Annotated in this window: 55 protein-coding genes (1 of these 55 only partly in view); 27 read left to right on the top strand and 28 right to left on the bottom strand. The window is 63.7% G+C overall.

Annotated features, from left to right (window positions below):
* From VEC01_RS13005 to VEC01_RS12965, 9 genes are all read left to right on the top strand, one after another.
* On the top strand, positions 1 to 35 hold the 3' portion of the coding sequence (locus VEC01_RS13005; RefSeq protein ID WP_324901312.1) for an L-serine ammonia-lyase. 1,345 nt of this gene lie to the left of the window's left edge; only the last 35 of its 1,380 coding nucleotides appear in the window; the start codon falls outside the window, past its left edge; the stop codon is at positions 33 to 35.
* Positions 36 to 72: 37 nt separating this feature from the next.
* Positions 73 to 1,194: a glycine cleavage system aminomethyltransferase GcvT gene (gcvT, locus tag VEC01_RS13000; protein ID WP_324901311.1), complete on the top strand. Its 1,122-nt coding sequence runs from the start codon at positions 73 to 75 to the stop codon at positions 1,192 to 1,194.
* Between the two features lie 9 nt (positions 1,195 to 1,203).
* Complete coding sequence (lipA, locus tag VEC01_RS12995) at positions 1,204 to 2,217, top strand: lipoyl synthase (protein ID WP_324901310.1); 1,014 nt, start codon at positions 1,204 to 1,206, stop codon at positions 2,215 to 2,217.
* A gap of 251 nt (positions 2,218 to 2,468) precedes the next feature.
* Entirely contained in the window at positions 2,469 to 2,753 is a 285-nt protein-coding gene (locus tag VEC01_RS12990) for a hypothetical protein (RefSeq protein WP_324901309.1), read from the top strand.
* Between the two features lie 154 nt (positions 2,754 to 2,907).
* Positions 2,908 to 3,327: a DUF1178 family protein gene (locus tag VEC01_RS12985; RefSeq protein WP_324901308.1), complete on the top strand. Its 420-nt coding sequence runs from the start codon at positions 2,908 to 2,910 to the stop codon at positions 3,325 to 3,327.
* 143 nt (positions 3,328 to 3,470) lie between these two features.
* Complete coding sequence (locus VEC01_RS12980; RefSeq protein WP_324901307.1) at positions 3,471 to 4,667, top strand: acyl-CoA dehydrogenase family protein; 1,197 nt, start codon at positions 3,471 to 3,473, stop codon at positions 4,665 to 4,667.
* A 7-nt stretch (positions 4,668 to 4,674) separates the two neighbouring features.
* A complete protein-coding gene (locus tag VEC01_RS12975; RefSeq protein ID WP_324901306.1) occupies positions 4,675 to 5,814 on the top strand; it encodes an acyl-CoA dehydrogenase in 1,140 nt (379 codons plus the stop codon).
* Positions 5,815 to 5,832: 18 nt separating this feature from the next.
* Entirely contained in the window at positions 5,833 to 6,288 is a 456-nt protein-coding gene (locus VEC01_RS12970) for a MaoC family dehydratase (protein ID WP_324901305.1), read from the top strand.
* 25 nt (positions 6,289 to 6,313) lie between these two features.
* A complete protein-coding gene (locus VEC01_RS12965) occupies positions 6,314 to 6,769 on the top strand; it encodes a MaoC family dehydratase (RefSeq protein ID WP_324901304.1) in 456 nt (151 codons plus the stop codon).
* A 62-nt stretch (positions 6,770 to 6,831) separates the two neighbouring features.
* Here VEC01_RS12965 and VEC01_RS12960 read toward each other — a convergent pair whose 3' ends face one another.
* From VEC01_RS12960 to VEC01_RS12940, 5 genes are all read right to left on the bottom strand, one after another.
* Positions 6,832 to 7,524 carry a glutathione binding-like protein gene (locus tag VEC01_RS12960; protein WP_324901303.1) on the bottom strand — a complete coding sequence of 231 codons (693 nt, stop codon included), beginning with the start codon at positions 7,522 to 7,524 and terminating at the stop codon, positions 6,832 to 6,834.
* Positions 7,525 to 7,589: 65 nt separating this feature from the next.
* On the bottom strand, positions 7,590 to 8,852 hold the full coding sequence (locus VEC01_RS12955; RefSeq protein ID WP_324901302.1) for an acyl-CoA dehydrogenase family protein: 1,263 nt from the start codon (positions 8,850 to 8,852) through the stop codon (positions 7,590 to 7,592).
* A gap of 24 nt (positions 8,853 to 8,876) precedes the next feature.
* Positions 8,877 to 9,935: a phosphotransferase gene (locus tag VEC01_RS12950; RefSeq protein ID WP_324901318.1), complete on the bottom strand. Its 1,059-nt coding sequence runs from the start codon at positions 9,933 to 9,935 to the stop codon at positions 8,877 to 8,879.
* Positions 9,936 to 10,031: 96 nt separating this feature from the next.
* A complete protein-coding gene (locus tag VEC01_RS12945) occupies positions 10,032 to 10,736 on the bottom strand; it encodes a histidine phosphatase family protein (RefSeq protein ID WP_324901301.1) in 705 nt (234 codons plus the stop codon).
* Entirely contained in the window at positions 10,733 to 11,512 is a 780-nt protein-coding gene (locus VEC01_RS12940) for an oxepin-CoA hydrolase, alternative type (RefSeq protein ID WP_324901300.1), read from the bottom strand. Before VEC01_RS12940 ends, VEC01_RS12945 begins: the two co-directional genes overlap by 4 nt.
* Positions 11,513 to 11,677: 165 nt before the next feature.
* Between VEC01_RS12940 and VEC01_RS12935 the strand changes: the two genes are divergently transcribed.
* Positions 11,678 to 12,325, top strand: a complete 648-nt coding sequence (locus tag VEC01_RS12935) for a glutathione S-transferase (protein WP_324901299.1) — start codon at positions 11,678 to 11,680, stop codon at positions 12,323 to 12,325.
* A 1-nt stretch (position 12,326) separates the two neighbouring features.
* Here the strand turns inward: VEC01_RS12935 and VEC01_RS12930 are convergent, their stop codons facing one another.
* From VEC01_RS12930 to VEC01_RS12920, 3 genes are all read right to left on the bottom strand, one after another.
* Positions 12,327 to 13,478 carry an HD-GYP domain-containing protein gene (locus VEC01_RS12930; protein WP_324901298.1) on the bottom strand — a complete coding sequence of 384 codons (1,152 nt, stop codon included), beginning with the start codon at positions 13,476 to 13,478 and terminating at the stop codon, positions 12,327 to 12,329.
* A 134-nt stretch (positions 13,479 to 13,612) separates the two neighbouring features.
* Positions 13,613 to 14,794 (bottom strand): pyridoxal phosphate-dependent aminotransferase, encoded by a 1,182-nt coding sequence (locus tag VEC01_RS12925; protein ID WP_324901297.1) that lies wholly within the window; start codon positions 14,792 to 14,794, stop codon positions 13,613 to 13,615.
* Positions 14,795 to 14,833: 39 nt separating this feature from the next.
* Positions 14,834 to 15,301, bottom strand: a complete 468-nt coding sequence (locus VEC01_RS12920) for a putative toxin-antitoxin system toxin component, PIN family (protein WP_324901296.1) — start codon at positions 15,299 to 15,301, stop codon at positions 14,834 to 14,836.
* Positions 15,302 to 15,337: 36 nt separating this feature from the next.
* Between VEC01_RS12920 and yaaA the strand changes: the two genes are divergently transcribed.
* A complete protein-coding gene (gene yaaA, locus VEC01_RS12915) occupies positions 15,338 to 16,114 on the top strand; it encodes a peroxide stress protein YaaA (protein WP_324901295.1) in 777 nt (258 codons plus the stop codon).
* 45 nt (positions 16,115 to 16,159) lie between these two features.
* Here the strand turns inward: yaaA and VEC01_RS12910 are convergent, their stop codons facing one another.
* Positions 16,160 to 16,957 (bottom strand): outer membrane protein assembly factor BamD, encoded by a 798-nt coding sequence (locus VEC01_RS12910; RefSeq protein WP_324901294.1) that lies wholly within the window; start codon positions 16,955 to 16,957, stop codon positions 16,160 to 16,162.
* Positions 16,958 to 17,040: 83 nt separating this feature from the next.
* Between VEC01_RS12910 and VEC01_RS12905 the strand changes: the two genes are divergently transcribed.
* Positions 17,041 to 18,042 carry an RluA family pseudouridine synthase gene (locus tag VEC01_RS12905; RefSeq protein ID WP_414691449.1) on the top strand — a complete coding sequence of 334 codons (1,002 nt, stop codon included), beginning with the start codon at positions 17,041 to 17,043 and terminating at the stop codon, positions 18,040 to 18,042.
* Positions 18,043 to 18,051: 9 nt separating this feature from the next.
* Positions 18,052 to 18,804, top strand: coding sequence for a peptidoglycan editing factor PgeF (pgeF, locus tag VEC01_RS12900; RefSeq protein WP_324901293.1), 753 nt, complete (start codon positions 18,052 to 18,054; stop codon positions 18,802 to 18,804).
* A 41-nt stretch (positions 18,805 to 18,845) separates the two neighbouring features.
* Here pgeF and VEC01_RS12895 read toward each other — a convergent pair whose 3' ends face one another.
* Entirely contained in the window at positions 18,846 to 19,082 is a 237-nt protein-coding gene (locus tag VEC01_RS12895) for a hypothetical protein (protein ID WP_324901292.1), read from the bottom strand.
* 57 nt (positions 19,083 to 19,139) lie between these two features.
* On the opposite strand from VEC01_RS12895, the gene phaC reads away from it, so the two are divergent.
* The 5 genes from phaC (at position 19,140) to VEC01_RS12870 (ending at position 24,671) form a co-directional block, all read left to right on the top strand.
* Positions 19,140 to 20,861: a class I poly(R)-hydroxyalkanoic acid synthase gene (phaC, locus tag VEC01_RS12890; RefSeq protein WP_324901291.1), complete on the top strand. Its 1,722-nt coding sequence runs from the start codon at positions 19,140 to 19,142 to the stop codon at positions 20,859 to 20,861.
* A gap of 192 nt (positions 20,862 to 21,053) precedes the next feature.
* Positions 21,054 to 21,611, top strand: coding sequence for a polyhydroxyalkanoate synthesis repressor PhaR (phaR, locus tag VEC01_RS12885; RefSeq protein WP_324901290.1), 558 nt, complete (start codon positions 21,054 to 21,056; stop codon positions 21,609 to 21,611).
* Between the two features lie 105 nt (positions 21,612 to 21,716).
* A complete protein-coding gene (rimO, locus tag VEC01_RS12880; protein WP_324901289.1) occupies positions 21,717 to 23,075 on the top strand; it encodes a 30S ribosomal protein S12 methylthiotransferase RimO in 1,359 nt (452 codons plus the stop codon).
* Entirely contained in the window at positions 23,076 to 23,471 is a 396-nt protein-coding gene (locus tag VEC01_RS12875; protein WP_324901288.1) for a hypothetical protein, read from the top strand.
* 15 nt (positions 23,472 to 23,486) lie between these two features.
* Positions 23,487 to 24,671, top strand: coding sequence for a cystathionine beta-lyase (locus VEC01_RS12870; RefSeq protein ID WP_324901287.1), 1,185 nt, complete (start codon positions 23,487 to 23,489; stop codon positions 24,669 to 24,671).
* A 219-nt stretch (positions 24,672 to 24,890) separates the two neighbouring features.
* On the opposite strand, the gene VEC01_RS12865 is transcribed toward VEC01_RS12870, so the two are convergent.
* Genes VEC01_RS12865 through mfd form a run of 3 tightly spaced genes read right to left on the bottom strand, consistent with a single transcriptional unit; the run spans position 24,891 to position 29,596 of the window.
* Positions 24,891 to 25,253, bottom strand: coding sequence for a hypothetical protein (locus VEC01_RS12865; protein WP_324901286.1), 363 nt, complete (start codon positions 25,251 to 25,253; stop codon positions 24,891 to 24,893).
* Positions 25,254 to 25,270: 17 nt separating this feature from the next.
* Complete coding sequence (gene serB, locus VEC01_RS12860; protein WP_324901285.1) at positions 25,271 to 26,113, bottom strand: phosphoserine phosphatase SerB; 843 nt, start codon at positions 26,111 to 26,113, stop codon at positions 25,271 to 25,273.
* Between the two features lie 36 nt (positions 26,114 to 26,149).
* On the bottom strand, positions 26,150 to 29,596 hold the full coding sequence (gene mfd / locus VEC01_RS12855; RefSeq protein WP_324901284.1) for a transcription-repair coupling factor: 3,447 nt from the start codon (positions 29,594 to 29,596) through the stop codon (positions 26,150 to 26,152).
* Positions 29,597 to 29,772: 176 nt separating this feature from the next.
* Between mfd and ispD the strand changes: the two genes are divergently transcribed.
* Together ispD and ispF are read left to right on the top strand one after the other, a co-directional pair.
* Positions 29,773 to 30,471, top strand: coding sequence for a 2-C-methyl-D-erythritol 4-phosphate cytidylyltransferase (gene ispD / locus VEC01_RS12850; protein WP_324901283.1), 699 nt, complete (start codon positions 29,773 to 29,775; stop codon positions 30,469 to 30,471).
* On the top strand, positions 30,468 to 30,956 hold the full coding sequence (gene ispF / locus VEC01_RS12845) for a 2-C-methyl-D-erythritol 2,4-cyclodiphosphate synthase (protein WP_324901282.1): 489 nt from the start codon (positions 30,468 to 30,470) through the stop codon (positions 30,954 to 30,956). The genes ispD and ispF overlap by 4 nt, the downstream gene beginning before the upstream one ends.
* Position 30,957: 1 nt before the next feature.
* On the opposite strand, the gene VEC01_RS12840 is transcribed toward ispF, so the two are convergent.
* From VEC01_RS12840 to ompR, 4 genes are all read right to left on the bottom strand, one after another.
* Positions 30,958 to 31,158: a hypothetical protein gene (locus tag VEC01_RS12840; RefSeq protein ID WP_324901281.1), complete on the bottom strand. Its 201-nt coding sequence runs from the start codon at positions 31,156 to 31,158 to the stop codon at positions 30,958 to 30,960.
* Positions 31,159 to 31,280: 122 nt separating this feature from the next.
* Entirely contained in the window at positions 31,281 to 32,438 is a 1,158-nt protein-coding gene (locus VEC01_RS12835) for an iron-containing alcohol dehydrogenase (protein ID WP_324901280.1), read from the bottom strand.
* A gap of 181 nt (positions 32,439 to 32,619) precedes the next feature.
* Positions 32,620 to 33,972 carry a sensor histidine kinase gene (locus VEC01_RS12830; RefSeq protein WP_324901316.1) on the bottom strand — a complete coding sequence of 451 codons (1,353 nt, stop codon included), beginning with the start codon at positions 33,970 to 33,972 and terminating at the stop codon, positions 32,620 to 32,622.
* A 16-nt stretch (positions 33,973 to 33,988) separates the two neighbouring features.
* On the bottom strand, positions 33,989 to 34,753 hold the full coding sequence (gene ompR / locus VEC01_RS12825; protein ID WP_324901279.1) for a two-component system response regulator OmpR: 765 nt from the start codon (positions 34,751 to 34,753) through the stop codon (positions 33,989 to 33,991).
* 204 nt (positions 34,754 to 34,957) lie between these two features.
* Between ompR and VEC01_RS12820 the strand changes: the two genes are divergently transcribed.
* Complete coding sequence (locus VEC01_RS12820; RefSeq protein ID WP_324901278.1) at positions 34,958 to 35,326, top strand: hypothetical protein; 369 nt, start codon at positions 34,958 to 34,960, stop codon at positions 35,324 to 35,326.
* 103 nt (positions 35,327 to 35,429) lie between these two features.
* Here VEC01_RS12820 and VEC01_RS12815 read toward each other — a convergent pair whose 3' ends face one another.
* The 10 genes from VEC01_RS12815 to dapC all read right to left on the bottom strand — a co-directional run bounded on the left by VEC01_RS12815 (position 35,430) and on the right by dapC (position 45,711).
* Positions 35,430 to 36,272 (bottom strand): Rossmann-like and DUF2520 domain-containing protein, encoded by an 843-nt coding sequence (locus VEC01_RS12815; protein ID WP_324901277.1) that lies wholly within the window; start codon positions 36,270 to 36,272, stop codon positions 35,430 to 35,432.
* A 14-nt stretch (positions 36,273 to 36,286) separates the two neighbouring features.
* A complete protein-coding gene (locus VEC01_RS12810; protein ID WP_324901276.1) occupies positions 36,287 to 36,853 on the bottom strand; it encodes a GNAT family protein in 567 nt (188 codons plus the stop codon).
* 21 nt (positions 36,854 to 36,874) lie between these two features.
* Positions 36,875 to 37,981, bottom strand: a complete 1,107-nt coding sequence (locus VEC01_RS12805) for a CaiB/BaiF CoA-transferase family protein (protein ID WP_324901275.1) — start codon at positions 37,979 to 37,981, stop codon at positions 36,875 to 36,877.
* A 24-nt stretch (positions 37,982 to 38,005) separates the two neighbouring features.
* Complete coding sequence (locus VEC01_RS12800; RefSeq protein ID WP_324901274.1) at positions 38,006 to 39,988, bottom strand: ATP-binding cassette domain-containing protein; 1,983 nt, start codon at positions 39,986 to 39,988, stop codon at positions 38,006 to 38,008.
* Positions 39,985 to 40,872, bottom strand: a complete 888-nt coding sequence (gene prmB / locus VEC01_RS12795; protein ID WP_324901273.1) for a 50S ribosomal protein L3 N(5)-glutamine methyltransferase — start codon at positions 40,870 to 40,872, stop codon at positions 39,985 to 39,987. The genes VEC01_RS12800 and prmB overlap by 4 nt, the downstream gene beginning before the upstream one ends.
* Positions 40,873 to 40,924: 52 nt before the next feature.
* On the bottom strand, positions 40,925 to 42,052 hold the full coding sequence (dapE, locus tag VEC01_RS12790; protein ID WP_324901272.1) for a succinyl-diaminopimelate desuccinylase: 1,128 nt from the start codon (positions 42,050 to 42,052) through the stop codon (positions 40,925 to 40,927).
* A 3-nt stretch (positions 42,053 to 42,055) separates the two neighbouring features.
* A complete protein-coding gene (locus VEC01_RS12785) occupies positions 42,056 to 42,409 on the bottom strand; it encodes an ArsC family reductase (RefSeq protein ID WP_324901271.1) in 354 nt (117 codons plus the stop codon).
* A gap of 1 nt (position 42,410) precedes the next feature.
* Positions 42,411 to 43,547 carry a PilT/PilU family type 4a pilus ATPase gene (locus tag VEC01_RS12780; RefSeq protein ID WP_324901270.1) on the bottom strand — a complete coding sequence of 379 codons (1,137 nt, stop codon included), beginning with the start codon at positions 43,545 to 43,547 and terminating at the stop codon, positions 42,411 to 42,413.
* A gap of 92 nt (positions 43,548 to 43,639) precedes the next feature.
* Positions 43,640 to 44,467 (bottom strand): 2,3,4,5-tetrahydropyridine-2,6-dicarboxylate N-succinyltransferase, encoded by an 828-nt coding sequence (gene dapD / locus VEC01_RS12775; RefSeq protein ID WP_324901269.1) that lies wholly within the window; start codon positions 44,465 to 44,467, stop codon positions 43,640 to 43,642.
* 26 nt (positions 44,468 to 44,493) lie between these two features.
* Positions 44,494 to 45,711 carry a succinyldiaminopimelate transaminase gene (gene dapC, locus VEC01_RS12770; protein WP_324901268.1) on the bottom strand — a complete coding sequence of 406 codons (1,218 nt, stop codon included), beginning with the start codon at positions 45,709 to 45,711 and terminating at the stop codon, positions 44,494 to 44,496.
* A gap of 188 nt (positions 45,712 to 45,899) precedes the next feature.
* Between dapC and smc the strand changes: the two genes are divergently transcribed.
* Positions 45,900 to 49,430, top strand: a complete 3,531-nt coding sequence (gene smc, locus VEC01_RS12765; protein ID WP_324901267.1) for a chromosome segregation protein SMC — start codon at positions 45,900 to 45,902, stop codon at positions 49,428 to 49,430.
* Positions 49,431 to 49,479: 49 nt separating this feature from the next.
* Here smc and VEC01_RS12760 read toward each other — a convergent pair whose 3' ends face one another.
* Complete coding sequence (locus tag VEC01_RS12760; protein WP_324901266.1) at positions 49,480 to 49,716, bottom strand: hypothetical protein; 237 nt, start codon at positions 49,714 to 49,716, stop codon at positions 49,480 to 49,482.
* Between the two features lie 579 nt (positions 49,717 to 50,295).
* Between VEC01_RS12760 and VEC01_RS12755 the strand changes: the two genes are divergently transcribed.
* From VEC01_RS12755 to VEC01_RS12735, 5 genes are all read left to right on the top strand, one after another.
* The gene (locus VEC01_RS12755) at positions 50,296 to 51,369 is read left to right on the top strand and encodes a cell division protein ZipA C-terminal FtsZ-binding domain-containing protein (RefSeq protein ID WP_324901265.1); all 1,074 of its coding nucleotides are present in this window, start codon (positions 50,296 to 50,298) and stop codon (positions 51,367 to 51,369) included.
* A 3-nt stretch (positions 51,370 to 51,372) separates the two neighbouring features.
* Complete coding sequence (ligA, locus tag VEC01_RS12750) at positions 51,373 to 53,838, top strand: NAD-dependent DNA ligase LigA (RefSeq protein WP_324901264.1); 2,466 nt, start codon at positions 51,373 to 51,375, stop codon at positions 53,836 to 53,838.
* Complete coding sequence (gene galU / locus VEC01_RS12745; RefSeq protein WP_324901263.1) at positions 53,835 to 54,710, top strand: UTP--glucose-1-phosphate uridylyltransferase GalU; 876 nt, start codon at positions 53,835 to 53,837, stop codon at positions 54,708 to 54,710. Before ligA ends, galU begins: the two co-directional genes overlap by 4 nt.
* Entirely contained in the window at positions 54,707 to 55,243 is a 537-nt protein-coding gene (gene def, locus VEC01_RS12740) for a peptide deformylase (RefSeq protein ID WP_324901262.1), read from the top strand. The genes galU and def overlap by 4 nt, the downstream gene beginning before the upstream one ends.
* 96 nt (positions 55,244 to 55,339) lie before the next feature.
* Positions 55,340 to 55,878: NAD(P)H-dependent oxidoreductase (locus VEC01_RS12735; RefSeq protein WP_324901261.1), on the top strand; the 539-nt coding region annotated here is incomplete at its 3' end.

The raw sequence follows: 55,878 nt of genomic DNA, 5'->3' as shown, positions 1-55,878 counted from the left end.
GCGGTGGGCTCGCGGTCAATGTGATCGAGTGCTGATTCGATTTTTTGCGATTCAAGAAAAAGGAACGAAATAATGGAAACGACGCAGGCCCTGGCCCGTACCCCGCTGTACAACTTGCATGTCGAACTCGGTGCCCGCATGGTCCCGTTCGCGGGCTACGAAATGCCGGTGCAATATCCGACCGGCGTGCTGAAGGAGCACGCGCAGACGCGCACCCAGGCCGGGCTCTTCGATGTTTCGCATATGGGCCAGGTCCGCTTGAGCGGCCCCGATGCCGCTGCTGCACTCGAGTCGCTGATGCCGGTCGATATCGTCGACCTGCCGGCCAACATGCAGCGCTATGCCGTGTTTACGAACGAGCAGGGCGGCATCCTCGACGACCTGATGGTGTCCAATGGCGGCGACCACCTGTTCGTCGTGGTCAACGCGGCCTGCAAGCAGCAGGACATCGCTCACCTCAGGAAGCATATCGGCAATCGCTGCACGGTCGAGGAACTTGCGGACCGCGCGCTGCTGGCGCTGCAGGGGCCGGCCGCCGGTGCCGTGATGGCGCGGCTCGCGCCCGAGACCGCCAAGATGGTTTTCATGAATACCGGCAAGGTAACGCTGGTCGGCGTGGAGTGTTTCATCAGCCGCTCCGGTTACACCGGCGAAGACGGCTTCGAGATTTCGGTGCCGAACGATAAGGCCGAGGAACTGGCGCGCCTGCTGCTTGCACAACCTGAAGTGGCGCCGATCGGACTGGGCGCGCGCGACTCGCTGCGCCTGGAAGCCGGCCTGTGCCTGTACGGCCACGACATGGACACCGGCACGACGCCGATCGAGGCCAGCCTGGGCTGGGCCTTGTCCAAGACCCGCCGCGAGGGCGGGGCGCGCGCCGGCGGCTATCCCGGCGCGGAAGTCATCATGCGCCAGCTGGCCGAAGGCGTCGGTCGCAAGCGCGTCGGCCTGCTGGTAAAGGACAGAATGCCGGTGCGCGAAGGCGCGGAGCTGGTGGATGCGCAAGGCAACGTCGCCGGCAAGGTCACCAGCGGCGGCTTCGGTCCGACCGTGGGCGGCCCGATCGCGATGGGCTATGTGGAAACGTCGCTGGCCGCAGTCGGCACCGCCTTGCAGGCTATCGTGCGCGGCAAGCCGGTCCCGGTGGAAGTGGCGAAGACGCCGTTCACGCCGCAACGCTATTACCGCGGCTGAGTGCGTGCGATGAGCGATACAAAGACAACAGCGGAAGCGGCGCCGGGACAGCGGCCCGTGAAGACCGGCGAGAAACTGCGCGGCGCCGACAAGATGGCCCGCATTCCGATCAAGATCGTGCCCACCGAGCGCGCACAGATTCTGCGCAAGCCGAAGTGGATCCGCTCTGAATTCACCGGCTCGCGCGAGGTGCAGCGGCTCAAGGCGGTGCTGCGGGAAAACAAGCTGCATACCGTTTGCGAGGAAGCGAATTGCCCCAACCTGGGTGAGTGCTTCAAGAGCGGTACGGCCACGTTCATGATCATGGGCGATATCTGCACTCGCCGCTGCCCGTTCTGCGACGTCGGTCACGGACGCCCCAATCCGCTCGACCCGGACGAGCCGAAGAACATGGCGCAGACCATCCAGGCGATGGGGCTGAAGTACGTGGTGATCACCTCGGTGGACCGCGATGACCTGCGCGACGGCGGCGCCGCACATTTTGCCGCCTGCATTACGGAGACGCGCCGCCTGAACCCGGGCATTGTCGTCGAAATCCTGACCCCCGATTTCCGTGGCAGGGTGGACACCGCGCTTGCGATCCTGGAGCAGGCCCCGCCCGATGTGTTCAACCACAATCTCGAAACAGTGCCGCGCCTCTACAAGCAGGCCCGGCCCGGCGCGGATTACGACGTCTCTCTCGATCTGCTGGAGCAGTTCAAGCAGCGCCATCCGGCCGTGCCGACCAAGTCCGGTCTGATGCTGGGCCTGGGCGAAACCATCGAAGAGGTGGAGGCCGTGATGCGCGACATGCGCGCCCACGGTATCAACATGCTCACGCTCGGCCAGTACCTGCAACCGAGCGCGCACCATCTGCCGGTAGCACGGTATGTGACGCCGGATGAGTTCGATGCCTTGCGCGTCACCGGTGAAAAGATGGGCTTCACGCATGTGGCTTCCGGGCCGATGGTGCGCTCGTCCTATCATGCCGATCTGCAGGCGAAGGGGGAATTTGCCGTCGTGAAGGACGCAGAGGGCGATTGATCGTGCGCGATCGTTTCGTTGCGTTTGCGCAAATTCGATGCCGCAGGTCACGCCTAAGATGAAGGCGGTCCCTTAAGCCTCCCAGGAAGTGTTTGCCCGCGAGTGCGCGGGCATTTTTTTGTCAAAATTTTAATGACTCCCGCTTCTGTTACATTTTCTTACGTGCAGCTTGAGATTTCTCAATCGTGCCGTACCGCAAATTCCGCATACTTGCGCTGTAGCAAATCCCATCCACGAGTAAACGCGAGGCCATGAAAAAGAAGCTTGATACTGACGACGTCATTGAGAACTTGATCACCGCCACCCTTACCGAAGATGCAAGCGCGCGCCAAAAGCATCTTTTCCGCGAAAGCCTGTATGGCCTCGTCCGGCTCGCGAAAGCAGAACAGATTGTTGAAATAAAAACAAACGTCCGCCGACTGACGGGCGCGCTCGAGGCGCACTCCGCGCGGCGCCGGGCAAAGGCCGTGCTTCTGGCGCAACGCCTGCCGGACCTGATCGACCAGGCGCAGCAGCAGTTCGAATTCAAGCAGTAAGTCCTCTCCGGCCCGGTGCAGTCAAGATGCGCCGGGCCCATCTCCAGCCCGCCGGGATGCCGAGCGGATAGAGTTGGAAGGCAGTAGAATGCCATATCGATTGCTCACGCCGCCGTGACAATCGTACTGATCCTCCACTCATTCGCAGCACGGCATGAAAGTCTATAACCTCACTTGCGAGCACGATCACCGCTTCGAAGGCTGGTTTTCTTCGGAAGAAGATTTCAAGTCTCAAAGCGAGGCCCGGCAGATCGCTTGTCCGGTCTGTGAAAGCCATGCCGTTCGCAAGCTGCCGTCCGCTCCCCGCCTCAATCTCTCCACCGCGCAAGAACCCAAGATTGATGCTGCCGTCGTGCAGAAACAGTTGCTGGAACTGGTCCGCAAGATCGTCGCCAACACCGAGGATGTCGGCGAGCGATTCGCTGAGGAGGCGCGGCGCATGCATTACAACGAAGCGCCGGAACGCTCCATCCGCGGCGTCGCCAGCGTGCAAGAATTCGAAGCGCTGGCCGAGGAAGGGATCGACGTCGTGCCGTTACCCCTGCCCGACGCGCTCAAGCAGCCCCTGCAGTAAATCTTCACCCCCCGCAGCTCTGCGTTGACAGCCCGTCAACGCCTTTCCATTCGCGCATTTTTATTCAATACACATTGCAAAAATCCGCTGTATAATCATTTTCGAACGGTCGTGCTTTTAAGCCGGGACAACAAGGAGACAGCATGGATTTGAACTACACAGCGGAGGACTTGGCCTTCCGCGACACGGTTCGCGCCTTCCTGGAAGCGAACCTCCCCAAAGACCTGCAGCAAAAGGTCCTCAACCACAAGCGTTTGTCGAAGGAAGACTACGTCCGCTGGCACAAGATCGTCGCCAAGCAGGGATGGGTCGGCACGGGCTGGCCGGTTGAGTACGGCGGTACCGGATGGACTCCGGTACAGCGCCACATCTGGGAAGAAGAGTGCGCTCACGCAGGCACGCCGGCCATCCTTCCGTTCGGTGTCAACATGGTTGCCCCGGTGATCATGGCCTTCGGCAACGAGGCGCAAAAGCGCCATTACCTCCCGCGCATCCTCAACTGCGACGACTGGTGGTGCCAGGGCTACTCCGAGCCGGGTTCCGGTTCCGATCTCGCATCGCTCAAGACGCGCGCGGAACGCGAGGGCGACTACTACATCGTCAACGGGCAAAAGACCTGGACCACGCTGGCGCAGCACGCCGACATGATCTTCTGCCTCGTGCGCACCGATCCCAGCGCGCGCAAGCAGGAGGGCATTTCCTTCCTGCTGATCGACATGCACACGCCAGGCATCACCGTGCGCCCGATCATCATGCTCGATGAAGAGCATGAAGTGAACGAAGTCTTCTTCGACAACGTGAAGGTTCCGGTGCAGAACCTGATCGGCGAAGAGAACAAGGGCTGGACCTACGCGAAATACCTGCTCGGCCACGAGCGCACCAACATCGCCGCGGTCGGCCGTGCCAAGCGCGAGCTGCTCTTCCTCAAGCGCCTCGCCAACAAGCAGATGAAGGGCGGCAGGCCCTTGCTGGAAGATCCGGTGTACGCCGCCAAGGTCGCCAGCCTGGAAATCGAAATCATGGCACTCGAAATGACGGTGCTGCGCGTGCTCTCGCAGGAGAGCGCAAAGCGCGGCCCGGGCCCGGAAGCGTCGATGCTGAAAGTGAAGGGAACGGAAGTGCAGCAGGCATTGACCGAGCTGATGGTCGAAGCCGTCGGCCCGTATGCGATGCCCTTCGATCCCGCCTATCTCGAAGGCGAGCAAGAGCACAGCATCACGCAGGACGATGACGCCGCGCCGCTTGCGCCGTACTACTTCAACTTCCGCAAGACCTCGATCTACGGCGGTTCCAACGAAATTCAGAAAAACATCATCTCCCAGATGATCCTGGGACTGTGAGGCGAGCATGGACTTCAACTACACACCAGAGCAGCAACAATTCCGCGATGCCCTGCGACGCTTCATCGACAAGGATTACACCTTCGAGCACCGCAACAAGATCGTGCGCTCCGAGCAGGGCGTGTCGGACGAGGCATGGGGCACGCTGGTCGAACTCGGCCTGACGGCATTGCCCGTTCCCGAAGAGCAGGGCGGCTTCAACGGCACTGCGGTCGACATGATGGTGGTGATGCAGGAGCTGGGACGCGGCATCGTCGTCGAGCCATACTTCGCCACCGCCCTCGGCGCGCAATTCCTGAAGCTGGCCGGCGGCCACGAGGGTTTGCTGGAACAGGTCGCAAGCGGCGAGCTGAAACTGGCTGCCGCGCTGGGCGAAAAGCAGGCACGGCATGAGCCGTTCGACATCGCTACGACGGCCAAGACGGACGGCGACGGCTATGTGATCAACGGCACCAAGACCGTCGTCATCCACGGCGGCCAGGCCGGTAAGATCATTGTCTCCGCCCGTACCGGCGGCAGCCAGCGCGACACCGACGGCATCTCCCTGTTCCTCGTCGACGGCGACGCCGCCGGCGTGACGCGCAAGGACTACCGCACCATCGACTGCCAGCGCGCCGCCGACATCACGTTCGCCAACGTGCGCGTACCGGCGTCTGCCTTGCTCGGCAAGTCCGGTGCAGGTTGGGACATCCTCGACGCCGCCGCCGATTATGGCGCCACGCTCCTGTGCGCAGAAGCAGTGGGCGCGATGGACGCGCTCAACGCCGCCACGCTGGAGTACCTGAAGACCCGCCAGCAGTTCGGCGTGCCGATCGGCAAATTCCAGGTGCTGCAGCATCGCATGGCCGAGATGTTCATGCAGGCCGAGCAGGCGCGCTCGATGGCGACGCTGGCAGCGGTCAAGGTCTCGGCGGAGGATGCGAACGAACGCCGCCGCAACGTGTCCGCTGCGAAGGCGCGAGTGGGCCAGGCGCTCAAGTATGTCGGCCAGCAGGCGGTGCAATTGCACGGCGGCATGGGCGTGACGAACGAACTGCCGGCGGCGCATCATTTCAAGCGCCTGACCATGATCGAGCTGACGCTGGGCGATACCGACTACCACCTGGCACGTTTTGCTTCGCTGCCGGACTTCCGCAAGGCCGCTTGATACAGAGAGGGGGCGTACATGGCGCAACTGAAGTGGTACTTTGAAGATTTCGAAGTGGGCAAGACCATCGACGTGGGATCACGGACGGTCTCCGAAGAAGAGATCATCGACTTCGCGAGCAAGTATGACCCCCAGCCTTTTCACGTCGACAAGGATGCCGCATCGAAGTCGATCTACGGCGGCATCATTGCCAGCGGTTGGCATACCTGCGGGATGATCATGCGGCTGATGGTCGACAATTTTCTCAAGGATGCGGCCAGCCTCGGTTCGCCGGGCGTGGACGAGATCCGCTGGATCAAGCCGGTGCGCGGCGGCGACACGCTGCACGTGACGACGACCGCCCTGGAGGCCAAGCCTTCCGCCAGTAAGCCCGACCGCGGCGTGGTCGTCACGCTGTGGCAGGCAAAGAACCAGCACGGAGACGTGGTGGCGACGATCAAGGGGATGGGGATGTTCCACCGGCGCCCGAAGTAGGCGTCAACAGACAGGGAGAGACGGAATGCGTCATATCGCATCGGTAGCAGAATTGAGGGAGCTCGTCGGGCAGGAAATCGCCGTGACCGACTGGTTCGCCATCACGCAGGAACGGGTCAACCAGTTCGCCGATGCGACCGGCGACCACCAGTGGATCCACCTCGACGTCGAGCGCAGCAAACGTGAATCGCCGTACGGCACGACCATCGCGCACGGTTTCCTGACCTTGTCGCTGCTGCCCATGATCATGCAAAGCGCGGTATCGATGCCGGAAGCAAAGCTGAGCGTGAATTACGGGCTCAACAAGGTGCGCTTTCCGGCGCCGGTGCCGGTGGGCAGCAAGGTGCGCGGCCGCTTGTCGCTCAAGGAAGTCGAGGACATCGAAGGCGGCGTGCAGGTGACCTGGCTTGTGGCGATCGAGCGTGAAGGCGGCGACAAGCCAGTGTGCGTGGCGGAGTCGATCGCGCGCCGTTACGAGTAAGACGGCCGTACGCTAAAAGAAAAACCTCCCCACCTTGCGGTGGCGGAGGTTTTTTCATGGGATCAATGACGCTTGTATTGCGTCGCGCCGAACAGGACTTCGCGCGACTTGTCGTCGGTGATCGGCTTGCTGTCCGAAGCCAGCACCTCGACCCCGCGCTTGACCGCTTCGCGCTCGCTGATCTCGTCGAACCAGCGCTTCGCATTCGGATATTCTTCCCAGTCGATGCCCTGGTTTTTCCAGGAGCGCAGCCACGGGAAGGTGGCGATGTCGGCGATGGTGTACTCGTCGCCGGCCAGATAGGCGCTCTTCGACAATTGATTGTCAATCACGCCGTAGAGGCGCTTTGCTTCATTCGTGTACCGGTTGATCGCGTACTCGATCTTCTCCGGCGCGTAGACGCGGAAATGGTGAGTCTGCCCGAGCATCGGGCCGACGCCGCCCATCTGGAACATCAGCCATTGCAGCGTGTTGAATTTGTCGCGATCCGTCTTGCCGAGAAACTTGCCGACCTTGCTGGCGAGGTACACGAGAATCGCGCCGGATTCGAACATCGAGATCGGCTTGCCGTCCGGACCGTCGGCATCGACGATGGCGGGAATCTTGTTGTTCGGCGAGATGGCGAGGAATTCCGGCTTGAACTGGTCGCCTTCGCGGATGTTGATGTAGTGGACGCGGTAGGGAAGGCCGCATTCCTCCAGCATGATGTGGACTTTATGGCCGTTGGGTGTCGCGGCCGAATAGACATCGATCATTCTTGTTCTCCTGAGCTTGGGTCAAAACCGCTGCATGGATTATGCAGCGGTTTCGATTTCCCTGCTCATGAGCGCGTGATCGGCAGTTCCAGGTCTTTCTTCGGGATCGGGATGTGCTTTGCCAGTTCCAGCTTGGCGATGGCATTGCGGTGCACTTCGTCCGGGCCGTCGGCGATGCGCAGCGTCCGGTTGCCGGCCCATTGCCCCGCCAGCGGGAAGTCGTCGCACACGCCCCCGGCGCCGTAGGCCTGGATCGCCCAGTCGAGCACCTTCTGGGTGACGTTCGGTGCGAGCACCTTGATCATCGCGATTTCCGCCTTCGCATGCTTGTTGCCCACGGTGTCCATCATGTAGGCCGCCTTCAGGGTGAGCAGGCGGGCGGTATCGATCATGATGCGCGATTCGGCGATGCGCTCATGCCAGACGCTTTGCTCGGATACGCGCTTGCCGAAGGCCACGCGTTCGTTGAGGCGCTTGCACATCAGTTCCAGCGCGCGTTCTGCCACGCCGATCGCACGCATGCAGTGGTGGATGCGGCCCGGCCCGAGGCGGCCCTGCGCGATTTCGAAACCGCGGCCTTCGCCCAGCAGGATGTTCGAGGCCGGCACGCGCACGTTCTCGAACAGGATTTCGCAGTGGCCGTGCGGCGCGTCGTCGTAGCCGAAGACCGGCAGCGGACGCTTGATGGTCACGCCCTTGATATCGGCCGGCACCAGGATCATCGATTGCTGCGAATGGCGCGGCGCATCCGGATCGGTCTTGCCCATCAGGATAAAAATCTTGCAGCGCGGATCGCCGGCGCCGGAAATCCACCATTTGCGGCCATTGATCACATACTCGTCGCCGTCCCGCTCGATGCGGGTGGCGATGTTGGTGGCGTCGGAGGAGGCGACCGCCGGTTCGGTCATTGCGAAGGCGGAACGGATCTCGCCGCGCAGCAGCGGCTCCAGCCACTGGCGCTTGTGCTCTTCGGTGCCGTAGCGTTCGATGGTCTCCATGTTGCCCGTGTCCGGCGCCGAGCAGTTGAAGACTTCCGGCGCCCAGGGCACGCGGCCCATGATTTCGCACAGCGGCGCGTAGTCGAGGTTGGACAAGCCTTCCGGCGCGCGAGCCGATTTGGGCAGGAACAGGTTCCACAGGCCGAGTGCACGGGCCTTCGGCTTCAGGTCCTCGATGATCTGGGTCGGGATCCAGCGGTTGCCCTTTTCGCGCCCGTTGCGTTCGACTTCTTCGTTGTAGGCCTTTTCGTTCGGATAAATGTGCTCATCCATGAAGCGGATGAGCTTTTCCTGGAGCTGCTTGCAGCGGTCTGAGTATTCGAATTCCATGTTGTCTCCTCGGGGAAAAGCGTTTTACTTGCCGGACGCGTACTTCCAGCCCATCTCCGCCATCGGACGCGCCGCCTTGCCCGCCTTCAGCGCCTGCTCGCTCGATGCGGTGCCATCCACATAGCGCTTCATGATGCCTTGCAGGATGCCGGCCATGCGGAACATGTTGTAGGCAAGGTAGAAGTTGAAGTCTTCCTTGCGGATGGTCTTGCCAGTGCGTTCGCAATACTTCGCGATGTAGGCGTCTTCGCTCGGGATGCCGAGTGCCGGCAGGTCGAGCCCGCCGATGCCGCGGAACTGACCGGGCGGGATATGCCAGCTCATGCAGTGGTAGGAAAAATCGGCGAGCGGGTGGCCCAGCGTCGACAGCTCCCAGTCCAGCACGGCGAGCACGCGCGGCTCGGTCGGGTGGAAGATCATGTTGTCGAGGCGGTAGTCGCCATGGACGATGCTCGTATCGTCGCCCGGCGGGATATTCCCCGGCAGCCATTCGATCAGGTTGTCCATCGCCTCGATCTTCTCGGTTTCGGAGGCCTTGTACTGCTTCGTCCAGCGGTCGATCTGGCGGGCGAAATAATTGCCCGGCTTGCCGTAGTCGCCCAGGCCGATGGCGGCGTAGTCGACGGTGTGCAACTGCGCGATGACGCGGTTCATTTCGTCGTAGTGCGCGGCGCGCTCGGCGGGTGTCATGCCGGGCATGGACTGGTCCCACAGCACGCGGCCCTGCACGAACTCCATGATGTAGAAGGCGCGGCCGATGATGGATTCATCGAGGCACAGCGAATACTGGCGCGCGGCGGGGAAGCCTGCCTTGTTCAGCGCGTCCATGACGCGGAATTCGCGGTCGATCGCATGGGCGGAGGCAAGCAGCTTGGCGGCGGGGCCGGGCTTGGTGCGCAGTACGTAGCTCTTGCCGTCGGCGGTCAGCTTGAACGTCGGGTTCGACTGGCCGCCGTTGAACTGCTCGACGGTCAGCTCGCCGCTGAAACCTTCGACGTGCTGGCGCATGTACTCCTGCATCGCGCCGAGATCGAACTTCTGGCGATCGGATACCGGCCGCGTGCCCATGAATTCTTCGAACATCATGTCTCCTTAGGGAAAACGAGCGAAATAGTTATCGCCACATTCTACATCAGAAAAACGTACGGTCGTGCGATTTCGCGGTGGCGTGCCAGCGTGCTACAGCCCGCGCGATTTCATGTACTGCTCCAGCAGCACTTCCATGGTCGTGTGGCGGCTTTCGCCCTGCAGTTCGGAGATCGGGGAGTAGTTCACGATGCGCACCACCCAGTCGGCTTGCGCTTCGCCGACATCGATCGCGTTGATGCAGCCTGCGGTCTGTGCGAGGTTGCCCAGGAACAGGCGCTGGTTGGTCAGTGCATAGGACAGGATCGCGCGGTTGACACCGCCGTGCAGCACGAGCAGCACCGTGTCCCAGCTCTTGTCCTCGCGCAGGCGGTCGATGCAGGGATGGATCCGGTCCATCAACTGGCCGATGGATTCGCCGCCGAGGAACTGGCGCTCTTCCGGAACCAGTCCGTCGAAGGCGCCGACGAAGGCCTCCCTCAGGCTTTCATCGGGAATGGCGGAGAGTTTTCCGCCGCGCAGTTCTTCCAGGTCCTTCCAGCGTTCGAGCGCGATCTGCTGGCCGGTCTCGGCCAGCACGCGTGTCGCTGTCTCGACGGTGCGCGGCAGCCCGGAAACGATGACCCGGTCGAACTTCAAGCCCGCCTGCGCGAAGACCTTGCCGGCGGCCGTCGCCTGCGCCCGCCCCAGTTCATTGAGCGGGACTTGTTCCGGAAGGAAGGGCTTCCCCTGTTCGTCGAAATAGGTGACGCTGCCGTGGCGCATCAGGTAGATGCGCCGTCTCTTGTGTGCTGTCATTTGTATTGCGGCTTTCTTTTTTCGAGGAATGCCGTGATGCCTTCCAGCGCGTCCCGCTGGTGAAGGCTCTCGACGAAGTGGCGCTTTTCCGATTCGAAATGCTGCGCCAGCGAGTTGGCCTGCGCTTCATTGGTCAGCGACTTGATCCGTTCCATGGCGTTCGGCGACAGGGCGGCGAGATCCTCGGCCCAGGCGAGCGCGCTATCGAGCACTGTACCATCGGGAACGACCCGGTTGACGACGCCAAGCTCGTGCAGGCGCGCAGCAGACACGGGCTTGCCTTCCAGGAGTATCTCGGCGGCGAGCTGGCGGGGCAGGGCGCGGGTGAGGAACCATAAGGCTCCGCCATCCGGCGTGAGGCCGACCTTGACGTAGGACATGACGAATTTCGCCGACGCGCCCGCGACGATCATGTCGCAGGCAAGGGCCAGCGAAAACCCGGCACCGGCGGCGATGTCTTCCACGGCCGCGATCACCGGCTTGGGGCAGTCGCGGATGGCTTCGATCCATCCGTGCAGGTTGTCGATCGATTCCGCTTGCACCGCCGGCGGCTTGCTGCGGTTTTCGAGCAGGCGGTTCAGGTTGCCGCCGGAGCAGAATACCTTGTCGGCGCCGGTGATCACAACTGCGCGCACCGTGTCGTCACGCTCCGCGGTGGACAGGGTTTCGATGGCTGCGGCATACATGTCCGGGTGCAATGCATTCCTTGCGCCCGGGTTGGAGATGGTCAGGATCAGGGTCGCGTCCTGGCGGGATGCTTGGAGTTCGGCGGACATGGCTTGGATGGTTGAGTGAATCGATCGGCAGTCAGGCGATATTTCAGCCGATATTATTGCCGAAATGTGCCGTCCGGGTTGCGCTGCATAGTCTTCATGCGCTGCAACCTTTCCGCCGCTGCGGTAAGCTTGAGCCGCCACAAGCACAACATAACAGGAGACAAGATGCTGAAACTTTGCGGATTCGCCGGAAGCAACTACTACAACAAGGTAAAGTGCGCACTGCTGGAAAAGGGTGTGCCCTTCGAGGAAGAGCTGGTCTGGACCGACCGCTCGCCGGAACTGCTCGCACGCTCGCCGCTCGGCAAGATTCCGTTCATCGAGACCGGCGAGGGCATCCTGTGCGAGTCGCAGGTCATCATGGATTACATCGAGTCGGCGTATCCGGAAAGGCCGCTCATCCCGGCAGACCCGTTCGCCGCGGCCAAGGTACGCGAGCTGGTCACCTTCATCGAACTGCATCTCGAGCTGGTGGCCCGCGAGCTTTACGGAGAAGCCTTCTTCGGGGGCAAGGTGTCCGAGGAGATCAAGACGCGCACGAAAAAACTCCTGGCGCGCAACGCGAAGGCGTTTGCAAGGCTGGCCAAGTTTTCGCCCTATGTCGCAGGCGCGGAATTCACGATGGCCGATTGCGCGGCGCTGGTCCACCTGCCCTTGGTGAGCATGACGTCGAAGGCCATTTATGGAGAAGATGTGCTGGCCGACCTGCCTGTGCGCGACTACATCAAGATGCTCGGCGAACGGCCGTCGGTGCAGCGCGTGAACGCGGACCGCAAGGCGAATCAGGAAGTGATGATGAACCGGATGAAGTAGGTTAGAGCGCCGCTTCGTCACCCCACAGCTGCTGCATGCTGAAAGGCAGCATCGCCTGGTCGCTTGAGAGCGCCTCGCGCACGGTGTACAGCTCCTTGCCGGTATCGCGCTGGATGGGGAAGGTGAGCGGCGCGCCGCGCGGCCCGATGAACGCATGCACGACAGGCGTCGCCGCTGTCTTTCCCCGCCGCGTGACGACGCCGATCTCTCCGTTCTGCAAGCGGACGAACGAGCCCGGCGGCGTGGTGCCCAGTTCCTTGATGAAGTAGGCCGCGAGCAGGGGATCGGCCGGTTTGCCGCCGGCGATCAGGACGTCGCGAAGGGCGGCACTGGGCAGCAGCGACTTCCTGTACTTCCGCATCGACACCGAGGCGCAGTATCGGTCCGAGTAGGCCAGGATGCGGGCGTTCTGCGGAATGTCTTTCGCTTCCGGGCCCATCGGGTAGCCGCTGCCGTCCTCTTTTTCGTGGTGAAGGAGCACGTACGCCAGCCAGTCGGGCTGGACAATGCCGCACTGCCTGAGCAGCTCCACGGCTTGCACGGGGTGGGAACGGATCAGTTCAGTCTCGCGCTCGTTCAACGGCTCCTGCTTGATCAGCAGGACATCCTGCTGCCGCAGCATCGCAATATTCATCGTCAGCGCCGCCGCCACGATCCATTGCGCTTCCTCGGGCGGCTTGTTCATCGCCCGGGAGATCAGGAGCGTCACCAGGGCGGTATCGATGCAATGGCGTATCGCATATTTTCCGGCCGCCTGGTTCAGGAAAACGCTCGCCACGGCTACATCGGCGTTGATGTCGGCGGCGAAGCCCAGCGCCTTGACGACCTCGAGGATCTTGGCCTGCGCGTCCGCCTCATTGGCGAGGTTGTACAGCAGGCGTTCCAGGCGCTTGTTGGCGAGGTTGATGAAGCGCAGGGCCGACGGCCTCTCGCGCGTTGCGGCCTGCTGCGCTTCCTTGCGCGCCTGCGCGGCACGCTCGGCCTGGCCGGCATCGATGAAAAGGCCGCGGGCAACCAGTTCTTCCGCTTGCCGCGCGTTTGCGACAACCTGTCCGCGGCGCAGCAGCAGCTTGTTGCCGGCGCCGTACACATCCCACGGCAATGGCTCTCCAATGACGATATCGGCGATGCTCAGGCGCCGCTGATCGACCATGCTGCCCCCTCTCCCCTAACAGGGTTGCGATGACGGACGCTTCCTCGGATGCTTGTGCGTTGTCGTGCTATTCCGGCGGATGCTATTGGTAACGGCTGTCGCGGCCGTCAACTTGAGCCTGGTCGAGAAACTTCTCAGAGTGTTGCCAGTCTTTCAAGCGCGCTGCGCAAGGTGTCATCCTTTTTCGCAAAGCAGAAGCGAACGATGCCGGATTCCCTGGGCTGGTTGTAGAACGCGGAAACGGGGATCGCGGCCACGCCGATCTCTGCCGTGAGCCACTTGGCGAAATCGGCTTCCGGCGCGGAAGAAATCGCGGAATAGTCGACGCACTGGAAATAGGTGCCGTCCGAGGGCAGCAGCTTGAATCGCGTCGAAGCGAGGCCGTCGCGGAACAGGTCGCGCTTGCGCTGGTAGAAGGCGGGCAGTTCCAGGTAGGGCGCGGGGTTGGCCATGTAGCGGGCCACGCCGTGCTGCACAGGGGTATTGACCGTGAAGACGTTGAACTGGTGCACCTTGCGGAACTCGGCCGTCAGTGCCGCCGGGGCGGCGACATACCCGATCTTCCAGCCGGTCACGTGATAGGTCTTGCCGAAGCTGGAAACCACGAACGCGCGCGAAGCCAGTTCCGGATAGCGGCATACCGATTCATGGCGGGCGCCGTCGTAGACCATGTGTTCATAGACTTCGTCCGACAGGATCAGGATGCCGGTGCCGCGCACGATCTCCTCCAGCGCGCGGATGTCCGCCTCACGCAGCACCGATCCAGTCGGATTGTGCGGCGAGTTGATCATGATGAGCCTGGTTTTCGGCGTCACCGCCGCCGCCACCTTTTGCCACGGCACCGAATAACCTTGCGCGCCGACTTCCATCTGGACGAATACCGGGACGCCGCCCGCCAGTTCGATCGCCGGCACATAGCTGTCGTACACCGGTTCGATGACGATGACTTCGTCGCCCGGGTGTACGCAGCAGAGCACGGAGGTCAGGATGGCTTGCGTCGCGCCGGCAGTGACGGTGATCTCGGTGTCAGGATTGTAGGCATGGCCGTAGATGGCGCCGATCTTGGCCGCGATCGCCTGGCGCAATGCGGGCACGCCCGACATGGGCGGGTACTGGTTGAACCCGTCTTTCATCGCCGCGGTGACGGCATCCACCAGGGCCGGGTCGCAGTCGAAATCGGGAAATCCCTGGCCCAGGTTCACTGCACCCTTCTCCGTCGCCAGTGCGGACATGACCGTGAAAATCGTGGTGCCGACATTGGGCAGGCGGGACGGGAGCACGGTTTGGCGGGCAGCGGCGGCGAGAGCGGGGGACATGGGCGTATTCATCGAAGCGGTCGGAACAAAAAGTCCATTTTATACAAGCTCGCCATCGGTCTGCCATTTGTCCGGCGGAATGATGGTGAACAGGCCGGCACGCGCCGTCCTGCGCGCCAGTTTCAGCAAGGCCTTGTCCTTGGTGATGAGGCATTCCGCGTGGGCGTCGCGCGCGATCTCCAGGAATTTCTGGTCGTCCGGATCCTTGCAGAGCGGCAGCGGGATGTCGTCGCGCCGAACGAGGCCGTCACGCGGCAGGCACTCGATCAGGGCGTCGAATTCGGCGCTCGCAAGCGGCCTGGAGCCGTCGTCGAGGGGCAGGTGAGGGTAATCGAGCACCAGCAGCCACTCCTTGCGGCAGTCGTCGCGCGTGACGGCTTTCGCCCGCCCGTCCTTCAGCGCCGCAAGCAGCGATGCCCAGCGGGGATCGCGGAAGACGAACAGGTCGAGGCAGACGTTCGTGTCGATGACGATGCGTTTCGGTATCTTCGCTATCTTCGGTATCATTGCCGCAAATTTTCTTTCCGCCGGAACCTGCCTGACATGCTGATTGTTTTATCGCCCGCAAAAACGCTCGACTATGACACACCTTTGACGACCGATGAACACACCCTCCCGGATTTTATCGACGATGCATCGGAATTGGTGGACATCCTGAAACAGCGTTCACCCGCGGACCTGTCCGCATTGATGGGCATCTCGGACGCGCTGGCCGTCCTGAACGTCACGCGCTACGCCGAATGGTCACGCAAGTTCACGAAGAAGAACGCACGCCCCGCGATCCTCGCTTTCAACGGCGATGTCTACGAAGGGCTCGCCGCCCGTTCGCTCACGTCCCGGCAGCTCGGCTATGCGCAGTCGCATCTACGCATCCTCTCCGGCCTGTACGGCGTGCTGCGCCCGCTCGACCTGATGCAGCCGTACCGGCTTGAAATGGGCACTCGCCTTGCCAACGGCCGCGGCAAGGACCTCTACGCATTCTGGGGCGCACGCGTGACCGAGACGCTGAACAAGGAACTGGCGGCGCACAAGCGCAAGGTGCTGGTCAACCTGGCGTCGGAGGAATACTTCAAGGTGGTGAAGCCGAAGCAGCTCGACGCGGAGGTGGTGACGCCCGTGTTCGAAGACTGGAAGGGCGGCAAGTACAAGATCATCTCTTTCCACGCCAAGCGGGCACGCGGCCTGATGGCGCGGTTCGCTGCGGCGAAGGGCGTGACCCAGCCCGAGAAGCTCAAGGAATTCGATGCCGAGGGCTATGCCTACGACGTGCGGGCATCGACTGCGCAGCAGTGGGTTTTCCGCCGGCGCACCGAGGGCTGAGCAGGGGGAACAAAAAAGCCTCCGTGCGGAGGCTTTTTCAGGGAGTTACCAGATTTTCCACCAGGGCGAGCTGGCCTGCGGACCACCGCGGAAATAGACACTGTTCGGGAAGGTTGCCTTCATTACACGTTCGGCATCGTTGCGCAATTCGTGCAATCCCAGCGCATCGTAGGACTTGACCATTACGAACAGGGCTTCCTCGATGGCCGGCGCATCCCGGTATTCGGTGACTGCCTGCTGCGCCCGGTTGGCGGCGGCAACGTAGGCGCCGCGCCGGTAGTAATAGTTCGCGACGTGGACTTCATACTGGGCCAGCGCATTCACCAGGTACTTCATGCGGTCGACCGCATCCTTGGCATAGATACTGTTCGGGAAACGCTCCGCCAGCTGCCGGAACGAGTCGAAGGCGTCGCGCGCGGCTTTTGGATCGCGCTCGCTCGGATCTTGCCTGGACAGGAAGTCGAGAAAACTGACCTTGTCGTTGAAATTGATCAGGCCGCGCAGGTAGTACATGTAATCCACGTTCGGATGGTTGGGATGCAGCTTGATGAAGCGCTCCACGGCCGCGAGGGCTTGCGCCTGGTCGCCCTGGCGGTAGTGTGCGTAGGCAACCTCCATCTGGGCCTGCTGGGCATAGGTACCGAACGGATAGCGCGATTCCAGCTTCTCGAAGTACTGGATGGCCTTGTCGTAGCCGCCCGCAGCCATTTCATCGCGCGCCTCCGAGTATAATTTCGACGCCGACCAATCCTTGGTCTCGTCGATCTTCTCCGGGAGCAGACCGCACCCGGAAAGGGACAAAGCAAGGGCAATGGCGGCCAATTTCAACGATCTTTTTTGCATGACGTTTGCGCGAGCACTACGGATAAGCCCACGATTATAGCCGATGGTGCATTGCTGCAGCGATACCACACGAAACGCCGATTTTGACGAACTCCCTGACCGAAACCGATATCGATGACGGCGACGAATACGAAGGCGCCGCGCCCGAGTCGTCCCCGATCACCCTGAAACTCACTCCGGAATTTTGCGGCGTGCGCCTGGACAAGGCCTTGTCGCAGCTGTTGTCCGAATACTCCCGCAGCCGCATCCAGCAATGGATCGATGCCGGCCACGTCACCGTGGACGGCCAGCCGGCCCGCGGCAAGACGACCATGCTGGGCGACGAAACCGTCGTCGTCGCGCCCCAGGAGGCGCCCGAAGAGCAGGCTTTCAAGCCGGAGGAGATGCCGCTTTCCATCCTGCACGAGGACAAGTCCATCCTCGTCATCGACAAACCCGCCGGGCTGGTGGTGCATCCGGCAGCCGGCAACTGGTCCGGCACGCTGCTCAACGGCTTGCTGCACCACGCCCCGGCGCTGGCGGGCGTCCCGCGCGCCGGCATCGTGCACCGCCTGGACAAGGAAACCAGCGGCCTCATGGTCGTCGCCAAGACGCTGCAGGCACAGACCGATCTCGTCCGGCAATTGCAGGCGCGTAGCGTCAAGCGCGAATACCTGGCGCTCGTCTGGGGGCAGCCGCAAGTGACGGGCCGTATCGAGGCCGCCATCGGACGCCACCCGCGCGACCGCATCAAGATGGCGGTATCGCAGCATGAAAGCGCGAAGCCGGCCGTCACGCATTACCGCCGACTCGCCACGGGCACGCTCGACGGCCGTCCGGTCAGCCTGGTCAAATGCAGTCTGGAGACCGGGCGCACGCACCAGATCCGTGTGCACATGCAATCCATCGGCTTCAGCCTGGTCGGCGATCCCTTGTACGGCAAGCCACACCTCGCATCCGTGTTCGCCCGGCAAGCCCTGCACGCATTCAGGCTCGGCCTGGTGCACCCGGCGTCGGGCAAGGAGCTGGAATGGAGCGTAGACTTGCCGGCCGATTTCGCCGCGCTGCTCGACAGGGCAGGCGTCGGCGGGACCGCACTGGACTAGAGGGAAACCATGGAGCTGATCATCCCGGAATGGAACGATGCGCCGAAGCACGTGGGCGCATTGTCCACCACGCGCCGCGGCGGGACAAGCAGCGCGCCGTACGATGACGGCGATGGCGGCGGCGGGCTGAACCTCGGCGTGCACGTCGGGGATGACCCCGACACCGTCCGGAACAACCGTGCATTGCTGCGCGCCGTCCTGCCCGCCGAGCCGGCATGGCTGACGCAGGTACACAACGTCCGGGTAGTCGATGCAGCCCAGGTGACTGGTTCCCCCGAGGCGGATGCAAGCATTGCCACGCAGCCCGGCGTGGTCTGCGCCATCCAGACGGCAGATTGCCTGCCTGTGCTCTTTTGTGACGCTGCGGGTCGGGCGGTCGGGGCGGCGCATGCGGGCTGGCGAGGGCTGGCCGGCGGTGTGCTGCAGGGAACGATAGCGGCGATGCGGGATGCCGGTGCAACCGACATCCAGGCGTGGCTGGGACCGGCCATCGGGCCGCAATGCTTCGAGGTCGGGCAGGATGTGTTCGATGCGTTCGCCGGGAAGGATGCGGCAATGGCTGCGGCTTTCGAGCCGATGGACGGCAGGCCCGGCAAATACATGGCCGATATCTACGCCCTTGCGCGCCGCACCTTGCAGCTCGCCGGGGTCCAGCGGATCTCCGGCGGCGGACGCTGCACGGTGACTGAGCAGAAGCAGTTTTATTCCTACCGCAGGGACAAGGTGACGGGCCGCATGGCCTCGTTGATTTGGCTCAAATAAGTCTTTGTGCCAATGGGCGATGATTCACATCAACATCGCCACTACTTCGTTTCCCCATCCTTCCCCGATGCCGCCGCCACCCGTGCCGCTTCCTCAAGCCGCAGTTTTTCCGCCTGCTGCCGCTCCCGTTTGCGTTTGGGCGTACCCATCAAGTATAAAATGATCGCCAGGGGCAACAAGCCATACAGCAGGAAGGTCATGACCGCGGCGACGACGGATTCCTCGGTGATCGACATCATGAAGACGACGTAAATCCAGGCGATGGCGACGATATACATAAGAAATTCCGTAGTCCGATTCAACCCGTAACCTTACGCGAAAACAGAGAACCCAGCATGAATATGTTCCAGCCTCAGTCCGGCGCACCCGCCGCATGGATGAACCAGTTCATCGATCCCAACGCATGGCAGGCATGGCTCGTCAACAAGCCGCCGATCGATACCAAGCCGCTCACCAACACCGTGAAGGAATTCGGCGCGACCATCGATCCGGGCGTGGTGGCGCAGCTGCAGAACGACTACATGCAGCAGCTCTCCAACTTGTGGCAGGAAATGCTCGGTTCGAAGGCGCCGAACGTGGCGGACAAGCGGTTCTCTGCGCCCGAGTGGCAGTCCAATCCCTTGCATGCGTTCAACGCCGCGGCCTACTTGCTCAATGCGCGCTTCCTCATGTCGATGGCCGACGCGGTCGAGGCAACGCCGCGCGCCAAGCAGAAGATCCGCTTCGCCGTGCAGCAGATGGTGGATGCGATGTCCCCGGCCAACTTCCTGGTCTCCAACCCCGAAGCGCTTCAGAAGATTATCGACACCAAGGGCGAGAGCCTGACCCGCGGTATTACCCACATGCTGGAAGACATGCAGAAGGGCCACATCTCCCAAACGGACGAGTCGGCATTCGAGGTCGGCCGCAACGTCGCGACATCGGAAGGCGCGGTGGTATTCGAGAATGAGCTGTTCCAGCTGATCCAGTACAAGCCGCTCACCGCCAAGGTCTACCAGCGCCCGCTGCTGCTGGTGCCACCCTGCATCAACAAGTACTACATCCTCGACCTGCAGCCGGAGAACTCGCTGGTGCGCTATGCCGTCGAGCAGGGGCACACGGTGTTCCTCGTGTCCTGGTGCAATCCGGACGAGGCGCTCGGCCATATGGGCTGGGATGATTACATCCTCAACGGCGCGGTCAAGGCGATCAACGTAGTGCAGGAAATCTCGGGGCAGGACCAGATCAATGCGCTCGGCTTCTGTGTCGGCGGCACCATCATCGCGACGGCTCTCGCCTACATGTACGGCAAGGGCGAAACGCCGGTGGCGAGCCTCACGCTCCTGACCACGCTGCTCGACTTTTCCGATACCGGCGTGATCGATGTCTTCATCGACGAAGCGCAGGTCGCCATGCGTGAGCAATCCATCGGCAAGAGCGGCTTGATGCCGGGCCGCGATTTCGCGTCCGCATTCTCCAGTCTGCGCCCGAATGACCTCGTCTGGAACTATGTGAAAGCCAACTATCTGAAGGGCGAGGACCCGCCGCCCTTCGACCTGCTGTACTGGAACGCCGACAGCACCAACCTCCCGGGCCCCATGTTCTGCTACTACCTGCGCAACATGTACCTGGAAAACAATCTCAAGCTGCCCGGGAAGCTGAAGGTGGCGGGCCAGAAGATCGACCTGTCCAAGGTGGATGCGCCCGTGTTCATCTACGGCTCGCGCGAAGACCATATCGTGCCGTGGGGGGCTGCTTATGAATCGATGTCCCTGCTCAATCCGAAGAAGCGCAGCCGCAACCGCTTCGTACTCGGGGCATCCGGGCATATCGCCGGTGTGATCAACCCGCCTGCGAAGAAAAAGCGCAGCTACTGGACCAACGACAAGGCCACCGGCGGGGCAAAGGAATGGCTGGCGGGTGCGAAGGAAGAGCCCGGCAGCTGGTGGCCGGAGTGGGCCGCCTTCCTCTCGGCCAATGCCGGCAAGCAGGTTGCCGCGCCGCGCAAGTATGGCAATGCCAAGTACAAGGAAATCGAGCCGGCGCCGGGGCGGTATGTGAAGGTGAAGGCGGAATAAATGCGACGGAAACCGGCAGGCCAAGCCCTGCCGGTAATTGTTTGCGGCGCGAAACTCCTATAAAAGGCCTTGTAAAAATTGCGTAAATCTTTGTTTTCTCGCACTATAATAAGTGCAGGGGGAGGCGAACGCATGTTCGCTTTTTTTACGAAACGGCATCAATGCGTTGCGACGCAATAACTGGAAAATTCGATGAATAGTGCAAAAAAGATTTCAGAGCGCTTGATCAAGAAGTATCCGAACCGCCGCCTTTACGATACGCAGACGAGCTCTTACATCACGTTGTCGGACGTCAAGCAATTGGTCCTCGATAACGAAGAGTTCACTGTCGTCGACGCAAAGTCCGATGAAGACCTGACGCGCAGCATCCTGTTGCAGATCATCCTTGAAGAAGAAGCGAATGGCACGCCGATGTTCTCCAGCAGCGCGCTTTCGCAGATCATCCGCTACTATGGCCATGCAATGCAGGGCATGATGGGCTCGTACCTGGAAAAGAACATTCAGGCGTTCATCGATATCCAGAACAAGCTGGCCGAAAGCTCGAAGGGCTTCTATGAGGGCAAGCCGTTCAGCCAGGAGATGTGGACGCAGTTCATGAATGTCCAGGGTCCCATGATGCAGGGCATGATGAGCAACTACATCGAGCAGAGCAAGAACCTGTTCATGCAGATGCAGGAGCAGATGCAGAACCAGACCAAGAACATGTTCGGCACCTTTCCGTTCCCCGGTAACGACAAGAACAAGAAATAAGGCGGTGCCATAACGTCAACCCCGTGTCGCACCCGTGTCCCGGCATGCCGGGAGGCAGGCCAAGGAGAGGTACAATAGCGGATTCGCTCTTGTACCTCTTTTTTTATGTCCCAGGATTCCCAAAGCCCCAAAGTTGGTTTCGTTTCGCTCGGCTGCCCCAAGGCCCTTGTCGACTCGGAACAGATCATCACCCAGCTGCGCGCCGAAGGTTACGAGACCGCCAAGTCGTATGACGGCGCCGATCTCGTGATCGTCAATACCTGCGGCTTCATCGACGCCGCCGTGCAGGAATCGCTGGATGCGATCGGCGAGGCGTTGCAGGAAAACGGCAAGGTGATCGTCACCGGCTGCCTCGGCGCGAAGAAGGATGCCGCCGGCAACGACCTCATCCACAACGTGCACCCGAAAGTGCTCGCGGTGACCGGCCCCCATGCGGTCGGCGAGGTGATGGCCGCGGTGCACACGCACCTGCCCAAGCCGCACGACCCGTTCACCGACCTGGTGCCGCCGCAGGGCGTCAAGCTCACGCCGAAGCACTATGCCTACCTGAAGATTTCCGAGGGCTGCAACCATCGCTGCAGCTTCTGCATCATCCCGTCCATGCGCGGCGACCTGGTGTCGCGCCCGATCGCCGACGTGATGCTGGAGGCGGAAAACCTGTTCAAGGCCGGGGTGAAGGAATTGCTCGTCATTTCGCAGGACACCAGCGCCTACGGCGTCGACGTCAAGTTCCGCACCGGCTTCTGGAACGGCAAGCCGGTCAAGACCCACATGACGCAACTCGTGACCGCGCTCGGCGAAGTCGCGGCGCAGTACGGCGCCTGGGTGCGCCTGCACTACGTCTATCCTTACCCGCATGTGGACGAGATCATTCCGCTGATGGCGCAGGGCCGGGTGCTGCCGTACCTCGACGTGCCGCTGCAGCACGCGCATCCGGACGTGCTCAAGCGCATGAAGCGCCCGGCCAACGGCGAAAAGAACATCGAACGCATCCAGGCGTGGCGCAAGATGTGCCCGGACATCACCGTCCGCTCGTCCTTCATCGCCGGCTTCCCCGGCGAGACGGAACAGGAGTTCCAGTACCTGCTCGACTTCCTGAAGGAAGCCGAGATCGACCGCCTCGGCTGCTTCTCCTATTCGCCGGTGGAGGGCGCCAGCGCCAATGAATTGCCCGATCCGGTGCCGGAAGAGCTGCGCGAAGAACGCCGCGCGCGGGTGATGGCGCTGCAGGAGGAAATCTCGAAGAAGCGCCTGCAGGCCAAGGTCGGCAAGACGATCCGCGTGCTGCTCGACGAAGTGTCGACCAGCGGCGGCGTCGGCCGGTCCGCCGCGGATGCGCCGGAGATCGACGGCGTGGTCTATGTGAAGCCGCCGTACGAACCGCACCGCAAGCTGAAGGTTGGCGAATTCGTCGACGTGAAGGTTACGGCCGCCGACGCGCACGACCTGTGGGCGGAAGCATAAATGGTGCGCGCGGCCGGTTGGATCCTGGCGTGCGCGTGCGCGCTGTTTTCCGCGCCGGGCATCGCTGCCTCGCCTTTTGATGCGCCGGCGGTATTGCGCGGCACGCTGGGCAGCGAGCAGGTGCAGTTGAACCTGCGCCCGAAGACGGATGCCGAGGAAGGCTTCGAGGGCGAGTATTTCGTGTTCGGGCAGTCGAACAAGATCCTGGTGGCCGGCGAGGTCGAGGGCGACGACGTGTTCTTCGAAGAATCCGAGAACGGCAGCGACGTGTCCGGCCAGTGGACCGGCAGGCTGGCGGGCGACAAGCTCAGCGGCGAGTGGCAGTCGGCCGACGGCAAGGCCAGCAAACCCTTCCAGCTCCGTTTCCTGGAGCAGGCCGGCAAGCACCGGCAGTAATGTTGCGGAGACAGCGTGACTGATCGCAAGGCATTCCAAACTTCCCTGATCCATTCCGACTACACGCCCCCGGAGGGCTTCGGCGCATTCCCGGTGCCGGTGCACCGTGCGTCCACGGTGCTGTTCAAGGACGTCGCCGCGCTGCGCTCGCGCGACTGGCGCGACAAGCAGGCGTACACCTACGGCCTGCATGGGACGCCGACCAGCTTCACGCTCGAGGCGCGGCTGGCCGAGATCGAGGGCGGCACCGACTGCCTGCTCGCGCCGAGCGGGCTGGCGGCGATCGCGATGGTCAACTTCGGGCTGCTGAAGACCGGCGATGACTTGCTGATTCCGGAAAACGTGTACAACCCGAACCGGGAACTCGGACACTGGCTGGCGCAGGACTTCGGCGTGACCACGCGCTTCTATGACCCGCTGGTCGGCGAAGGCATCGCGGAACTGATCCGGCCGAACACGAAGCTGGTGTGGACCGAGACGCCCGGCTCGGTGTCGATGGAAGTGCCGGACATTCCGGCGATCTGCAAGGCAGTGCGCGCACGGCGCGTGGCCGGGCAGGATATTCTCGTCGCGCTGGACAACACCTGGTCCGCCGGCATCGCGTTCCGTGCATTCGAGCACGGCGTCGATATCGTGATGCAGGCGCTGACCAAATACCAGTCGGGCGGATCGGACGTGCTGATGGGCGCGGTGATCACGCGCGACAAGGCGCTGATCCAGAGGCTCGGCATGGCGCATATGCGCCTCGGGTTCGGCGTGAGCATGGACGATGCCTACCTCGTGCTGCGCGGCCTGCCGTCGATGAAGCTGCGCTTCGACGCCCATGATGCCGGCGCGCGCAAGGTTGCGGCATGGCTCAAGTCGCGGCCGGAGATCGCGCGGGTGCTGCATCCGGCATTCGAGGATTGCCCGGGACACGCGACCTGGAAACGCGACTTTACCGGGGCCGGCGGCCTGTTTTCCGTGGTGTTCGACGAGCGCTATGCGGAGGCCCAGACCGACCGCTTCGTCGACAGCCTGAAGCTGTTCAAGATCGGCTTCAGCTGGGGCGGCGCATACAGCCTGTGCGTGCCTTACCGGATCCAGGGCATGCGCCGCAACTGGCAGGGGAAGGGGCAGCTGGTGCGCTTCAACATCGGGCTGGAAGATCCGGCGGACCTGATTGCGGACATCGAGCAGGCATTCAGCGTGCTCGGGTAATCAGTCGCATTTCGATTTTCGACTTATGGCTGCAGGCCGGCGCCTTCATGGCGCTTTCCTTTCGCCGTCATTCCCGCGCAGGCGGGAATCCAGAGTGAGATCGAACAGTAGATTCAGCATGGATTCCCGCCTCCGCGGGAATGACGGGGCCGGAATGGGCGAGTCAAGCAGAAGCGCCCGCGTGCAAGCGCAAGGAGAAAACCGCGACTCGCCGAACGGCTACTCCGGCATCGCCTTGTTGTCGGACAAGTCGAGCAGCCCCTTGACCAGACGGTAGGCTTTCCAGACCCAGGCGCCCATCCAGATCAGCCAGGCCAGCGGGATGCCGATCACGGTCATGAAAAGGATGCCGCCAATCACCATCCAGAAGAAATACCACCAGAAGGAGCGGATCTGCCAGCGGTGGTGGCTGTAGACGAAGGTGCCGATGGTGTCGTCGCGCTTGACGTAATTGATGATCAGCGGCAGCCAGGAAAACATGCCCAGCGAAAACAGGAAGCTCGCGCCGTGGAAAATGTAGAGCCACCAGGCGAGGTTCTTGGATGACTGCAGTTTCTGGTCGAAAACGAGTTCCTGGGCCATTCCGCCTCCCTAGTTTGTCAGGACAGTATCGGTAAGATGCCGTCCAGCCCGACAAAATTCAATGCCACATGTGCCTGTTGCCGCACGACAGGTTTGGCGCGGAACGCGACCGACAGCCCGGAGATGCCCATCATCTTCAGGTCGTTCGCGCCGTCGCCCATCACGATCGCCTGGCGCGGCGAAATCCCGAGTTCCGCACATACCCGTTCCACAGTCGCCTTTTTCTCCTCGGCATCGACGACCACGCCGGAAACACGCCCGGTCAGCTTGCCGTCCACGATTTCCAGAACGTTGGAGTGGGTGTAGTCGAGCCCGAGGCGGGTCTTCATGCGGTCGGTGAAATAGGTGAAACCGCCGGAGACCAGCAGGGTCTTCAGGCCGGCTGCCTTCACCGTTGCCAGCATCCGCTCGGCGCCGGTAGACAGCTTCAGGCGCTCGTCATAGACGCGCTGCAGCGCCGCCGCATCCAGCCCCTTGAGGAGGGCGACGCGCCGGGCCAGGCTTTCGCGGAATTCGATTTCGCCGCGCATCGCAGCTTCGGTGATTTCCGCGACCTGCGGTTTCAAGCCCTGCATGTCGGCGATTTCGTCGATGCATTCGATGGTGATCAGCGTCGAGTCCATGTCCATTGCGACCAGCCTGAAATCGGCCAGCCTGCGTTCGCCGTCGGCGAAGGCGTAGTCCAGCTGCGCGGCAAGGCATTCGGCGTCGATCCGCGCGCGCAGCGCGTCGTCGGCCTGCACGCCTTCGCAACGGAACGCATTCGGCGAAAGGGGGACGACGCGCTGCGCTTGCGCCAGCGCGGCGATGCGGTCGATGTCGGAGCGGTTGGCCGAAAGGCCTTGCAGGATCAGGTTCATGTCGTGCTGCGGGTGCAGTGCAGGATGGAAAAAAGGTTAGGGAACGAGCGAGCGGATGGTCGACTTCACTTGCGCAACCCGCGCCGCCAGGTCAGGCATGCTCGCGGTGATGCGCAGCTTGTCCTGCCCATGCAGCTTGATATGCCGGTTTTTCTGGATCAGCTCGATGATGCGCATCGCGTCGATCGGCGGATTGGGCTGGAAATGCAGCACCGCCGATTCCGCATGGGCATCGATTTTAACAATCCCGACCGGGATTGCGGCGATCCGCAGGCGGTGCGTTTCGATCAATGCCCTGGCCGCGTCCGGCATCTTGCCGAAGCGGTCGATCAGTTCTTCCTGCAGGTCGTCGATCGCCGCCTGGGCGTTGCAGTTGGCCAGCCGCTTGTACAGCGACAGCCGCTCGTGCACGTCGCCGCAGTAATCCTGGGGCAGCAGGGCGGGGACATGCAGGTTGATCTCGGTGGTGGTCGACAGCGGCGCGGCGAGGTCCGGCTCCTTGCCGTTCTTGAGCGAGCGCACCGCTTCGTTGAGCATGTCGGAATACAGCTGGAAGCCGATTTCCTGCATCTCGCCGGACTGGTTCTCGCCCAGCACTTCGCCGGCGCCGCGGATTTCCAGGTCGTGCATCGCGAGGTAGAAGCCGCTGCCCAGTTCCTCCATCTGCTGGATCGCTTCCAGCCGGCGCTGCGCCTGCTTGGACAGGCCGTGCACGTCGTTTACCAGCAGATAGGCATAGGCCTGGTGGTGCGAGCGGCCGACGCGGCCGCGCAACTGGTGCAGCTGCGCCAGCCCGAACTTGTCGGCGCGGTGCATGATGATGGTGTTCGCCGTCGGCACGTCGATGCCGGTTTCGATGATGGTCGTGCACAGCAGGATGTTGTAGCGCTGCGCAACGAAGTCGCGCATCACCTTTTCCAGCTCGCGCTCGTGCATCTGGCCGTGCGCGACCGCAATGCGCGCCTCCGGCAGCAACTCTTCCAGCATCGCCTTGCGGTTTTCGATGGTTTCGACCTCGTTGTGCAGGAAATACACCTGGCCGCCGCGCTTGAGTTCGCGCAGGCAGGCTTCGCGGATCACGCCGGCTTCCTCGCTGCGCACGAAGGTCTTGATCGCGAGGCGTTTCTGCGGCGCGGTCGCGATCACCGAGAAATCGCGCAAGCCTTCCAGCGCCATGCCGAGGGTGCGCGGGATCGGCGTCGCGGTCAGCGTCAGCACGTCGACCTCGGCGCGCAGGGCCTTCAGCGCTTCCTTCTGGCGTACGCCGAAGCGGTGCTCCTCGTCGATGATGACCAGCCCGAGCCGGGCGAACTTGACCTCGTTCGACAGCAGCTTGTGGGTGCCGATCACGATGTCGATCGTGCCTTCGGCCAGGCCCTTGATCGCCTGCGTGACTTCCTTTCCGGTGCGGAATCGAGACAGCTCGGCGATCCTTACCGGCCAGTCGGCGAAGCGGTCGGCGAAGGTCTGCGCATGCTGTTCGGCCAGCAGCGTGGTCGGCGCCAGGATCGCGACCTGCTTGCCGCCCATCACCGCGACGAAGGCGGCGCGCAGCGCGACTTCCGTCTTGCCGAAGCCGACGTCGCCGCAAATGAGGCGGTCCATCGGTTTGCCGCCGGTCATGTCGCGGATCACCGCGTTGATCGCCGCACTCTGGTCCGGCGTCTCCTCGAAGCCGAAGCTCTCGGCGAAGGTCTCATAGTCGCGCGCCGAATATTCGAACGCATGGCCCTGGCGGGCGGCGCGGCGCGCATACAGGTTGAGCAGCTCGGCGGCGGTGTCGCGGATCTGCTGTGCCGCCTTTTTCTTGGCCTTTTCCCACTGGCCGGAACCAAGCGTGTGCAGCGGCGCGTCTTCCGGCGACGCACCCGAGTAGCGCGAGATCACATGTAGCTGCGACACCGGCACGTAGAGCTTGGTCTCCTTCGCGTATTCCAGGTGCAGAAACTCGGTTTCGCCTTCGCCCAGGTCCATGCTGACCAGGCCCATGTAGCGGCCGATGCCGTGGTTCACATGCACCACCGGGTCGCCGACCTTCAGTTCCGACAGGTCGCGCACCATGTATTCGACCTGGGTCGCGGCTTCCTGCTTGCGGCGGCCGGCACGGCGGCCGGTGCCGGCGTACAGCTCGGTTTCGGTGATGAAGGCGAGGTCGCCGAGGTCGGACGACAGTTCAAAGCCGGCGTGCAGCGGCGCTACGCCGAGCATCAGCTTCGCCGACGACGTGGCGAAATCGGCGAAGCCGTCGCAGGAGGCCGGCGCCAGGTCGTATTCATTGAAGTACTGCTGCAGCGTTTCGCGCCGGCCGTTGGATTCCGCGCAGATCATCACCCGCTTTCCGGTCTGCAGCAGGTAGGCGCGCAGGTTGGTCAGCGGGTCGTCGGTGCGGCGGTTGACCGCGATGTTCGGCACCGGCGCCGAGATCTCGGACGCGGCGTCGTCCGGCTGGATTACCCAGCGGCCGTGCGGCTTGGCCAGCGTGAAGAAATCCTCGTCGGTCAGGAACAGCCGTTCCGGCGGCAGCAGCGGCCGTTCGCGGTCGGCTTTCAGAAACTTGTAGCGTGACTGGGTATCGCTCCAGAAGCGCCGGATCGCGCCGTCGATGTCGCCGACCAGCGCGAACGCCGCGTCTTGCGGCAGGTACTGGAACAGCGTCGCGGTCTCTTCGAAGAACAGCGGCAGGTAGTACTCGATGCCGGCCGAAGCGATGCCGTTGCCGATGTCCTTGTAGATCACGGATTTCGACGGATCGCCTTCGAATTCCTCACGCCAGCGGCCGCGGAACGCGGTGCGCGCCGCTTCATCCATCGGGAATTCCCGGCCCGGCAGCAGGCGCACCTCGCGCACCGGATACAGCGAACGCTGGGTATCGGCGTCGAAGGTGCGGATCGACTCGATGGTGTCGCCGAACAGGTCGAGCCGGTAAGGCAGGGCCGAGCCCATCGGGAACAGGTCGATCAGGCCGCCGCGCACCGAGTATTCGCCGGGAGACATGACCTGGCCGACGTGCGCATAGCCGGCCAGCGTGAGCTGGGTTTTCAGCTTTGCCTCGTCCAGCGTCTCGCCCTGCTTGAAAAAGAAGGTGTAGGCGGCCAGGAAGGACGGCGGCGCCATGCGCAGCAGCGCCGTGGTTGCGGGCACGATCAGCACGTCGCACTGGCCACTGCCCACTTCATGCAGCGTCGCCAGGCGTTCCGAGACGAGGTCCTGGTGCGGCGAGAACGCGTCGTAGGGCAGGGTTTCCCAGTCCGGCAACAGGTGGCAGCGCAGGGCGCCGTTGTCGTTGCCGCCGAACCAGGGAATTTCCTGCAGCAGGCGCTGCGCGTCGGTCGCGCCGGCAACGACGACCGCCAGCATGCGATGCTGCGATTTCAGTTCGAGCGCGGCCTGCGCCAGCACGTAGGCGTCCGCCGAACCGTGCACAGCGGGGAGGGCGAAACGGTTACCGGGCTTGGGAAGGGACTTTTTTAGATCGAAAGGCATCAACTTGCGACATGCGGCATGTCATTGGCCGGAGGCGACTCTGCGCGGCGGCATGTCACGGACTCCGGCTGTGAGAAAATATAGCGAGATTATAAACTAAGCGCTGCCGCGCCCGTCTCGCCTCGACCGTTCGTCGCCGCGCGGTCCGCTATCGCGGCAGCAGCCCTTCCGATACGATGATTTCACCCCGACACTTCGCCCTGATTCCCGCCGCCGGCGTCGGCGCGCGCATGGGGGCGCAATGCCCGAAGCAATACCTGCCGCTGGCCGGCAAGCCGATGCTGCTGCATGTGCTCGATACCTTCGCTGCCAGCTCCGCCATTGCCCATGTCTACGTCGTCGTGAGCGCCGATGACGGTTATATCGACGACGCGCTTGCCGCCGCCCCGCAGCTTGCCGGGCGGGTGACGGTGCTGCGCGAGGGCGGGCCGACCCGCCATCGCTCGGTGCTGAACGGCCTGCAGGCGATCCGCGCGCAGGCGGCGGACGATGACTGGGTCCTGGTGCACGACGCGGCACGGCCGGGCCTGACGCCGGACCTGGTCGCGCGCCTGATGGCGGCGGTGCGCGACGACCCGGTCGGCGGCCTGCTTGCGCTGCCCGTGGTCGACACGCTCAAGCGCAGCGATGCGGAGGGCCGGGCCGAAGCCACGGTGCCGAGGGAAAGGCTGTGGGCCGCCCAGACGCCGCAGATGTTCCGCTACGCATTGCTGCGGCGCGCGCTGGAACAGGCTGTCGAGGTGACCGATGAAGCCAGCGCGGTGGAAGCGCTCGGCATGCGGCCGAAGCTGGTGGAAGGCGGGCCGCGCAATTTCAAGATCACGCTGGCGCACGACGTCGCGCTGGCAGAACTGTACCTGAAAGGACAAGCATGAGCGTTCCTCCATTCCGCGTCGGGCAAGGCTACGACTGTCATGCGCTGGTCCCGGGCCGCGCGCTGATCGTGGGCGGCGTGAACATTGCGCACCATGCCGGCCTGCTCGGCCATTCCGACGCCGACGTGCTGCTGCACGCGGTTACCGACGCTATCCTCGGCGCGGCCGGCCTGGGCGACATCGGGCGTCATTTTCCCGACACCGATGCGAAGTTCGCCGGCGCCGATTCGCGCGCGCTGCTGCAGGAAGCCGGCAAGCGCGTCGCCGCCGCCGGCTACCTGGTCGGCAATATCGATGCGACCATCATCGCGCAGGCGCCGAAAATGGCGCCGCACATCGCGCAGATGGCCGCAAACATCGCGGCCGAACTCGATCTCGAAGCCGGCCAGGTGAACGTGAAAGCCAAGACCAACGAGCGTCTCGGTTTCCTCGGGCGCGAGGAAGGCATTGCCGCCGAAGCGGTGGCACTGGTCTACAGGCGCTGAATCAGCCGCCGCCGATTCCGTGGATGACGCGGCCGGTGCCCTCGCAGTTCGGGCATTCGCTGCCATCCTTGCTGACGCCGTTACCGCCGCACATCTCGCACAAATCTTCGCCGGTACCGGGCGTGCCCGGCATCGCTTCGTCGCCCGGTTTCAGCTGGCCGGGCTCCTTGCCCGGCGCGCCGGTCGATGGTGTGGTGGGCATGTATCCTCCTCGGAAAGTAAAAACGGCATGGAACTGTCCGGTCCCATGCCGTTCATCGCATCCTCTGCCTTGCGGCATGTGGAAGAGTAGAGTGGCCGCGTTGCGAGAAGTTCAAGCAGCGGTCAGATGCTCATCTCCAGCACTTTCCGGCTGACATCGAGGGTGACGTCGCGCTGCTCGCCCAAGGTCACCATGCGGTGGCTCTCCAGATGTTTCAGGATGGCATCGATATTCTGCGTACCCAGCTTGTAGTCAGTCAGCCGGGTCTTGACGCCCATTTGCTCGAAGAAATCCCGGGTTTTCCGGATCGCCTCGTCAATGCGCTGGTCCTCGCTTCCGTCGGTCAGGTTCCATACGCGCGCGGCGTACTGCAGCAGCTTGGCGCGCTTGCCTTCCTTGCGCACGCTGAGCATGCTCGGCAACACGATCGCCAGCGTCTGCGCATGATCGAGGCCGTACAGCGCGGTCAGCTCATGTCCGACCATGTGCGTTGCCCAGTCCTGCGGCACGCCGGCGCCGATCAGGCCGTTGAGCGCGAGCGTCGCGCACCACATGATGTTGGCGCGGGTGTCGTAGTCGTCCGGATTGGCGAGCACCTTCGGGCCTTCCTCGATCAGCGTCAGCAGCAAGCCTTCGGCGAAGCGGTCCTGCACCGGCGAGTTGACCGGATAGGTCAGGTACTGCTCCATCACATGCGCATACGCATCGACCACGCCGTTACCGACCTGGCGCAGCGGCAGGGTATAAGTCTTGGCCGGGTCCAGGATGGAAAACTTCGGGAACACCAGGTTGCTGGAGAACGGGATTTTCGCCTGCAGCGACTTGCGCGTGACGACCGAGCCGTTGTTCATTTCCGAGCCGGTCGCCGGCAGCGTGAGCACCGTGCCGAAGGGCAGCGCCTGCGTGATGTTGCGGCCGCGCTTTTCCAGGATCTCCCACGGGTCGCCCTCGAAATGGGCCGCGGCCGCGACGAACTTGGTGCCGTCGATCACCGAGCCGCCGCCGACGGCGAGCAGGAAATCGAGGTTTTCCCTGCGCACCAGTTCCACCGCCTGCATCAGGGTTTCGTAGCTCGGGTTCGGCTCGATGCCGGAAAATTCCTTCACCGTACGCCCGGCCAGGCCCGACATCACTTCGTCGAACACGCCGTTGGCCTTGATGCTGCCACCGCCATACAGCACCAGCACGCGGGCGTCCGCGGGCACGGCCTTGGCGAGGTCGGCGATACGGCCCTTGCCGAACAGGATGCGGGTCGGGTTGTAGAAATCGAAATTCAGCATGGTTGTCCCTTTGGCATGATGATCGTCACCGCTGGATTGTATGCCAAGCGCAGAAATCGCGTGCGCGCCGTCCCGGCAGCCGACGGCAAGTCGGCCTGAAGCAGGATGGCCGGCTTGAGGCCGGCGTGATCATGAGCAGGGCATGGTTTATGCGCTGGGCTGGTTGCGGCAGCAGGCGGGCTCAGCCCAGCGCGCCGGTCACCGGGATCGCCACGCGCACACGCAGGCCGCCGCCGTTCTTGTTCGACAGCTTCAGCGTGCCCCGGTGACGCTTGACGATGCGGTCGACGATCGCCAGGCCAAGGCCGGCGCCGTTGGCCTGGCTGCGCGCGGTGTCGAGTCGGGTGAACGGGCGCAGCAGGCGTTCCATTTCCTGGTCGGGCACCCCGCTGCCGTTGTCGGAGATTTCGATGACCGCCTGGCTGCCTTCCGACTTGCAGGAAATATCGATCTCCGTAACCCCGCTGTCCGGCGTCTTGCCGTAACGCCGCGCATTTTCGATCAGGTTGCTGACGAGGCGCTTGAGGTCGGTGGCGTGGCCGAACACGTTGACGTCCGGCGCGATGTCGGCGTGTACACGGACATCGCTCAGCCGTCCGGCTTCCCGCGCACAATCCTTGAGCAGCGACGTCAGGTCCACGCTTGCTCCGTGGCCGTTGTCGCTCGGGCGCGCAAATTCGAGGAACTGCCCGATGATCGCGTCCATCTGCGCCAGGTCGGACTGCATGCCGAGCCGTGCGTCGTCCGGCAACTGCGCCATCTCGACTTCCAGCTGCATGCGCGCCAGCGGCGTGCGCAGGTCATGAGAAATGCCGGCAAGGATCACCGCGCGGTCGGTCTCGACGCGGTCCAGGTCGGCCACCATCTGGTTGAAACTGCGGTTGGCGTCGCGGATTTCGGTCGGTCCGCGCTCCGGCAACGGTTCCGGCCACTTACCCTTGGCAATCGCCTGGGTCGCCGCCGCGATACGGGACAGCGGCTGGTTGATCAGCCGGGAAATGAACACGGCGCCGAGCAGCGACAGGATCAGCGCGGTGGTGCCGAAACCGAGCCACTGGATATTCGTCACGCCTTCGATGCGCTCGCGGTCCAGCCGCAGCCAGTATTCATCGTCCTCGATCTTGAAGCTGACCCAGAAGCCGGCGACATCGTTGACCCGGCTGGCGAACTTGGTGTCCTGACCCAGGCGCGCCTTCACGTTCAACTCGAGCACCTGCATCAGCTCGTTGTCCGGCGGCGGCGCGACGATATCGCTTGCCTCCAGAGGATAAATACGGATGCCTTCGTTGCTCGCGAGGTCGAACAGCAGCTCGCGCCGCAGTTCCGGCGCGGAGTGGGTCAGGGCGGCGCGCGTGATGGTGACGATGGAGATGACCTGTGCCGCCATCTGCTGCGCACGCGGCGTACGCTCCACGATGCGAAAGCTCGCAACCCAGGCCAGGATGCTAGCCGTGATCAGGAATGCGAGCAGGAAGAAGGTCCGCCAGAACAGGCCGCTCTTGAGCCAGCCGAGCCGGTTTCCGAGGAGGGGAATCAAGGTCCGTGATGCCTCAGCGCGGTTGGCCTTCAGGAATGAATACATACCCCAGGCCCCACACCGTCTGGATGTAGATCGGGTTGGAGGGATCGGGCTCGATCAGCTTGCGCAGGCGCGAGATCTGCACGTCCAGGCTGCGGTCGAACACTTCGTATTCGCGTCCGCGCGCCAGTTCCATCAGCTTTTCGCGAGACAGCGGCTGGCGCGCATGACGGGCGAACACCTTGAGCACCGAAAACTCGCCGGTGGTGAGCGAAATCGTCTCGCCGCTCTTCTTCAGCGTGCGGGTGCCGAGGTCGAGGATGAAGTCGCCGAACTGGAAGGTCTGCGGCGTTTCCGACGGCGCGCCGGGAATCTCGTCCGGCCCCTTGCGGCGCAGGACAGCATTGATCCGGGCGACCAGCTCGCGCGGGTTGAAGGGCTTGGGCAGGTAGTCGTCCGCGCCCATTTCCAGGCCGACGATGCGGTCCACGTCCTCGCCCTTGGCGGTCAGCATGATGATCGGCGTCTGGTCGCCGGCGCCGCGCAGGCGGCGGCAGATCGACAGGCCGTCTTCGCCGGGCAGCATCAGGTCCAGCACCAGCAGGTCGTAACGCTCGCGAATCCAGAGCTTGTTCATCGCCTGGGCGTTTTCCGCGGTCACCACGTTGAAGCCCTGTTCGGCGAGGTAACGCCGCAGCAGGTCGCGCAGCCTCTGGTCGTCATCGACCACAAGTATTCTTGCCTGGTGACCGCTCGGGGTCTGGCCGGGAGTATGGGACGGGTTTGTCGTATTCATGGCGCTATGGTAACGTCAGATAATCCTTGATCCATGGCTCTGGCGCAAAGCATTACAAAGTGTTACAAACTTTACCTTAAACTGGTTTAGTGTGCCGGGGCCCGGGCATACACTTCGCTATGGGCGCACCGCAGGCGTAGGCAAAGTCTAGCGCATGCGGGCGGCGACAGCAGGATTTCCCGGCAGGGCACGTGGTTTTTGACTATGCGACTTACACGAATCAGCTTTCTTTTCTTCCTTGCGCTCGGCGCGGCAAATGCCTATGCCGAGCCGGGCGGCCTGGTGCGCGACGCGCGCCGGGATGCGATTCGTGCGTACCATATCCAGGCAGTCAACATGGACCGCAACTTGCCGCGCGACCCGGTCCCGGTCCAGCCGCCGCAGGATGCCCGCCGCCCGGGAATCAGCGTCCCGGAAAGTAGCGGCTATGGTTCGTCGGGCGACAGCCAGTCCAACTCCACGCAGCAGGCGGAAAACATGCGCCGCCAGGGCCGCATGACGCCGGAAGAGCGGCGCGCGCTGCGCCGCCAGATCGACGAAGCCGGCCACGATATTTACACACCCAAGCGCTGAACTTGAAAACCGGCCGCGGTCCTGGTATCCGCGGCCGCGCTGTTATCGGCGCATGTGCTCTGCTGGAATGTAATGTGCACGGCGTTCCTGCCGGACTCAAGTATCAGCCCGGGCGTGCAGGTCCTTTCTTCCTGGCGGCGATCGCCGCCGTCAGTTTCCCGAGTTGCTTGTACAGCGCGCCGATGCGCCGGTCCCATGCCGACACCGCACGATACTGCCGCAGCACGGTGGCGGTATCGCCGCGCGCGATCGGGCCGGTCAGCGCATCGGCTGTGCCGAGACGGAACACGTTGTCGACCGCGCCCCTGACCAGCGGTTCCATCAACTGCAGCGCGGCGTCGCGCGGCACGCCGGATTTTTCATATGCTTGCATTGCAACGTCGAGCAGCGTGACCAGGTAGTTCGACGCGAACACCGCCGCCGAGTGGTAGAGGGTCTTGAATTCCGCGTCGATCGGCACCACGCGCGCGCCGATCGCGGCAAAGGCGCTGCTCAGCTGCGCGACCGCTGCCGGCTGGCCTTCGATGCCGCACCAGGTGCCGGCAAAGCCGTCGGCAGACTGGGCGGGCGACGCGAAACTCCTGATTGGATGGACACTTGCGACCGCGGCGCCCGCTTCGGCGGCTGAATGAAGGACGGTGGACGGCAATGCGCCGCTGCAGTGGAAAACGACAGCGCCCGGCACGAGCACGCCAGCCGCGGCGAGCGCGTCGCAGGCACGGCCGATCTGGTCGTCCGGGGTGCCGATCAGCCAAACCGCCGCCGGCCGCATTGCTGCGATACCGGCTGCAGGCCGGCCACTGCCGATGAAGTCGACTGCCGCGCGCGTGCTGCCGGCGCTACGGTTGACGATGTCCTGCACATCGAATACGCCGGCCGCAGCCCACAGCCGCGCCAGCACCTTGCCGACCTTGCCGCAGCCGATGATATTGAGCGTAGGGCGCACGGTAGAATCCTTTGTCAGTCGTTGCCGATCCCGCGCGCCCGCCAATCCGGTTCGAGCAGCGAGTAGCAGTTCAGGTCATGATAACGGTGGTTCCAGTACGCTTGTTCGCGGTGCACGCCTTCGAAACGGAAACCGAGGCGGGCCGCGAGCCGGATCGACGCGGCATTGTCCGGATGGGTTTCCGCTTGCACCCGGTGCAGCGCCATCACATTGAATCCGTAGTCCAGCACCGCCTCCAGCGCCTCGCGCATATACCCCTGGCCCTGGCAGTCGCGGCGGATCTCGTAGCCGATCACGCAGTTGCGCCAGCTCTTGTTCCAGCGAAACAAGCCGCAGGTGCCGATCAGCTCCCTGTCATCGCGCCGTTCCAGCGCCCAGCGGTATCCGGTGCCGGCGCTGAACCAACCCGCGAACAGATCGGCCAGCTGCTCGGCCTGCTCCAGCGTGACGACCGGATCCACGCCATACCAGCGCATCCATTCGGTGTCGGAGTGGATCGCGAACAGGGCCGGCGCGTCGGCGCGCGCCACCTGCCGCAGCAGCAGGCGGTCGGTGCGAAGCTTTGGAAAGAGGCGGCCCACGTCGTGCAACCGGTCGCCGGCTCAGGCCCGGAATTTCACCGCCGGACCGGCAGCCCAGTACGGACCTTCGGTCGGATGTTCCTTGCGTTCGGCCATTCCGCGCGCCTGGAGCAAGGGATGGGCGAGCGCTTCGTCGGCGCGCAGGACCGGCGTCACGCAGCAGTCGGCGGCCGCGAATTTCGCGGTCCAGGCGGCAAGCGTATGTTGCGCGAAGATCGCGTCGAGCTCGGCCTTTACCGCCTTCGCATCGTCGCCGCCCACCTGCTGGCCCAGGCTCCAGTGGCGCTTTTTCAGGTCGGGCCGGCCCAGCACCTCGCAGCAGGATTCCCAGAACTTCAGTTCGAGCGCGCCCACCGCCATGTAGCGGTTGTCGCTGGTGCGGTAGACGTTGTAGCAGGGCACGCCGCCGGTGAGCAGGTCGCGTCCGGGCGGGGCCGTCCGCCCGAAATTATTGACCGCGACCAGCGGCATGATGTTGTGCGCGAACACTGCATCCGTCATCGATACGTCGACGAAGCGGCCCTTGCCGCTGGCGCGCGCGCCGATCAGCGCCGCGAGGATGCCTTGCACCGCGGCCTGCGCGCCGCCGAGCAGGTCGCCGATCTGCAGGTTCGGCAGCGCCGGGATGCCGTCCGGGCCGACGTTCTGTTCCAGCATGCCGGCCATGCCGACATAGTTGATGTCATGGCCGGCGAGCTGCGCGAACGGACCGTCCTGGCCGTAGCCGGAAATCGCGCACATCACGAGCTTCGGATTACGCCGGCGCAGCACTTCCCAGCCGACGCCGAGCTTGTCCATCACGCCCGGGCGGAAGCTTTCGACGACCACGTCGGCACTCTCGGCCAGCTTCAGGAATTCGTCGCGCTGCGCGGCATCCTTGAAGTCCAGCCGCATGCCGCGCTTGCCGCGGTTGACCGCGATGAAGAACTGCGACACTTCCTTGCGCACCGGTCCCATGGTGCGCGCATAATCGCCCAGCCCGGGATCCTCGATCTTGATCACTTCCGCGCCCATGTCGGCAAGATGCATCGTCGCCACCGGCCCCGGCAGCAGCCGGGTGAGGTCGAGTACGCGGATGCCTTGCAGGGGTTTGTCGATTGCGTCGCTTGCCTCGGTTGCCTCAGTCATGCGTCTCCTCCGTCTCGCCGGGACTCAGCCGGCCGTCAGTTTTTCCAGTTCATCCTGTTGTTCCAGCCACTCGGTTTCGAGTTGTTCCAGCTCCTTTGCCAGGTACGCCTGGTCGAGAATCAGGGCTTTCAGTTCTTCCTTGTTCGCATCGTCGTAGATCGACGGATCCGCCAGCCGCGCATCCACCTCGGTCTTGCGGACGTTCAGCTTTGCCATCTGTTCGTCCAGCCGCTTGATGCGCGACTCGATCGGCTTGCGCAGCGTCGACAGGCGCTGCCTTTCTTCCGCTTCCAGCCGGCGGCGTTCCTGCCGGTCTTCACGCGATCCTGCCTGTGCGGGCCCCGGCTCCGCCGGTTTTTCCGGCGAAGAGGGCAGCGGCGCATCCGCCTTCGCCAGCTTGGTCTTGAACAGCCAGTCCCGGTAGTCGTCGAGATCGCCGTCGAACGGCTGCAGCTTGCCTTCGGCAACAATCATGAACTGGTCGGTGGTGGCGCGCAGCAGGTGGCGGTCGTGCGAGACCAGCAGCAGCGTGCCCTCGAACTGCGCCAGCGCCATGGTCAGCGCCTCGCGCGTTTCGAGGTCGAGGTGGTTGGTCGGTTCATCCAGCAGCAGCAGGTTGGGGCGCTGCCAGACGATCAGCGCCAGCGCCAGGCGGGCCTTCTCGCCGCCGGAGAACGGTGCGATCTTGCTGGTGACCATCTCGCCGCCGAAATTGAAGCCACCGAGGAAGTTGCGCAGCTCCTGTTCGCGGGTGGTCGGCGCAATCCGCGTCAGGTGCCACAGCGGCGACTCGTCATGCCGCAGCATTTCCACCTGGTGCTGCGCGAAGTAGCCGATCGACAGTCCCTTCCCCAGGCGGGTGTCGCCGGCCAGCGCTTTCAGTTCCCCGGCAATGGTTTTCACCAGCGTCGACTTGCCGGCGCCGTTCACGCCGAGCAGGCCGATGCGCTGGCCGTTCTGCAATGAAAAATTGATGTTCGCGACCACCGGCTTGTCGCTGGCTTCCGCCATGCCGGGCTGGTGCACGCGGTAACCGGCGACCACGTCTTCCATCACCAGCAGCGGATTGGGCGCACTCAGCGGTTCGCGGAACTCGAAGGAAAACTCGGCGGCCGCGCGCAGCGGCGCCAGTTCGTCCATCTTCGCCAGCATCTTCATGCGGCTTTGCGCCTGCCTGGCCTTGGACGCCTTGGCCTTGAAGCGGTCGATGAAGGATTGCAGGTGAGCGCGCTGCCGGGCCTGCTTCTCGATGGACGCCTGGGTCAGCGCGATCTGCGCCGCGCGCTGCTTTTCGAACGCAGAATAATTGCCGGAATAACGCTTGAGCTTCCTGTCGTCGATATGCACGATCACGTTCACCACGCCGTCGAGGAAATCGCGATCGTGCGAGATGATGACCAGCGTGCCAGGATAGCGCTTGAGCCAGTCTTCCAGCCAGAGGATCGCGTCGAGGTCGAGGTGGTTGGTCGGTTCGTCCAGCAGCAGCAGGTCGGACGGGCACATCAGCGCCTGCGCCAGGTTCAGGCGCATGCGCCAGCCGCCGGAAAAGCTGGAAACCGGCTGCTGCATCTGTTCCAGCGAAAACCCGAGGCCGGTCAGCAGTTGCTCCGCGCGCGAGCGAACGGTATAGGCGTCGGCGTCCGCCAGCGCCGCGTGCAGTTCGGCGATCCGTGTGCCGCTGGCATCGTGGTCCGGATGGCCTTCCAGCTGCGCCAGTTCCGTTTCCAGGTGCCGCAGGTGGGCATCGCCGTCGATCGCGTATTCGATCGCCGCGCGGTCCAGTGCCGGCGTTTCCTGCGCCACGTATGCGAGGCGCCACTTGGCCGGAAAATCCACCTGCCCGAGATCGGCATGCAGTTCGCCGCGCAGCAGCGCGAACAGGCTGGACTTGCCGGCGCCGTTGGCGCCGATCAGGCCGATCTTCTCGCCGGGGTTGAGCGTCAGGTCGGTGTTTTCCAGCAGCGGCTTGATGCCGCGGGTAAGGCTGACTTGCTGAAGACGGATCATCGCTGCAACTGGTCCGCGGTCAGCAGGAACACCATGTCGTCGCCGGCACTGGTCGACAGCCAGGTCAGCTCCAGGTCGGCGAAGGCGGCCTCGGCAAACGGGCGCTCGTTGCCGATCTCCACGATCAGCAGGCCGTTTTCAGTCAGCCTTTCCGCCGCGCCGGCAACGATCCGGCGCACCAGGTCCATTCCGTCGGACCCGCCGGCAAGCGCAAGCTGCGGCTCGCAGCGGTATTCCGGCGGCAGCTTGCCCATCGACGTCGAATTGACGTACGGCGGGTTGGTGACGATCAGGTCGTACTTCTTCTGCGGCACTTCCGCGTACAGGTCGGATTCGATCAGCTTGATGCGATCCTGCAATTCATAGTCGTCGACGTTGCGGCGCGCAACCGCGAGCGCGTCGGGGGAAATGTCGACCGCGTCCACCTGCGCGTTCGGGAACGCGTCGGCCAGCATGATCGGCAGGCAGCCGGAGCCGGTGCACAGCTCGAGGATGTTGCCGATCGCATCCGGGTCATCGACCCAGGGCGTGAAGCGCTCCGGGATCAGTTCCGCGATGAAGGAGCGCGGCACGATCACGCGCTCATCCACGTAGAAGCGGTAGTTGCCGAGCCAGGCTTCGTTGGTGAGGTAGGCCGCGGGCACGCGATCGGCGGCGCGGCGTTCGATCACCTTCAGCACCGCGGCGGTTTCCTCGGGCAGCAGGCGCGCGTCAAGAAAGGGAGTGAGCTTGTCCAGCGGCAGCCCGAGCGTGTGCAGGATCAGGTAGGCCGCTTCGTCGAAGGCGTTGTCGCTGCCGTGGCCGAAGAACAGCTTGGCGCCGTTAAAGCGGGTGACTGCGTAGCGCAGCAGGTCGCGAATGGTGGAGAAATCGTTTGGGGTCATGAAAAATGGTTTCCGGAATCGGTAATCCCGCGCTGGGGGAGGGCGTGGCTGGCTACAGCAGCAGATTTTCCAGCGTGCGGCGGTAAATGTTCTTGAGCGGATCGATATCGCGCAATTCGATGTGCTCGTCGATCTTGTGGATGCTGCCGTTCAACGGGCCAAATTCGATCACCTGCGGGCAGATCTTCGCGATGAAGCGTCCATCCGAGGTGCCGCCGGTGGTAGACAGGTCGGCATCGACCCCGGTTTCCGCCTTGATCGCGGCGCAGACCGCGTCGCTCAATGCGCCGCGCGGCGTCAGGAACGGATAGCCGCTGATGGTCCACTTGATGTCGTAGTCGAAGTCGTGCTTGTTCAGGATTGCATGCACCCGGGCCTGCAAGCCTTCGGCGGTGCTGGCGGTCGAAAAGCGGAAATTGAAATCGATCACGACTTCGCCGGGAATCACGTTGGTCGCGCCGGTGCCGCCGTGGATGTTCGACATCTGCCAGGAAGTCGGCGAGTAGTATTCGTTGCCGTCGTCCCATTTTTCGGCCGCCAGTTCGGCCAGCGCCGGGGCGGCGAGGTGGATCGGGTTGCGCGCCATCTGCGGATAGGCGATGTGGCCCTGCACGCCCTTGATCGTCAGCTTGCCCGACATCGAGCCACGGCGGCCGTTCTTGATCGTGTCGCCCAGCTTGTCGGCCGACGTCGGTTCACCGACGATGCAGTAGTCAAGCTGCTCGCCGCGCGCCTTGAGATGGTTGCAGACGACGACGGTGCCGTCCGTCGCCGGGCCTTCCTCGTCGCTGGTCAGCAGGAAGCCGATCGAGCCCTTGTGGCCGGGATGGGCCTGGACGAATTCCTCGGATGCAATCACCATCGCCGCAATCGAGGTCTTCATATCGGCCGCGCCGCGGCCGTACAGCTTGCCGTCGCGCTGCGTCGGTACGAACGGATCGGAATGCCATTGGTCGAGCGGGCCGGTCGGCACCACGTCGGTGTGGCCGGCGAACACCACCAGCGGCTGTGTCGTGCCCTTGCGCGCCCAGAGGTTGGTGACGCCGCCCGATTCGATGGTTTCACATTGGAAACCGAGCGGCTCCAGCAGTTCGATCAGGCGGCGCTGGCAGCCCTTGTCTTCCGGGGTCACGGAGGACAAGGCGATCAGTTCTTCGGTCAGGGCCAGGGTTTTGCTCATGGATTACTTGGTAAAAATCTGTTGATAGAGCACGTCGGAAAAGCCGACATGCGTTTGCCTTGCATGCGACAGCACAGGACGCTTGATGACCGAAGGCAGTTCGAGCATCAGCGCCGCGGCGCCGGCGGCATCGCATACCGCCGCCTTGCGTTCCTCCGGCAAGCCGCGCCAGGTCGTTCCCTTGCGGTTGACCAGCACTTCCCAGTCGAGCTGGCCGAGCCATTCCTGTACCAGTGCGGCGCCCAGTCCGGCCTTCTTGAAGTCATGGAAATGGTAGTCGATGCCGTTCTGCGCCAGCCAGGTGCGCGCCTTCTTGACGGTGTCGCAATTCGGGATGCCGTAAAGGGTGACTGTCATATCAGACGTTGAGCGTGAATTCGGTGAAGGTGGGGCCGTCGTCCTTCTTCGGCTCCGGTTCCGGTTCGGGTTTCTTGGCGCCCTGGGAGTTGTTGATCAGCCAGTACAGGTTGGTTGCCGAATCGGCGTTCGCCAGCGCTTCTTCCTGCGTGACCACGCCGTCCTGGATCAGCTGCATCAGCGCCTGCTCGAAAGTCTGCGACCCGGGCGCCATGCTCTTTTCCAGCGCTTCCTTGATCTGGCTGATCTCGCCCTGTTCGATCAGTTCGGCCACGTGGCGGGTGTTGAGCAGCACCTCGACCGCGGCGCGCCGGCCGCCGTCCTTCGCCTGCACCAGCCGCTGCGAAATGATCGCCTTGATCGTCACCGCGAGATCGCCCAGCAGCGAAGGGCGCGTCTCGAGCGGATAGAAATTGATGATCCGGGTCAGCGCCTGGTAGCTGTTGTTCGCGTGCAGCGTCGCCACCACCAGGTGGCCGGATTGGGCGTACGCGAGCGCATTGGCCATCGTGTCCTTGTCGCGGATCTCGCCGATCAGGATGCAGTCCGGCGCCTGGCGCAACGCATTTTTCAGCGCAACCTGCAGGCTGTCCGCATCGGTGCCGATTTCGCGCTGGTTGACGATCGATCTCCTGTTCGTGAACAGGAATTCGATCGGGTCTTCCAGCGTCAGGATGTGGCCGCTCTTGTTGGCGTTGCGGTGGTCGAGCATCGCCGCAATGGTGGTCGACTTGCCGGAGCCGGTAGAACCGACCACCAGCACCAGGCCGCGCTTTTCCATGATGACCTCGGCCAGCACCGGCGGCACGTTGAGGTCGGCCAGGCGCGGGATTTCGCCGGGGATGTAGCGGAACACCGCCGACAGGCTCCCGCGCTGGCGGAACGCGGACAGGCGGAAGCTGCCAAGCCCGGGCACCGGGATGCCCATGTTCAGCTCGTTGTGGTCTTCCAGCTCCTGCAGCTGCTTCGCCGATGCCACCTCCGACAGCAGCGCCTTGATGGTCGCATTGTCCATCTTCTGCTGGTTTACCGGGAGGAGGTTGCCGTTGATCTTGATGTGCACCGGCGAGTTCACCGTGATGAACAGGTCCGATGCCTTCTTGTCCTTCATCAGCTGGAACAGGCGCTCCATTGCCATGATGCTCTCCTCTGAAAACCTGGAATAGGCAAGTGCCTGTTTCCTTTGCGATGCGCCTCGCCCGTGGTGCGGGAGAGGCGCCGGCGCACTGATTACGCGTCGCGCAGCAGTTCGTTGATGCCGGTCTTGGCGCGGGTCTTCGCATCCACGCGCTTGACGATCACCGCGCAGTACAGGCTGTACTTGCCGTCGGCGGAAGGCAGGTTGCCGGAGACGACGACCGAGCCGGCGGGGACGCGGCCGTAGCTGACCTCGCCGGTCGCGCGGTCGTAGATCTTGGTCGACTGGCCGATGTATACGCCCATCGAGATGACCGAGTTTTCCTCGACGATCACGCCTTCGACGATTTCCGAGCGGGCGCCGATGAAGCAGTTGTCTTCGATGATGGTCGGGTTGGCTTGCATCGGTTCCAGCACGCCGCCGATGCCGACGCCGCCGGACAGGTGCACGTTCTTGCCGATCTGCGCGCAGGAGCCGACCGTGGCCCAGGTGTCGACCATGGTGCCTTCATCGACATAGGCGCCGATGTTCACGTAGGACGGCATCAGCACCACGTTCTTGCCGATGAAGCTGCCGCGGCGGGCGACCGCCGGCGGCACCACGCGGAAGCCGCCCTTGGCGAAATCCTCGGCGGTGTAGCTGGCGAACTTGGTCGGCACCTTGTCGTAGAACTGCATGCTGCCGCCGGCCGGCATCGGCACGTTGTCTTCCAGGCGGAAGGAGAGCAGCACCGCCTTCTTCACCCACTGGTTCACCACCCAGTTGCCGCTGTCCTTCTGCGCCACGCGCAGCGTTCCCTGGTTGAGCTGTTCGAGCACATGGGCGACAGCGTCCCGCACTTCCGCGGGAGCGGACTTCGGGGAAAAATTGGCGCGGTCTTCCCAGGCCTGGTCGATGATCTGCTGGAGTTGTTGGGTCATTTGCTTTGCTTCGTGAAGTTGATGGATCAGGATAGTTTCTTGGTGAATTCGACGATGCGCTGCGCCGCCTCAAGGCATTCTTCCACCTCGGCGACCAGGGCCATGCGCACGCGGTTGCGTCCGGGGTTGACGCCGTGCGCCTCGCGCGCGAGATAGCTGCCGGGCAATACCGCCACATTATATTCGGCGTACAGGCGCTGCGCGTACTCGGTGTCGGACAGGCCGCCGGCCCCGTCCACCCGTGCCCAGAGGTAAAACGCCGCATCCGGCAATTGCACATCCAGCACTTCCTGCAAGAGCGGGGTGACTTGCCGGAACTTGGCGATGTACTTCGCCCGGTTTTCCTCGACATGGGTTTCGTCGTTCCATGCAGCCACCGAGGCGGCCTGGATCGCCGGGCTCATCGCGCTGCCATGGTAGGTGCGGTAGAGCAGGAATTTCTTCAGGATCGCGGCATCGCCGGCAACGAAGCCGGAACGCATGCCCGGCACGTTGGACCGCTTGGACAGGCTGGAAAACGCAATCAGGCGCGGGAAGCCGTCGCGGCCGAGCCTGTGCGCCGCTTCCAGTCCGCCCAGCGGCGCCTCTTCCTTGAAATAGATCTCGGAATAGCACTCGTCCGACGCGATCACGAAACCGTACTTGTCCGACAGCGCGAACAATTCCTTCCAGTCTTCCAGCGTCAGCACCGCGCCAGTCGGGTTGCCGGGCGAGCACAGGTACAGCAGCTGCACGCGCGGCCAGACCTCGGCCGGCACGCCACGGTAATCCGGGGCGAAATTGCGCGCGGGGTCGGAATTGACGAAGTAAGGCGCGGCGCCGGACAGGTAGGCCGCGCCCTCATAGATCTGGTAGAACGGATTGGGGCACATCACCAGCGGGCCTCCCTCCTGCGCGCCGCGGCTCGGGTCGATGATCGCCTGCGCGAAGGAAAACAGGGCCTCGCGCGAGCCGTTGACCGGCAAGACCTGGGTTGCCGCGTCGATCTTCGGCAAGCCGTAGCGCCGTTCCAGCCAGCCGGCGATCGCCGCGCGCAGCGCATCCGACCCGGCGGTCGCCGGATAGCCTGCCAGACCGCCAAGATTGTCCGTTACCGCATCCCGGATGAAAGCCGGCGTCGGGTGCTTCGGCTCGCCGATGCCCAGGCTGACCGGCGCATACGCGGAATTCGGCGTCACCCCCGAAAACAGCTGCTTGAGCTTTTCAAAGGGATAGGGTTGCAATTTGTTTAACAGCGGATTCACAGGGAAGGCAGTCCGAAAAAGGTGGGATGCAAAAAGACCAAAGGCGGCATTATACCGTCGGCGCATGCTGTTGGCCCGGCAATTCCCGCTATGAAAAAGCTGCCCCGGGGATGCGAAATGTTATGATAGGGCCCTTTCGCGAGGCGGCGCTCCGTGCCGGCCCCAACCAGTCAAGAACAGTCGATAAAGTGCGTCTAAATTCTATTAAGTTATCGGGATTCAAGTCTTTCGTCGATCCCACCAATTTCCAGGTCCCTGGGCAGTTGGTCGGCGTCGTGGGCCCGAACGGCTGCGGCAAGTCCAACATCATGGACGCGGTGCGCTGGGTGCTTGGCGAGTCCAAGGCATCCGAGCTGCGCGGCGAGTCCATGCAGGACGTCATCTTCAACGGCTCCACCAGCCGCAAGCCGGCCGGACGCGCATCGGTCGAGCTCGTCTTCGACAACAGCGACGGCCGCGCTGCGGGCCAGTGGAGCCAGTACGCGGAAATCGCGGTCAAGCGCACGCTCACCCGCGACGGCACGTCCACCTACTACATCAACAACCAGGCGGTGCGTCGGCGCGACATCCAGGACATTTTCCTCGGCACCGGCCTCGGCCCGCGGGCGTACGCGATCATCGGGCAGGGCATGATTTCGCGCATCATCGAAGCGCGGCCGGAAGACCTGCGCATCTTCCTCGAGGAAGCCGCCGGCGTGTCGAAGTACAAGGAACGCCGCCGCGAAACCGAGAACCGCCTGCATGACACGCGCGAAAACCTGACTCGCGTCGAGGACATCCTGCGCGAGCTCGGCACCAACCTCGAAAAGCTGGAAGCGCAGGCCGCGGTCGCGCAAAAGTTTCGCGAGCTGCAGGCCGACCAGGATGAAAAGCAGAAGCTGCTGTGGCTGTTGCGCAAGAACGAAGCGAAGGCCGAGCAGGAGAAGTTCTTCCGCGACATCGAGCGCGCGCAGACCGAGCTGGAGGAACAGACCGCGAAGCTGCGCCATGTCGAGACCGAGCTGGAGCACATGCGCCAGGCGCACTATGCAGCCGGCGACCGCATGCATACCGCGCAGGGCCACCTGTACCAGACCAACTCCGAGATCGGCAGCCTGGAAGCGCAGATCAAGTTCGTGATCGAGTCGCGCAACCGCCTGCAATCCCAGCTCAATTCGCTGACCGCGCAGCGCGACCAGTGGCAGCGCCAGGGCCAGCAGCAGCAGGAAGAGCTGGAGGAAGCCGAAATGCACCTCGAGGAGCACGGTTTGCGCGTCGAGCAGGCGCAGCAGGCGGCGCAGTCGCAGCATGACAACCTGCCGGCGCTGGAGCAGGCATGGCGCGAAGCGCAGCTGTCGACCACCGAGTCGCGCGGCAAGATCATGCAGGTCCAGCAGCAGATCGAGCTGGAGTCCGCGCATCAGCGCAATGCGTCGAACATCCTTGCCAACCTGGCATCGCGCAAGGAGCGCTTGCTGCAGGAAAAGAACGGCATGGCGCTGCCGGACACCGCGCACCTGAACAACCTGAAGATGCAGCTCGAGGAGAAGCAGGCGGCACTGGAAGAAGCGCGCATGCACCTCGAGGAGGCGCAGGAGCAGCAGCCGAAGCTGGAGGAAGAGCGCCGCGCCGCGCAGCAGCAGCTGAATGCAGAAACCGCCAACAATGCGCAGCTGGAGGCGCGCCTGGCCGCATTGAAGCAGCTGCAGGAAAACGTGCAGACCCAGGGCAAGGTGCAGCCGTGGCTGAAGAAGCACGAACTGGGCGAGCTGCCGCGCCTGTGGCAGAAGCTGCACATCGACCAGGGTTGGGAAACCGCGCTGGAATCGGTGTTGCGCGAACGCACCTCGGCGCTCGAGATGTCCAACCTCGACTGGGCCAAGGCTTTCTTCAACGACGCACCGCCGGCCAAGCTGGCGCTGTTCTCGCCGAACGCCGGCACGCCGGCCCCCGCACCCGAGGCGCCGGCCGGTCTGAAACCCTTCATCAACCTGCTGCAACTGAACGACCCGGGCCTGCGCGCGCTGCTGCAGGACTGGCTGCACAACGTGTTCGTCGCCGAGGATACCAACGCCGCCTTCGTCGACCGCGCCAAGCTGCCGGTGGGCGGCTATTTCGTGACGAAGCAGGGCCATGTGGTCGGCAAGACCAGCGTGCGCTTCTACGCGTCCGACTCTGAGCAGGACGGCATGCTGGCGCGCCAGCAGGAAATCGAAAACATCACCAAGCAGTTGCGTGCGCAGCAGATGCTGGCCGACGAGGCGAAGTCGCGCGCGGTGCGCGCCGAAGCGGCGCTGTCGCAGGCGATGCAGCGGCTGCAGGAACTGCGCCAGCGCGTCGGCGTCCTGACGCAGACCGCGCACAGCCTGCAGCTGGAAGTGATGAAGCTGTCCGAAGTGCAGGACCGCTATAACCAGCGCAGTACCCAGATCGAATCCGACCTCGCCGAAATTTCCGCGCACGAATCCGAGCAGTTGCAGGCGAAGGCGGAATCCGAAGCCAAGTTCGAACAGCTCGACATCGAGCTGGCCGAGCTGCAGGAAAAGCATGAAACCGGACAGACCGACTACCTGGCGAAGGAGCAGCAGCTCAACGACGCCCGCCTGCGCCTGCGTGAGCTGGAACGCGCCGCGCAGGAAGCCGAGTTTGCCGAGAAGGCGCACCGCAACAAGATCGAGGAGTTGAAGCGCAGTATCGCCACCGCGCTGGAGCAATCCGCCAAGCTGTTCGCGAGCATGCAGCAGGGCCATCTGGAACTGGAAAGCCTGGACGACCAGGCGGCCCAGGCCGGCCTGCAGGAGCTGCTCGACAGGCGCACCGACCAGGAGCGCGCGCTGGCCGATGCCCGCCACGAACTCGACCAGCTGACGCAGAAGCTGCGCCATTCCGAGGAGGCGCGCTTGCAGGCCGAGCGCAGCCTGCAGCCGCAGCGCGACAAGATCATGGAGCTGCAACTGAAGGAACAGGCGGCGCGCCTGAACCAGGAGCAGTATGCGCAGCAGCTTGCCGAGGCGCAGGCGGACGAAGCCGCATTGTCTGAAAAGCTGAACCCGGACCTCCGGCCGTCCTACCTGCAGGGTGAAGTGACGCGGCTGACCAATGCCATCGCCGCGCTGGGCGCGGTCAACCTGGCGGCGCTGGACGAACTGGCCGAAGCGTCAGAGCGCAAGAAATTCCTCGATTCCCAGCATGCCGACCTGACCGAAGCGATCAATACGCTGGAAGACGCAATCAACAAGATCGACAAGGAAACCCGCGAGTTGCTGCAGGACACCTTCGACAAGGTGAACAAGCATTTCGGCGAACTGTTCCCGGTACTGTTCGGCGGCGGCCAGGCCAAGCTGATCATGACCGGCGAGGAAATCCTCGACTCCGGCGTGCAGGTGATGGCGCAACCGCCGGGCAAGAAGAACGCGACGATCCACCTGCTGTCGGGCGGCGAAAAGGCGCTGACCGCGACTGCGCTGGTGTTTTCGATGTTCCAGCTCAATCCGGCGCCGTTCTGCCTGCTGGACGAAGTGGACGCGCCGCTGGACGACGCCAACACCGAGCGCTTCTGCAACATGGTCAAGCGCATGTCCTCGCAGACCCAGTTCCTGTTCATCTCGCACAACAAGATTGCGATGGAAATGGCGCAGCAGCTGATCGGCGTGACGATGCAGGAGCAGGGCGTTTCCCGTATCGTGGCGGTGGATATGGAATCGGCGGCGAATTTCGCGGCGGAGGCGCAGGCGGCCTGACGGAAGGAAAATCGTTTGCGGCAGGGCCTGCCGCAAACGACGGTAGCGTTCAGTTACGGGCGGAACGTGCGAGCGCCGCGCGCTTCTGGTAATAGGCGACGTTCATCTGCGCTTCCCGTGCTCGTTGCTGCTCGACATCGGCGCAGATCAGGTAATGCCGTTCGGCGCGCTGCAGCCACCAGTTCTGGATCGAGCGCAGGACGGGCGCCAGGGAAAGCATGCACAATTCCTGCAGCTTGAATTCTTTCGAACCGGAAATGTCGAAACGTGATTTGGCGGTGTGCATGTTCATTCCCGAAGACGCGATGCTTCCATTCTGTCGATTGATGTGGCCTGTGTAGGCGTGCGAGTGCCGTGGTTCGTCATGGCGGGTATACGCGCGGGACCTTGCGCTTCTTCCATGATCAGATTCCATGCAGTCCTCCAGTTAAAGAAAGGAATTTTGGGTTGCGTTTCGCTCTGCAGTTCGAAACCCGGCGCAGCAGGGACGGAGAGGGGCGCTTCTCTACGAACAATGTCGCTGCGGAATAGTTGTTATTCTATTGTTCACACTGTTTGCCTGTTATTGATGAGTGTCAACGGAGCGAACCCGATGTTTCGGCGCGGATCAATTCCTGGCGAAAATTTTCTCAACAGAAGCTTCTGAAAAGACGATGGAGCGCATTTCTGTACGGCTTGACAACTTAAATCACGGCCACTACTCTGGCTTGCTTTATGGCAAGGGGTGTGCCGCCAGCATCCGGTTTAACGCCGCGCACCGGGGTGCCGGCGTGGAACCGCTATATTCACTCTGAATGTCTTACATGACCCGATCACAAATCCGCGGATGGACGTCCCATCCCAATTCCAGCGAGGTAGGCGCGGCATGACGGAACTGCAAGCGAGCCTGATGGCAATCGGCGGCACCATCGTCGTCGGCGTCATCACCTATAACAAATGGCAGGAATACAAGGCGAAGAAAAGCGTTCAGCGCGCGTTTTCCTCCGAGCATGACGATGTGCTGATGCAGCCGCCGGCGACGGCGGGCGAGGGACGCCAGGAGCCGTCGCTCGCGCCCGAGGACGCACCGGCTCACGCCGATGTGGCGGCGGCCGGTGCGCTTCCGCAGCAGGGCGCGGCGGAACCCGTGGCCGCCGTGCCGCAGAAGGAATTGCCGGTCGACGACCTGATCGACTGCTCGATTTCTCTGACGATAGAAGCGCCGGTACGGGGCGAAAAGCTCCTGCCCAAGCTCCAGACGCTGCGCCACGTCGGCAACAAGCCGGTGCACTTCATTGGCCAGCGCGAGGACGGCGGCTGGGAACCGGTGGCGCACGGCAGCGCGTACCACAGCCTGTTCGCCGGGGTGCAGCTCGCGAACCGGAGCAGCCCGCTGAACGAAATCGAGTATTCGGAACTGATCGCGCGGCTGCGCCAGTTGTCCGACGACATCGATGCCGACCTCGATGTGCCGGACATGGGCCACGTGATGGCGCGCGCGCGTTCCCTGCATCAGTTCGTCGCCGAACATGATGCGCAGCTGAGCGTGAACGTGCAGTCTAAGGGCGCGCCGTGGGCGATCAATACCTTGCTCTCGGCGCTGGAGCGCCAGGGCTTCGACCTGCGCCCCGACGGCCGCCTCGTCATGCCGGACGGCGACGGCGGCGTCCTCTTTTCGCTCTCCACCAATGTGACGCTGGCAGCGGAAACCACATCGCGCCTGACCCTGCTGCTCGATGTGCCGCGGGTCGCGCCGCTGCGCGACGGCTTCGGCGCGATGACGGCCTGCGCGCGGATGCTGGCGGCGCGGCTGGACGGCGTGGTGGTGGACGACGGCAACCAGCCCCTGAGCGATGCCGCCCTGAACGAAATCGCGGAACAGGTCGCGGCGTTCTACAGCCACATGGAGAACGCCAATATCGCCGCCGGATCCACCCGCGCCTTGCGCCTGTTCAGCTGATCGATGCAACCCGACCTGTTTTCCAGTCCTGAGGACGCGGCAGGTGTGCCCGCCGCGGGATCGCCCGCCGCGGGAACGCCCGCCGCGGGAACGCCCCCCGGTCCTGATCCGGGCAACTGGCAGGAGAGGGCGGCATGGCTCAAGGCCGAGCTGAACCGCCACAACCATGCCTACTATGTGCTCGACAACCCGTCCATTCCCGACGCGGAATACGACAAACTGTTTCGCGAACTGGCCACGCTGGAGCAGACACATCCCGACCTGATCACCCCCGACTCTCCGACGCAGCGAGTCGGCGGCAAACCCTTGCCGCAATTCGCCCCGGTACGGCATGCGTTACCGATGCTGTCGATCCGTACCGAAACGGATACGACGGCAGGCGGCGCGCTCGCATTCGACGCCCGGGTGCGGCGCGAACTCGAACTGGGACCCGACGCGCCGCCGCTGCAATACGCGGCGGAACTCAAGTTCGACGGGCTGGCGCTCAATCTGCGCTACGAGAACGGCGTCCTGGTCCAGGCCGCCACCCGGGGCGACGGCGCGACCGGGGAAGACGTCACGCAGAATATCCGCACCATCCGGCAGATTCCGCTGCGTCTGAAAGGCTGCGACGCGCCTGTCCTCGAGGTGCGAGGTGAAGTCTACATGCGCCGCGATGCCTTCGAACGGATGAACGAACGCCAGCGCGAAAAGGGCGAGAAGGCCTTCGTCAACCCGCGCAACGCGGCGGCGGGGGCGGTGCGCCAGCTCGATTCCTCGATCACTGCGCAGCGGCCCCTCAGTTTCTTCGCGTACGGGCTCGGTGCGGTGCAGGGCTGGGACGCACCCGACTCGCACAGCGGCACGCTCGATGCGCTGGCAGCCATGGGCCTGCCGGTCAGCGAGGAGCGCCGCGTGGCCGTCGGCGCCGCCGGCCTGGTGGAATTTCACGCGCATGTTGCCGCGATCCGCGACACGCTGCCGTTCGACATCGACGGCGTCGTCTACAAGGTCAACAGCTACGCGCTGCAGCGGCGCCTCGGTTTCGTGTCGCGCGAACCGCGCTGGGCGGTTGCGCACAAGTACCCGGCCCAGGAGCAGATGACGGTCGTGCGCGACATCGACGTGCAGGTCGGGCGCACCGGCAAGCTGACCCCGGTCGCCAAGCTGGAGCCGGTGTTCGTGGGCGGCGTGACCGTGACCAACGCGACGCTGCACAACGAAGACGAAACGCGCAGGAAGGACGTGCGCGTCGGCGACACCGTGATCGTGCGGCGCGCGGGCGATGTGATTCCCGAGGTGGTCGGCGTGGTGCTGGAGCGGCGGCCGCAAGACGCGGGGCAGCCGTTCGACATGTTCCAGCGCCTGCAGGGCAAGTGCCCGGTCTGCGGCAGCCACATCGACCGGGAGCAGGGCGAGGCAGACTGGCGCTGCACCGGCGGACTGGTCTGCGCGGCGCAGCGCAAACAGGCAATCGCGCATTTCGCCGGACGCCGCATGATGGACATCGAAGGCCTCGGCGACCGCTACATCGAGAACCTGGTCGACCTCGGCTATGTGCACAGCATTGCCGACCTGTACCGTCTGACGCTTGACGACCTGCTGGAAATGAAGCGCCGTGCGGACGAACGCGACGGAATCACGCCGGAGACTGTGCAGAAGGGAAAGATCGCCACCAAGTGGGCGGAAAACCTGCTGGCGGCGATCGGCGCCAGCAAGAATCCGCCGCTGGAACGCCTGCTGTTCGCGCTCGGCATCCGCCACGTCGGCGAGACCACCGCGAAGACGCTGGCGGACTGGCTCGGCCGCCTCGACCACATACGGCATGCGCCGGCGGCCTTGCTGCGCGTGCTGCCCGACATCGGCGACACGGTGGCCGAAGCGATTGCCGAATTCTTTGCGGAAGAGCGGAATCAGCAGGCGCTTGACAAGCTGCTCGCCGCCAACGTCAAGCCGCGGGACGAGCGCGCGCCGAATGCGAAGCTGCGCGACAAGCTGGCGCAGGCGTCCCTGCTTGCGGCGCTGCGCATCCCGAAGTTTACCGAGACGCGCTGCCGGCAGGCGGCGGAAAAGGGCGCGGTCATCGCGGCGCTGGACGAACTCGCGCGTTCCGATACGATAGTCGTGCCGAACAACGTGCGGGAGTCGATCGCCGCGTGGCTGGCGGAAGACCGTCACCGGCGGCAAGTGGATGCGCTCGAACGGATGCGCGCAACACTGCTGGCGGAGTTGCCGGAAGGTGGCGCCGCCGACGAGGGACGGCTGGCGGGCAAGACTTTCGTCCTGACCGGCACGCTGCCGAACATGACGCGCGACGAGGCGCAGGCGCGCATCGAAGCTGCTGGCGGCAAGGTGTCCGGGTCGGTGTCGAAGAAGACTACCTATGTAGTTGCCGGTGAGGAAGCCGGAAGCAAGCTCACCAAGGCGCAGGAACTGGGCGTGCCCGTCATCGACGAGGCGGGGCTGCTGCGCCTGCTGGAAGAACAATGAACAGGATCAGAAAAGCGGTGTTCCCGGTTGCCGGCCTCGGCACACGTTTCTTGCCCGCCACCAAGGCGCAGCCGAAGGAAATGTTGCCGGTGGTCGACAAGCCGCTCATCCAGTATGCGGTCGAAGAGGCGGTCGCCGCCGGCATCACCGAGCTGGTGTTCGTCACCGGGCGCAACAAGCGCGCGATCGAGGATCATTTCGATGCGGCGCAGGAACTGGAAGACGAGCTCGAGGCCGCCGGCAAGACCAAGCTGCTCGAAGCGCTGCAAAATACCGTGCCGCCCAACGTGCACTGCATTTACATCCGCCAGCCGGCACCGCTCGGCCTTGGCCATGCGGTGCTGTGCGCGCGTCCGGTGATCGGCCGGGAACCGTTCGCCGTGCTGCTTGCCGATGACCTGATGGATGTGGATGCCGGGCAAAAACCGGTGCTCGCGCAGATGGTCGATGCCTACCATCGCGAGGGCGCAAGCCTGCTTGCGGTGCAGGACGTGCCGCGTGAAGAGACCCGGCAGTACGGCATCGTCAGCACCACGCCCTACAAGGCGGGATTGGAGCAGGTGCAGGGCATCGTCGAGAAGCCGGCGCCCGAGGCAGCGCCGTCGACGCTGGGCGTAGTCGGCCGCTACGTGCTGGGCAACAGGATCTTCGGTTGCCTGGAAGGCGTCGGCAAGGGGGCCGGCGGCGAAATCCAGCTTACCGACGGTATCGCCGAGCTGATGAAACACGAGCAGGTGCTCGCCCTGCGCTACGCCGGGCGCCGCTTCGATTGCGGCTCCAAGCTCGGCTATCTGCAGGCCACCGTGGAAATGGGATTGAAGCACCCGGACATGGGGGCGGCATTCGCACGTTACCTGGAGCAACGGAAATGAGCGTTCGTGACATCCTGAAAATGGGCGACCCGCGCCTGCTGCGGCAGGCGGAGCCGGTGATGCAGTTCGACACGCCGGCGCTGCATGCGCTGGTCGAGGACATGTTCGACACGATGCGTGCGGCCAACGGCGCCGGCCTGGCCGCGCCGCAAATCGGCGTCAACCTGCAGGTCGTGATCTTCGGTTTCAAGCACAACCCGCGTTATCCGGACGCGGAGCCGGTGCCGGAAACGATTCTGGTCAACCCAACCCTGACTCCGCTGTCCGCGGAAACCGAGGAAAGCTGGGAAGGCTGCCTGTCGGTGCCCGGCATGCGCGGCGTCGTGCCGCGCTGGACCCGCCTGCGCTACGAGGGGATGGACCAGTACGGCAAGCCGGTGGTGCGCGAGGCCGAAGGTTTCCACGCGCGGGTGGTGCAGCATGAATGCGACCATCTTTCCGGCATCCTTTATCCGATGCGCATCAAGGACTTTTCCCGCTTCGGCTTCGTCGACGTGCTGTTTCCCGGCCTGAACGACAGCGCCGACGACTGAACGCGAAACGGCTGCCGCGGCAGCGGCGGCGGCTTGCTGGTATTGTTGCTGGTGACGCCGCCGGAGGGCGGTACTGTTCAGGAATATGCCGCCATCATGTCTTCGAAGCCCCGCATCCTGCTGCTGTACGCGCATCCCGGCCACCGCCATTCGCGCGGCAACCGCCGCCTGCTCGAGGCGGCGCGCGCGGTCGACAATGTGCAGGTGCACGACCTGTATGAAAGCTATCCCGATTTCCACATCGATGTGGCGCATGAACAGCGTCTTCTGGAAGAAAGCAGCCTGATCGTCTTCCAGTTCCCGGTGCAGTGGTACAGCATGCCCGCGCTGCTGAAAGAGTGGGTGGACACGGTGCTGGAACACGGCTGGGCATACGGGCGCGGCGGCGATGCGCTCAGGAGCAAGGATTTCTGGCTGGTGGCGACCACCGGCGGCACGCAGTCGTCCTATGCGCCCGACGGTTATCACCACCGGCCTTTTTCCGATTTCCTGCCGCCCATCGAGCAAACCGTCCTGTTCTGCGGCATGCGCTGGCTGCCGCCGCTGATCCTGCATGGCGCGCGGCGCGTGGACGATGACATGCTGGAGCAGCATGCAGCGTCTTACGCGCGCATGCTCGCGTCCTATCCGGGCTG

This window comes from Noviherbaspirillum sp., from assembly GCF_035627455.1.
Lineage (GTDB): Bacteria > Pseudomonadota > Gammaproteobacteria > Burkholderiales > Burkholderiaceae_D > Noviherbaspirillum.
This window is presented reverse-complemented; position numbering and strand designations above follow the sequence as displayed.

What these genes read in the sequence shown, in the direction of transcription:
- phaR (WP_324901290.1), top strand. Translation starts at nt 21,054, where the DNA reads ATGAATAGTGCAAAAAAGATTTCAGAGCGCTTGATCAAGAAGTATCCG.
- VEC01_RS12935 (WP_324901299.1), top strand. Translation starts at nt 11,678, where the DNA reads ATGCTGAAACTTTGCGGATTCGCCGGAAGCAACTACTACAACAAGGTA.
- VEC01_RS12785 (WP_324901271.1), bottom strand. Translation starts at nt 42,409, where the DNA reads ATGACAGTCACCCTTTACGGCATCCCGAATTGCGACACCGTCAAGAAG.
- VEC01_RS12955 (WP_324901302.1), bottom strand. Translation starts at nt 8,852, where the DNA reads ATGGAATTCGAATACTCAGACCGCTGCAAGCAGCTCCAGGAAAAGCTC.
- VEC01_RS12895 (WP_324901292.1), bottom strand. Translation starts at nt 19,082, where the DNA reads ATGTATATCGTCGCCATCGCCTGGATTTACGTCGTCTTCATGATGTCG.
- VEC01_RS12755 (WP_324901265.1), top strand. Translation starts at nt 50,296, where the DNA reads ATGACGGAACTGCAAGCGAGCCTGATGGCAATCGGCGGCACCATCGTC.
- phaC (WP_324901291.1), top strand. Translation starts at nt 19,140, where the DNA reads ATGAATATGTTCCAGCCTCAGTCCGGCGCACCCGCCGCATGGATGAAC.
- VEC01_RS12950 (WP_324901318.1), bottom strand. Translation starts at nt 9,935, where the DNA reads ATGTTCGAAGAATTCATGGGCACGCGGCCGGTATCCGATCGCCAGAAG.
- prmB (WP_324901273.1), bottom strand. Translation starts at nt 40,872, where the DNA reads ATGACCCCAAACGATTTCTCCACCATTCGCGACCTGCTGCGCTACGCA.
- VEC01_RS12840 (WP_324901281.1), bottom strand. Translation starts at nt 31,158, where the DNA reads ATGCCCACCACACCATCGACCGGCGCGCCGGGCAAGGAGCCCGGCCAG.
- lipA (WP_324901310.1), top strand. Translation starts at nt 1,204, where the DNA reads ATGAGCGATACAAAGACAACAGCGGAAGCGGCGCCGGGACAGCGGCCC.
- VEC01_RS12875 (WP_324901288.1), top strand. Translation starts at nt 23,076, where the DNA reads ATGGTGCGCGCGGCCGGTTGGATCCTGGCGTGCGCGTGCGCGCTGTTT.
- mfd (WP_324901284.1), bottom strand. Translation starts at nt 29,596, where the DNA reads ATGCCTTTCGATCTAAAAAAGTCCCTTCCCAAGCCCGGTAACCGTTTC.
- VEC01_RS12780 (WP_324901270.1), bottom strand. Translation starts at nt 43,547, where the DNA reads ATGGCAATGGAGCGCCTGTTCCAGCTGATGAAGGACAAGAAGGCATCG.
- gcvT (WP_324901311.1), top strand. Translation starts at nt 73, where the DNA reads ATGGAAACGACGCAGGCCCTGGCCCGTACCCCGCTGTACAACTTGCAT.
- VEC01_RS12800 (WP_324901274.1), bottom strand. Translation starts at nt 39,988, where the DNA reads ATGATCCGTCTTCAGCAAGTCAGCCTTACCCGCGGCATCAAGCCGCTG.
- ompR (WP_324901279.1), bottom strand. Translation starts at nt 34,753, where the DNA reads ATGAATACGACAAACCCGTCCCATACTCCCGGCCAGACCCCGAGCGGT.
- VEC01_RS12805 (WP_324901275.1), bottom strand. Translation starts at nt 37,981, where the DNA reads ATGACTGAGGCAACCGAGGCAAGCGACGCAATCGACAAACCCCTGCAA.
- yaaA (WP_324901295.1), top strand. Translation starts at nt 15,338, where the DNA reads ATGCTGATTGTTTTATCGCCCGCAAAAACGCTCGACTATGACACACCT.
- VEC01_RS12835 (WP_324901280.1), bottom strand. Translation starts at nt 32,438, where the DNA reads ATGCTGAATTTCGATTTCTACAACCCGACCCGCATCCTGTTCGGCAAG.
- VEC01_RS12865 (WP_324901286.1), bottom strand. Translation starts at nt 25,253, where the DNA reads ATGGCCCAGGAACTCGTTTTCGACCAGAAACTGCAGTCATCCAAGAAC.
- VEC01_RS12820 (WP_324901278.1), top strand. Translation starts at nt 34,958, where the DNA reads ATGCGACTTACACGAATCAGCTTTCTTTTCTTCCTTGCGCTCGGCGCG.
- ispD (WP_324901283.1), top strand. Translation starts at nt 29,773, where the DNA reads ATGATTTCACCCCGACACTTCGCCCTGATTCCCGCCGCCGGCGTCGGC.
- ispF (WP_324901282.1), top strand. Translation starts at nt 30,468, where the DNA reads ATGAGCGTTCCTCCATTCCGCGTCGGGCAAGGCTACGACTGTCATGCG.
- VEC01_RS12965 (WP_324901304.1), top strand. Translation starts at nt 6,314, where the DNA reads ATGCGTCATATCGCATCGGTAGCAGAATTGAGGGAGCTCGTCGGGCAG.
- galU (WP_324901263.1), top strand. Translation starts at nt 53,835, where the DNA reads ATGAACAGGATCAGAAAAGCGGTGTTCCCGGTTGCCGGCCTCGGCACA.
- dapD (WP_324901269.1), bottom strand. Translation starts at nt 44,467, where the DNA reads ATGACCCAACAACTCCAGCAGATCATCGACCAGGCCTGGGAAGACCGC.
- VEC01_RS12985 (WP_324901308.1), top strand. Translation starts at nt 2,908, where the DNA reads ATGAAAGTCTATAACCTCACTTGCGAGCACGATCACCGCTTCGAAGGC.
- VEC01_RS12920 (WP_324901296.1), bottom strand. Translation starts at nt 15,301, where the DNA reads ATGATACCGAAGATAGCGAAGATACCGAAACGCATCGTCATCGACACG.
- pgeF (WP_324901293.1), top strand. Translation starts at nt 18,052, where the DNA reads ATGGAGCTGATCATCCCGGAATGGAACGATGCGCCGAAGCACGTGGGC.
- VEC01_RS12940 (WP_324901300.1), bottom strand. Translation starts at nt 11,512, where the DNA reads ATGTCCGCCGAACTCCAAGCATCCCGCCAGGACGCGACCCTGATCCTG.
- VEC01_RS12910 (WP_324901294.1), bottom strand. Translation starts at nt 16,957, where the DNA reads ATGCAAAAAAGATCGTTGAAATTGGCCGCCATTGCCCTTGCTTTGTCC.
- VEC01_RS12980 (WP_324901307.1), top strand. Translation starts at nt 3,471, where the DNA reads ATGGATTTGAACTACACAGCGGAGGACTTGGCCTTCCGCGACACGGTT.
- VEC01_RS12925 (WP_324901297.1), bottom strand. Translation starts at nt 14,794, where the DNA reads ATGTCCCCCGCTCTCGCCGCCGCTGCCCGCCAAACCGTGCTCCCGTCC.
- VEC01_RS12970 (WP_324901305.1), top strand. Translation starts at nt 5,833, where the DNA reads ATGGCGCAACTGAAGTGGTACTTTGAAGATTTCGAAGTGGGCAAGACC.
- ligA (WP_324901264.1), top strand. Translation starts at nt 51,373, where the DNA reads ATGCAACCCGACCTGTTTTCCAGTCCTGAGGACGCGGCAGGTGTGCCC.
- serB (WP_324901285.1), bottom strand. Translation starts at nt 26,113, where the DNA reads ATGAACCTGATCCTGCAAGGCCTTTCGGCCAACCGCTCCGACATCGAC.
- def (WP_324901262.1), top strand. Translation starts at nt 54,707, where the DNA reads ATGAGCGTTCGTGACATCCTGAAAATGGGCGACCCGCGCCTGCTGCGG.
- rimO (WP_324901289.1), top strand. Translation starts at nt 21,717, where the DNA reads ATGTCCCAGGATTCCCAAAGCCCCAAAGTTGGTTTCGTTTCGCTCGGC.
- VEC01_RS12975 (WP_324901306.1), top strand. Translation starts at nt 4,675, where the DNA reads ATGGACTTCAACTACACACCAGAGCAGCAACAATTCCGCGATGCCCTG.
- VEC01_RS12760 (WP_324901266.1), bottom strand. Translation starts at nt 49,716, where the DNA reads ATGCACACCGCCAAATCACGTTTCGACATTTCCGGTTCGAAAGAATTC.
- dapE (WP_324901272.1), bottom strand. Translation starts at nt 42,052, where the DNA reads ATGAGCAAAACCCTGGCCCTGACCGAAGAACTGATCGCCTTGTCCTCC.
- VEC01_RS12945 (WP_324901301.1), bottom strand. Translation starts at nt 10,736, where the DNA reads ATGACAGCACACAAGAGACGGCGCATCTACCTGATGCGCCACGGCAGC.
- VEC01_RS12960 (WP_324901303.1), bottom strand. Translation starts at nt 7,524, where the DNA reads ATGATCGATGTCTATTCGGCCGCGACACCCAACGGCCATAAAGTCCAC.
- VEC01_RS12990 (WP_324901309.1), top strand. Translation starts at nt 2,469, where the DNA reads ATGAAAAAGAAGCTTGATACTGACGACGTCATTGAGAACTTGATCACC.
- VEC01_RS12930 (WP_324901298.1), bottom strand. Translation starts at nt 13,478, where the DNA reads ATGGTCGATCAGCGGCGCCTGAGCATCGCCGATATCGTCATTGGAGAG.